Source organism: Salibaculum sp. (assembly GCF_035270045.1).
GTDB lineage: Bacteria > Pseudomonadota > Alphaproteobacteria > Rhodobacterales > Rhodobacteraceae > Salibaculum.
Genome location: NZ_DATFIP010000014.1, coordinates 1 through 54,744, shown reverse-complemented (window position 1 = coordinate 54,744; position 54,744 = coordinate 1). Strand labels below are relative to the sequence as shown.

The 54,744-nt window shown below is 66.2% G+C and carries 56 protein-coding genes (1 of these 56 only partly in view); 26 read left to right on the top strand and 30 right to left on the bottom strand.

Features of this window, described 5'->3' with window-relative positions:
• From VJ897_RS02360 to VJ897_RS02345, 4 genes are all read right to left on the bottom strand, one after another.
• Positions 1 to 1,006, bottom strand: partial view of a CaiB/BaiF CoA transferase family protein gene (locus VJ897_RS02360; RefSeq protein ID WP_324052892.1) — the 5' portion only. 203 nt of this gene lie to the left of the window's left edge; only the first 1,006 of its 1,209 coding nucleotides appear in the window; it begins with the start codon at positions 1,004 to 1,006; the stop codon falls past the left edge of the window.
• A complete protein-coding gene (locus tag VJ897_RS02355) occupies positions 996 to 2,516 on the bottom strand; it encodes a tripartite tricarboxylate transporter permease (RefSeq protein WP_324052890.1) in 1,521 nt (506 codons plus the stop codon). The genes VJ897_RS02360 and VJ897_RS02355 overlap by 11 nt, the downstream gene beginning before the upstream one ends.
• A gap of 3 nt (positions 2,517 to 2,519) precedes the next feature.
• Positions 2,520 to 3,014 (bottom strand): tripartite tricarboxylate transporter TctB family protein, encoded by a 495-nt coding sequence (locus VJ897_RS02350; RefSeq protein ID WP_324052889.1) that lies wholly within the window; start codon positions 3,012 to 3,014, stop codon positions 2,520 to 2,522.
• Between the two features lie 108 nt (positions 3,015 to 3,122).
• Entirely contained in the window at positions 3,123 to 4,106 is a 984-nt protein-coding gene (locus tag VJ897_RS02345; protein ID WP_324052888.1) for a tripartite tricarboxylate transporter substrate binding protein, read from the bottom strand.
• Between the two features lie 104 nt (positions 4,107 to 4,210).
• On the opposite strand from VJ897_RS02345, the gene VJ897_RS02340 reads away from it, so the two are divergent.
• From VJ897_RS02340 to VJ897_RS02330, 3 genes are read left to right on the top strand one after another with little or no spacing between them, the layout of a single operon-like run.
• On the top strand, positions 4,211 to 4,879 hold the full coding sequence (locus VJ897_RS02340; RefSeq protein WP_324052886.1) for a response regulator transcription factor: 669 nt from the start codon (positions 4,211 to 4,213) through the stop codon (positions 4,877 to 4,879).
• Positions 4,876 to 6,243: a sensor histidine kinase N-terminal domain-containing protein gene (locus tag VJ897_RS02335; protein WP_324052884.1), complete on the top strand. Its 1,368-nt coding sequence runs from the start codon at positions 4,876 to 4,878 to the stop codon at positions 6,241 to 6,243. The genes VJ897_RS02340 and VJ897_RS02335 overlap by 4 nt, the downstream gene beginning before the upstream one ends.
• Positions 6,216 to 7,241 carry an ABC transporter substrate-binding protein gene (locus tag VJ897_RS02330; protein WP_324052882.1) on the top strand — a complete coding sequence of 342 codons (1,026 nt, stop codon included), beginning with the start codon at positions 6,216 to 6,218 and terminating at the stop codon, positions 7,239 to 7,241. Before VJ897_RS02335 ends, VJ897_RS02330 begins: the two co-directional genes overlap by 28 nt.
• A 196-nt stretch (positions 7,242 to 7,437) precedes the next feature.
• Here VJ897_RS02330 and VJ897_RS02325 read toward each other — a convergent pair whose 3' ends face one another.
• The 7 genes from VJ897_RS02325 to VJ897_RS02295 form a co-directional block, all read right to left on the bottom strand.
• A complete protein-coding gene (locus tag VJ897_RS02325; RefSeq protein WP_324052880.1) occupies positions 7,438 to 8,481 on the bottom strand; it encodes a glycosyltransferase family 4 protein in 1,044 nt (347 codons plus the stop codon).
• Positions 8,478 to 10,064 (bottom strand): ABC transporter permease, encoded by a 1,587-nt coding sequence (locus tag VJ897_RS02320; RefSeq protein ID WP_324052878.1) that lies wholly within the window; start codon positions 10,062 to 10,064, stop codon positions 8,478 to 8,480. The genes VJ897_RS02325 and VJ897_RS02320 overlap by 4 nt, the downstream gene beginning before the upstream one ends.
• A gap of 5 nt (positions 10,065 to 10,069) precedes the next feature.
• Positions 10,070 to 10,870, bottom strand: coding sequence for an ABC transporter ATP-binding protein (locus tag VJ897_RS02315; RefSeq protein ID WP_324052876.1), 801 nt, complete (start codon positions 10,868 to 10,870; stop codon positions 10,070 to 10,072).
• Positions 10,860 to 11,858 carry an ABC transporter substrate-binding protein gene (locus tag VJ897_RS02310; protein WP_324052874.1) on the bottom strand — a complete coding sequence of 333 codons (999 nt, stop codon included), beginning with the start codon at positions 11,856 to 11,858 and terminating at the stop codon, positions 10,860 to 10,862. Before VJ897_RS02310 ends, VJ897_RS02315 begins: the two co-directional genes overlap by 11 nt.
• A gap of 88 nt (positions 11,859 to 11,946) precedes the next feature.
• Positions 11,947 to 12,915, bottom strand: a complete 969-nt coding sequence (locus tag VJ897_RS02305; protein WP_324052872.1) for a lysylphosphatidylglycerol synthase transmembrane domain-containing protein — start codon at positions 12,913 to 12,915, stop codon at positions 11,947 to 11,949.
• Positions 12,912 to 14,549: a sulfatase-like hydrolase/transferase gene (locus tag VJ897_RS02300; protein ID WP_324052870.1), complete on the bottom strand. Its 1,638-nt coding sequence runs from the start codon at positions 14,547 to 14,549 to the stop codon at positions 12,912 to 12,914. Before VJ897_RS02300 ends, VJ897_RS02305 begins: the two co-directional genes overlap by 4 nt.
• Positions 14,546 to 15,295, bottom strand: a complete 750-nt coding sequence (locus VJ897_RS02295; RefSeq protein ID WP_324052869.1) for a CDP-alcohol phosphatidyltransferase family protein — start codon at positions 15,293 to 15,295, stop codon at positions 14,546 to 14,548. Before VJ897_RS02295 ends, VJ897_RS02300 begins: the two co-directional genes overlap by 4 nt.
• Positions 15,296 to 15,394: 99 nt before the next feature.
• Here VJ897_RS02295 and VJ897_RS02290 point away from each other — a divergent pair, with 99 nt between their 5' ends.
• The 3 genes from VJ897_RS02290 (at position 15,395) to VJ897_RS02280 (ending at position 19,105) form a co-directional block, all read left to right on the top strand.
• Positions 15,395 to 15,952: a cytochrome b gene (locus VJ897_RS02290; RefSeq protein WP_324052867.1), complete on the top strand. Its 558-nt coding sequence runs from the start codon at positions 15,395 to 15,397 to the stop codon at positions 15,950 to 15,952.
• 88 nt (positions 15,953 to 16,040) lie between these two features.
• On the top strand, positions 16,041 to 17,609 hold the full coding sequence (mdoH, locus tag VJ897_RS02285) for a glucans biosynthesis glucosyltransferase MdoH (protein WP_324052865.1): 1,569 nt from the start codon (positions 16,041 to 16,043) through the stop codon (positions 17,607 to 17,609).
• Positions 17,606 to 19,105, top strand: coding sequence for an OpgD/OpgG family glucan biosynthesis protein (locus tag VJ897_RS02280; RefSeq protein WP_324052864.1), 1,500 nt, complete (start codon positions 17,606 to 17,608; stop codon positions 19,103 to 19,105). The genes mdoH and VJ897_RS02280 overlap by 4 nt, the downstream gene beginning before the upstream one ends.
• A gap of 1 nt (position 19,106) precedes the next feature.
• Here the strand turns inward: VJ897_RS02280 and VJ897_RS02275 are convergent, their stop codons facing one another.
• Together VJ897_RS02275 and VJ897_RS02270 are read right to left on the bottom strand one after the other, a co-directional pair.
• A complete protein-coding gene (locus VJ897_RS02275; protein WP_324052862.1) occupies positions 19,107 to 19,844 on the bottom strand; it encodes an endonuclease/exonuclease/phosphatase family protein in 738 nt (245 codons plus the stop codon).
• A 31-nt stretch (positions 19,845 to 19,875) separates the two neighbouring features.
• A complete protein-coding gene (locus VJ897_RS02270; protein ID WP_324052860.1) occupies positions 19,876 to 21,321 on the bottom strand; it encodes an MORN repeat-containing protein in 1,446 nt (481 codons plus the stop codon).
• 152 nt (positions 21,322 to 21,473) lie between these two features.
• Between VJ897_RS02270 and VJ897_RS02265 the strand changes: the two genes are divergently transcribed.
• The gene (locus VJ897_RS02265) at positions 21,474 to 23,132 is read left to right on the top strand and encodes an NAD+ synthase (RefSeq protein WP_324052858.1); all 1,659 of its coding nucleotides are present in this window, start codon (positions 21,474 to 21,476) and stop codon (positions 23,130 to 23,132) included.
• Positions 23,133 to 23,274: 142 nt separating this feature from the next.
• Positions 23,275 to 23,868: an NAD(P)H:quinone oxidoreductase gene (gene wrbA, locus VJ897_RS02260; protein WP_324052857.1), complete on the top strand. Its 594-nt coding sequence runs from the start codon at positions 23,275 to 23,277 to the stop codon at positions 23,866 to 23,868.
• Positions 23,869 to 23,945: 77 nt separating this feature from the next.
• Here wrbA and VJ897_RS02255 read toward each other — a convergent pair whose 3' ends face one another.
• From VJ897_RS02255 to VJ897_RS02245, 3 genes are all read right to left on the bottom strand, one after another.
• Complete coding sequence (locus VJ897_RS02255) at positions 23,946 to 24,893, bottom strand: 1-phosphofructokinase family hexose kinase (protein ID WP_324052856.1); 948 nt, start codon at positions 24,891 to 24,893, stop codon at positions 23,946 to 23,948.
• An 81-nt stretch (positions 24,894 to 24,974) separates the two neighbouring features.
• Positions 24,975 to 25,889: an MBL fold metallo-hydrolase gene (locus VJ897_RS02250; protein ID WP_324052854.1), complete on the bottom strand. Its 915-nt coding sequence runs from the start codon at positions 25,887 to 25,889 to the stop codon at positions 24,975 to 24,977.
• A gap of 195 nt (positions 25,890 to 26,084) precedes the next feature.
• The gene (locus VJ897_RS02245) at positions 26,085 to 26,477 is read right to left on the bottom strand and encodes a metallopeptidase family protein (protein ID WP_324052927.1); all 393 of its coding nucleotides are present in this window, start codon (positions 26,475 to 26,477) and stop codon (positions 26,085 to 26,087) included.
• A 64-nt stretch (positions 26,478 to 26,541) separates the two neighbouring features.
• Between VJ897_RS02245 and gltX the strand changes: the two genes are divergently transcribed.
• Positions 26,542 to 27,864, top strand: coding sequence for a glutamate--tRNA ligase (gltX, locus tag VJ897_RS02240; RefSeq protein WP_324052852.1), 1,323 nt, complete (start codon positions 26,542 to 26,544; stop codon positions 27,862 to 27,864).
• On the opposite strand, the gene VJ897_RS02235 is transcribed toward gltX, so the two are convergent.
• Genes VJ897_RS02235 through VJ897_RS02225 form a run of 3 tightly spaced genes read right to left on the bottom strand, consistent with a single transcriptional unit; the run spans position 27,794 to position 31,649 of the window.
• Positions 27,794 to 28,444: a gamma-glutamylcyclotransferase family protein gene (locus tag VJ897_RS02235; RefSeq protein WP_324052850.1), complete on the bottom strand. Its 651-nt coding sequence runs from the start codon at positions 28,442 to 28,444 to the stop codon at positions 27,794 to 27,796. The two genes, gltX and VJ897_RS02235, sit on opposite strands and share 71 nt — an antisense overlap.
• On the bottom strand, positions 28,441 to 30,963 hold the full coding sequence (locus tag VJ897_RS02230; protein ID WP_324052848.1) for an ABC transporter permease: 2,523 nt from the start codon (positions 30,961 to 30,963) through the stop codon (positions 28,441 to 28,443). The genes VJ897_RS02235 and VJ897_RS02230 overlap by 4 nt, the downstream gene beginning before the upstream one ends.
• Positions 30,960 to 31,649, bottom strand: coding sequence for an ABC transporter ATP-binding protein (locus tag VJ897_RS02225; RefSeq protein WP_324052846.1), 690 nt, complete (start codon positions 31,647 to 31,649; stop codon positions 30,960 to 30,962). Before VJ897_RS02225 ends, VJ897_RS02230 begins: the two co-directional genes overlap by 4 nt.
• 16 nt (positions 31,650 to 31,665) lie before the next feature.
• On the opposite strand from VJ897_RS02225, the gene VJ897_RS02220 reads away from it, so the two are divergent.
• Positions 31,666 to 32,331, top strand: a complete 666-nt coding sequence (locus VJ897_RS02220; protein WP_324052844.1) for an arylesterase — start codon at positions 31,666 to 31,668, stop codon at positions 32,329 to 32,331.
• A gap of 75 nt (positions 32,332 to 32,406) precedes the next feature.
• On the opposite strand, the gene VJ897_RS02215 is transcribed toward VJ897_RS02220, so the two are convergent.
• Positions 32,407 to 32,613: a cold-shock protein gene (locus VJ897_RS02215; protein WP_109387215.1), complete on the bottom strand. Its 207-nt coding sequence runs from the start codon at positions 32,611 to 32,613 to the stop codon at positions 32,407 to 32,409.
• A 299-nt stretch (positions 32,614 to 32,912) separates the two neighbouring features.
• Here VJ897_RS02215 and VJ897_RS02210 point away from each other — a divergent pair, with 299 nt between their 5' ends.
• On the top strand, positions 32,913 to 33,197 hold the full coding sequence (locus VJ897_RS02210) for a hypothetical protein (protein WP_324052841.1): 285 nt from the start codon (positions 32,913 to 32,915) through the stop codon (positions 33,195 to 33,197).
• Between the two features lie 70 nt (positions 33,198 to 33,267).
• Positions 33,268 to 33,693: a thioredoxin TrxC gene (gene trxC / locus VJ897_RS02205; protein ID WP_324052839.1), complete on the top strand. Its 426-nt coding sequence runs from the start codon at positions 33,268 to 33,270 to the stop codon at positions 33,691 to 33,693.
• 52 nt (positions 33,694 to 33,745) lie between these two features.
• Here trxC and VJ897_RS02200 read toward each other — a convergent pair whose 3' ends face one another.
• The gene (locus VJ897_RS02200; protein WP_109387217.1) at positions 33,746 to 33,952 is read right to left on the bottom strand and encodes a cold-shock protein; all 207 of its coding nucleotides are present in this window, start codon (positions 33,950 to 33,952) and stop codon (positions 33,746 to 33,748) included.
• 129 nt (positions 33,953 to 34,081) lie between these two features.
• Between VJ897_RS02200 and VJ897_RS02195 the strand changes: the two genes are divergently transcribed.
• On the top strand, positions 34,082 to 34,225 hold the full coding sequence (locus VJ897_RS02195) for a hypothetical protein (RefSeq protein ID WP_324052835.1): 144 nt from the start codon (positions 34,082 to 34,084) through the stop codon (positions 34,223 to 34,225).
• A 39-nt stretch (positions 34,226 to 34,264) separates the two neighbouring features.
• On the opposite strand, the gene ettA is transcribed toward VJ897_RS02195, so the two are convergent.
• Together ettA and VJ897_RS02185 are read right to left on the bottom strand one after the other, a co-directional pair.
• Complete coding sequence (gene ettA, locus VJ897_RS02190) at positions 34,265 to 35,920, bottom strand: energy-dependent translational throttle protein EttA (RefSeq protein ID WP_324052833.1); 1,656 nt, start codon at positions 35,918 to 35,920, stop codon at positions 34,265 to 34,267.
• An 85-nt stretch (positions 35,921 to 36,005) separates the two neighbouring features.
• The gene (locus tag VJ897_RS02185; protein ID WP_324052831.1) at positions 36,006 to 37,883 is read right to left on the bottom strand and encodes a putative bifunctional diguanylate cyclase/phosphodiesterase; all 1,878 of its coding nucleotides are present in this window, start codon (positions 37,881 to 37,883) and stop codon (positions 36,006 to 36,008) included.
• Positions 37,884 to 38,002: 119 nt separating this feature from the next.
• Here VJ897_RS02185 and VJ897_RS02180 point away from each other — a divergent pair, with 119 nt between their 5' ends.
• Together VJ897_RS02180 and dacB are read left to right on the top strand one after the other, a co-directional pair.
• A complete protein-coding gene (locus VJ897_RS02180) occupies positions 38,003 to 38,605 on the top strand; it encodes a nicotinate-nucleotide adenylyltransferase (protein ID WP_324052925.1) in 603 nt (200 codons plus the stop codon).
• Between the two features lie 40 nt (positions 38,606 to 38,645).
• Positions 38,646 to 40,136, top strand: coding sequence for a D-alanyl-D-alanine carboxypeptidase/D-alanyl-D-alanine endopeptidase (dacB, locus tag VJ897_RS02175; RefSeq protein WP_324052829.1), 1,491 nt, complete (start codon positions 38,646 to 38,648; stop codon positions 40,134 to 40,136).
• A 453-nt stretch (positions 40,137 to 40,589) separates the two neighbouring features.
• On the opposite strand, the gene VJ897_RS02170 is transcribed toward dacB, so the two are convergent.
• Complete coding sequence (locus tag VJ897_RS02170) at positions 40,590 to 41,039, bottom strand: hypothetical protein (protein WP_324052827.1); 450 nt, start codon at positions 41,037 to 41,039, stop codon at positions 40,590 to 40,592.
• Between the two features lie 88 nt (positions 41,040 to 41,127).
• Positions 41,128 to 41,991 carry a methylenetetrahydrofolate reductase [NAD(P)H] gene (metF, locus tag VJ897_RS02165; RefSeq protein ID WP_324052825.1) on the bottom strand — a complete coding sequence of 288 codons (864 nt, stop codon included), beginning with the start codon at positions 41,989 to 41,991 and terminating at the stop codon, positions 41,128 to 41,130.
• Positions 41,992 to 42,075: 84 nt separating this feature from the next.
• On the opposite strand from metF, the gene VJ897_RS02160 reads away from it, so the two are divergent.
• Positions 42,076 to 42,984: a LysR family transcriptional regulator gene (locus VJ897_RS02160; RefSeq protein ID WP_324052823.1), complete on the top strand. Its 909-nt coding sequence runs from the start codon at positions 42,076 to 42,078 to the stop codon at positions 42,982 to 42,984.
• 88 nt (positions 42,985 to 43,072) lie between these two features.
• Entirely contained in the window at positions 43,073 to 43,858 is a 786-nt protein-coding gene (locus tag VJ897_RS02155) for an inositol monophosphatase family protein (RefSeq protein ID WP_324052822.1), read from the top strand.
• A 1-nt stretch (position 43,859) separates the two neighbouring features.
• Here the strand turns inward: VJ897_RS02155 and VJ897_RS02150 are convergent, their stop codons facing one another.
• Together VJ897_RS02150 and VJ897_RS02145 are read right to left on the bottom strand one after the other, a co-directional pair.
• Positions 43,860 to 44,621, bottom strand: coding sequence for a rhomboid family intramembrane serine protease (locus tag VJ897_RS02150; protein WP_324052820.1), 762 nt, complete (start codon positions 44,619 to 44,621; stop codon positions 43,860 to 43,862).
• A gap of 36 nt (positions 44,622 to 44,657) precedes the next feature.
• Positions 44,658 to 45,515, bottom strand: a complete 858-nt coding sequence (locus VJ897_RS02145) for a helix-turn-helix domain-containing protein (RefSeq protein ID WP_324052818.1) — start codon at positions 45,513 to 45,515, stop codon at positions 44,658 to 44,660.
• 119 nt (positions 45,516 to 45,634) lie between these two features.
• On the opposite strand from VJ897_RS02145, the gene VJ897_RS02140 reads away from it, so the two are divergent.
• From VJ897_RS02140 to VJ897_RS02130, 3 genes are read left to right on the top strand one after another with little or no spacing between them, the layout of a single operon-like run.
• Positions 45,635 to 45,841 carry a DUF2061 domain-containing protein gene (locus tag VJ897_RS02140; RefSeq protein ID WP_324052816.1) on the top strand — a complete coding sequence of 69 codons (207 nt, stop codon included), beginning with the start codon at positions 45,635 to 45,637 and terminating at the stop codon, positions 45,839 to 45,841.
• A gap of 10 nt (positions 45,842 to 45,851) precedes the next feature.
• Positions 45,852 to 46,757, top strand: coding sequence for a fatty acid desaturase (locus VJ897_RS02135; protein ID WP_324052814.1), 906 nt, complete (start codon positions 45,852 to 45,854; stop codon positions 46,755 to 46,757).
• 20 nt (positions 46,758 to 46,777) lie between these two features.
• On the top strand, positions 46,778 to 47,680 hold the full coding sequence (locus tag VJ897_RS02130; RefSeq protein ID WP_324052812.1) for an EamA family transporter: 903 nt from the start codon (positions 46,778 to 46,780) through the stop codon (positions 47,678 to 47,680).
• Here the strand turns inward: VJ897_RS02130 and VJ897_RS02125 are convergent.
• Together VJ897_RS02125 and VJ897_RS02120 are read right to left on the bottom strand one after the other, a co-directional pair.
• Complete coding sequence (locus VJ897_RS02125; protein ID WP_324052810.1) at positions 47,677 to 48,366, bottom strand: NUDIX hydrolase; 690 nt, start codon at positions 48,364 to 48,366, stop codon at positions 47,677 to 47,679. The genes VJ897_RS02130 and VJ897_RS02125 overlap by 4 nt on opposite strands.
• 32 nt (positions 48,367 to 48,398) lie before the next feature.
• Positions 48,399 to 48,797 carry a DUF983 domain-containing protein gene (locus VJ897_RS02120; RefSeq protein WP_324052808.1) on the bottom strand — a complete coding sequence of 133 codons (399 nt, stop codon included), beginning with the start codon at positions 48,795 to 48,797 and terminating at the stop codon, positions 48,399 to 48,401.
• Between the two features lie 211 nt (positions 48,798 to 49,008).
• On the opposite strand from VJ897_RS02120, the gene VJ897_RS02115 reads away from it, so the two are divergent.
• The 4 genes from VJ897_RS02115 (at position 49,009) to VJ897_RS02100 (ending at position 51,077) form a co-directional block, all read left to right on the top strand.
• Entirely contained in the window at positions 49,009 to 49,521 is a 513-nt protein-coding gene (locus VJ897_RS02115) for an EF-hand domain-containing protein (RefSeq protein ID WP_324052806.1), read from the top strand.
• A 104-nt stretch (positions 49,522 to 49,625) separates the two neighbouring features.
• Entirely contained in the window at positions 49,626 to 50,213 is a 588-nt protein-coding gene (locus VJ897_RS02110) for a sigma-70 family RNA polymerase sigma factor (protein WP_324052804.1), read from the top strand.
• Positions 50,203 to 50,568: a hypothetical protein gene (locus tag VJ897_RS02105; protein WP_324052803.1), complete on the top strand. Its 366-nt coding sequence runs from the start codon at positions 50,203 to 50,205 to the stop codon at positions 50,566 to 50,568. The genes VJ897_RS02110 and VJ897_RS02105 overlap by 11 nt, the downstream gene beginning before the upstream one ends.
• Positions 50,565 to 51,077 carry a periplasmic heavy metal sensor gene (locus VJ897_RS02100; protein WP_324052802.1) on the top strand — a complete coding sequence of 171 codons (513 nt, stop codon included), beginning with the start codon at positions 50,565 to 50,567 and terminating at the stop codon, positions 51,075 to 51,077. Before VJ897_RS02105 ends, VJ897_RS02100 begins: the two co-directional genes overlap by 4 nt.
• 83 nt (positions 51,078 to 51,160) lie before the next feature.
• Here VJ897_RS02100 and VJ897_RS02095 read toward each other — a convergent pair whose 3' ends face one another.
• Positions 51,161 to 52,558 carry a diguanylate cyclase gene (locus tag VJ897_RS02095; RefSeq protein ID WP_324052800.1) on the bottom strand — a complete coding sequence of 466 codons (1,398 nt, stop codon included), beginning with the start codon at positions 52,556 to 52,558 and terminating at the stop codon, positions 51,161 to 51,163.
• Between the two features lie 93 nt (positions 52,559 to 52,651).
• Between VJ897_RS02095 and VJ897_RS02090 the strand changes: the two genes are divergently transcribed.
• A complete protein-coding gene (locus tag VJ897_RS02090; protein WP_324052798.1) occupies positions 52,652 to 52,930 on the top strand; it encodes a DUF3572 domain-containing protein in 279 nt (92 codons plus the stop codon).
• Positions 52,931 to 53,038: 108 nt separating this feature from the next.
• A complete protein-coding gene (locus VJ897_RS02085) occupies positions 53,039 to 54,598 on the top strand; it encodes a trimethylamine methyltransferase family protein (RefSeq protein WP_324052796.1) in 1,560 nt (519 codons plus the stop codon).
• Positions 54,599 to 54,744: the final 146 nt, after the last annotated feature.

The following is a 54,744-nucleotide window of genomic DNA, read 5'->3' as shown; positions in this document are numbered from 1 at the left end:
GGCCTGTGATCTGGGGATGGGCCAGTATCTCGGGCACCGACAGGACCGGTCCGGAGGGCACGCCGATCTCATTGAGTTCGCGCGCCCAGTCGCGTGCCGACCGCGTGGTCAGGACGGTCTCGAGTTCCGCCTTCAGGCGTAGCCGGTTGGCCTTGCGGTCCTCGCGGGTGGCGAAAGCGGCGGCATCCAGCAGGTCATCGCGGCCCAGATGCCGCGCCAGAAGCACCCATTGCGCGTCCTTGTTGGCGGCGATGTTGACCAGCCCATCGGCGCATTGGAATGCGCCGGACGGTGCGGAGGTGGGGTTCTCGTTGCCGTGCGGGTGCGGGTCCACATCCCCCACAAGGTAGTTCGACAGCACCCATCCCATCGTCGCGAGCACCGACTCCAGCATTGAGACATCAATGAAGGTGCCGCGCGGATCGGCGTTGAGGGCCGCGTTGATCGTCATCGCGGCAGTCAGGCCACCGACCGTGTCCGCAAGAGGATAGCCGACGCGCAGCGGGGCACTTTGATCATCACCGGTGATCGACATCACCCCGGCCACGCCCTGCACGATCTGGTCATAGGCTGGCCTGTCCGCCCATGGCCCGGTCTGGCCGAAACCCGAGATCGCACAGTAAATGAGTTCCGGACGGATGGCCTGGAGCGTTTCGTATCCCAGACCCAACCGGTCCATGACGCCTGGCCGGAAGTTCTCGACAAGCACGTCCGCGGTCTTGACCAGCCGCTCGAGCGCCTCCTTGCCCCGCCGTGTCTTCAGGTTGAGCGTAAGAGAGGCCTTGCCGGCATTCTGTGCCAGGAAGCTGATGCCCATGCCCTTTGCGGAAAGCGCGGGGTCCGCGCCGAGATTACGGGCCAGATCGCCTTGTCCGACGGACTCGACCTTTATGACCTCGGCCCCGAGATACGCCAGCTGATGGCAGGCGAAGGGCCCGGCCAGGACATTGGTCAGGTCAAGCACCCGAACCCCCGAGAGGGGGGCGGAGCGGTGTTCAGTCGCCATCGGCGACACCTTCGGCCCGCTTGCGTGCGCGCCGGGCGCGGTAGCTTGGCAGAAGGATCAGTAGCAGCGCCAGCACCAGAAGACCCAGCGTCATCGGACGTTCAAGTATGAAGTCGGCGCCACGGTAGAGCTGCATCGACCGGGCGAAGTTGTCTTCAAGCATCCTGCCCAGAATGAAGCCGATCAAGAGCGGCGCCAGCGGGTAATCCGCAAAGCGGAAGATCGACGCCATCACACCCAGACCGACCAGCATCAGCAGTTCTGTCGCGTTGTTCTGGCCGATGTAGGCCCCCATGAGGGTGAAGAACAGGATGAACGGGATCAGGTAGTTGCGCGGGATGGAGAGGATCTTGGCGATGTAGGGGATCAGGGGCAGGTTGAGGATCAGCAGCACGACGTTCCCGATGAACATGGAGATGATGACCGCCCAGAAGATCTCCGGCGTGTCGGTCATGAGCCGCGGGCCGGGTGTCACGTTTAGCGCGATCAGCGCGCCCAGCAGGATTGCAGTGGTCCCAGACCCCGGGATTCCCAGCGTCAGCAGCGGCACGAAGGACCCCGTGCAGGCCGCGTTGTTGGCTGTCTCGGGCGCGGCCAGCCCCTTGACCGACCCGTGACCGAATTCTGCCTGATCCTCGCCCTTGGCGATGTTGCGCTCGACCGCGTAGCCCAGAAATGAGGCCAGCGTCGCCCCTGCACCCGGCAGTACGCCGATGAAGAACCCCTGGATGGACTGACGTCCGATCACGGGAACCATGGCCCGGCCCTCACTCCGCGAAAAGCGCAACCCCGTGATCTTCTGGGAACCCCCGTCGTCGGTAGAGCCACGCGCCGGGTTCAGGACCAGGAACAGCGCCTCGGGCAGGGCGAACATGGCCATGGCCAGCGTGATGAAGGAAATGCCCGACTGCAGGTCCATCAGCCCCAGCGTGAAGCGCGGCATGTTGAACAGGGCGCCTTCGCCCACCGTGGCCAGAATCAGTCCAAGTATCGTCATCATCAACGCCTTGCTGACCTGTCCCGTACCGGCGAAGGCGGCGATCGCCGAAAGCCCCACGACCATCAGCGCGAAATATTCTGCCGAGTGAAACAGCAGGGCGACCGAACTCAGCGCCGGGGCGAATATCATCATGAGGATCACGCCGATCATGCCACCCGCGAAACTTGACACTGCGGCGATGGTCAAAGCCTTGCCGGCCTGACCCTTCCGCGCCATCGGGTAACCGTCGAAACTGGTGGCGACCGTGCCGGCGATGCCCGGCGCGTTCAGCAGTATGGAAGAGGTCGAGCCACCGAAAACGGCCCCGTAATAGACCCCCGCCAGCAGGATCAGGGCTGCCGCCGGGTCGCCCAGCGTGATCGCAACCGGGATCATGATCGCGATGATCGACATCGGCCCCAGCCCCGGCAACATGCCGATGAAAGTGCCGATGAGGCAGCCAGCGACCACAAGCAGCAGGTTCTGGATCGAGAACGCGGCCTCCAGGCCGATCATGATACCTTCAAGCATGGCTCAATTCCCCAGAAAGAATGGAAAGGGCCGCAGGAAGATGCCCAGCACCTGCTGGACTAGGTACCACACGAAGCCCGCGGCGATCAGCGCGACCGGGATCATCACGTGGAACTTGCGCTCACCCAGGACCGTGCTGCCCGCGACAAGAAAAAGCGTGGTCGCCATGAGAAAACCGGCGGGCCGAAGGAGCAGCGCATAGGCCACCATCAAGCCCAGCAAGGCCAGCGCCTGACCCAGCTTGTATTCGTGAAGGCGGCGATAGTTGATTTCCGTGGCAGAGGGCTCCTTGTCGTCACCGGGTTTTTCCAACCCCAGCAGGACGACGAGCCCCACCAGAATCCCGAGCACCGCCAGCATCTTCGGAAAGGTCGAGGGCCAGACCGGGTTGCTCTGCATGAATGGCGGCACGTCCTGATCCATGGTGAAAAAGGCCAGGTAGCCGTAGCTGCAGCAGAATACGATGAAGATGAGCGCAATCCAGCGATCCAGCGCCATGGTCATGTCCTCCCGGGAATGATCTGTGCCGTGCGACACCGCCCACTGTCGGGCGGTGTCGCTTGTCTTGCCCGCCGCCGCGCGCGGCGCCGGGAAAGATGGGTGGCTTCAGAGGAAGCCCAGTTCCGTCATCAGGTCCCCGATCACCTTTTCCTGATCCACAAGGAAACTGCGGAAATCATCACCGGGATTGAAGATGTTGACCCAACCGTTGCGGGCGCGCACTTCTTCCCAGGCGTCGGTTTCATACATCGCCTCAAGAGCCGAGATGTACTGGGCAACCTTTTCGTCCGAAGCGCCGGGGGCCGCGAAGAACCCGCGCCAATTGACGAAGGAGGTGTCGATCCCCTGCTCCATGAAGGTCGGTGCCGTGTCGTAGGCCGGCACCCGCTCTTCGGCCGTCACGCCCAGGATGCGCACTTCCCCTTGTTCTGCAAGGGCAATCGCCTCGGAGAAGCCGGTCGAGAGGGCATCGATCTCGCCCGAAAGCATGCCGGCCATGGCCTTGCCGCCCGCGTCATAGGGGATGTAGTTCAGCGCGGTCGGGTCTTCGCCAGCCGCCTGCATCACCATCGCAGCGACCAGGTGGTCCATGCCGCCGGGCACGGACCCGCCGCCAACCGCAAAATCCGGACCTTGTTCACTGTAGGCGGCCAGCAGACCGTCCATGCCCTCGATGTCGCTGTCCGCCGGAACGACGAGCGCAGCGTAGTCGCCGATCGTGCCCGCCACCAATGTCAGGTCGCGGAAGCTCTGCGGGAACACGCCGGTCAGCGACCGGATCACGATCGGGGTCGAGTTCACCATCAGCGTGTTGTCGAGGCTGTCGGCGTTCTCGATCATGTAACCGATCGCCTTTCCGCCGCCGCCACCGGACATGTTCTCGTAGCTGGCCGAGCCTACAAGCCCGGACTTGGTAAGTGCCTCGCCGGTGCCGCGCGCGGTGCCGTCCCAGCCGCCACCTGCGCCGCCGGGAATGATGAAGTGCAGGTCGTCAAGGACCTGGTGTCCCTCGGCTTGCGCCGACCCCGAAAAGGCCAGCGTGGCCGCGGCCGCAGCCATCACGACTCGGCGAGTCATTGTCATTCTCATGCTGTTTCCTCCCATTTGACAGGCAGTCCTCCACCGCCCATGGTCAAGTCTGATCATAGAAAGCTGACAGAAGCCTGACACGGCGCCGATCGGGAGGACAGCAGGTGAGATATCTTCTGGTCGAGGACAATCTCGACCTGGCCGAGGCAATCTCAAACAGGTTGGCGCTTGATGGTCACGCCGTGGACCACGCGGGCAGCCTGGCCGACGCGGACGATTGCCTCGCTGTGGCACGCTATGACCTGATACTGCTCGACGTCATGCTGCCCGACGGGGATGGCCGGGAATTTCTCGTCAAACGCCGTGCAGAGTTGCAAACCCCCGTCATTGTCCTGACCGCGCGATCCCGTGTGTCCGACCGCGTCGGTGCCCTTGACGGGGGCGCGGATGATTACGTCACGAAACCCTTCGACTTCTCGGAGCTGGAAGCGCGCTGTCGGGCGGTCTTGCGGCGGCGCGGGGGCGTGGCACGCAACGAGATTGCGCTTGGGGCCGCAATTTTTGACCCATTGGCAGGCACTCTGCACCATGCGGGCCGGACGCTTGACTTGCGAAACCGTGAAATCCGACTGCTCGAGGTATTCGCCCGCTTTCCCGGGCAGATCCTTTCGAAAGGCCAGTTGATGGACCGGCTGTTTTCGCACGATGTGGATGTCACCGAGAATGCGATCGAGGTTTACGTTGGTCGTTTGCGCCGCCGGATTCAGGACATGGGCCTGCGGATCGAAACCGTCCGCGGATTGGGCTACCGGATGGAGCCAGCGGAAACGTGATCGTTACCGGATCCATCGGACGCCGGTTGACCTATCTCCTGGCCGGGGTCGCGGCACTCTTGTCCGTGCTCAGTTGGTGGATGGTGTCTGAACTGGCCGGCGAAGCCGCGGAGCGCACACAGGACAACGTGCTTGCAGCCTCTGCGACGGCAATCGCCGAAACCCTGCGTTCGGAACAGGGCGAAGTCCGGCTCGAACTGCCGTATTCCGCCTTTTCCATGCTCGGCTCCATCGGAGAGGACAAGGTCTTCTACAGGGTGACAGCCGATGCGGGTCTCTTGACGGGTTATGCTGACTTGCCCGCCATATCTGCGCCGCCGGCGATGGGGCAGGTCGTTTTCGATACCGGGTCCTTCGGCGAAGAGACGATCCGGATGGCAACCGTCTCAAGGGTCGTTCTGGCCGGCGCCGAACCGGTTCCGGTAACCGTCACGGTTGCCCAGACCCGCAACGGAGTCGCGCAGATCTCAGCCGGGCTGTCGCGATTGGCCGCGATCTTCTCTGTCGCTTTTTTCATGCTCGCGGCGGTTCTGTCGGCCATTGCCGCCCGGAAATCACTCAAACCGCTCAATGAGATCGCGGCGGCAGTGTCGCGGCGCGGGCCATCTGACCTGCGCCCTGTCGAGCGCGATACGCCGGAGGAACTGGTCCCGCTCATGGCGTCGTTGAACAGTTTGATGGAGCGCCTGGGCCAATCAATCCGCAGGTCCGAGGATTTCATTGCAGAGGCAGCGCATCGCGTAAGAACGCCGCTTGCCACTGTCCGGACCCAGGCCGACATCGCCCTGCGCTCGGTCGGGGATGAAACCCAGCAACAGAGGCTGCGGGCCATGATCCGCGCCGTTGATGAAAGTTCGCGTTCGGCTGGTCAGCTCCTCGATCACGCTGCCGTCGCCTACCGCACGGATGATCTTGCCCGGTTGCCGATCAACCTGGCCGACCTCGCGAAGCAAACCGCGGCCGCCCTGGACGCCTCGGCGGCGATGAAGGACATATCGCTGAGTCTCGAGACGGAACCAGTCCAGGTCACGGGCGATCCGGTTCTCCTGGAGAATGCGCTTCGCAATGTTCTGGACAACGCGATCAAGTATTCGCCCGAAGACACCGAGGTGAAAATTCGCCTCACCAAGACGGCCGAAGATGCGCGCATCAGCATCACCGATCAGGGCCCCGGCCTTGGAGATGGCCCCGCGCGGGCCCTGACCGAACGGTTCCGCAGGGGCAACAATACTCAGGGGATTGTCGGTTCAGGCCTTGGCCTGACCATCGTTGAAGACGTGGTGTCGGCGCATGGTGGGCAGGTGGACCTGAAAACCAGAGATGGAGGAAACGGCGCATGCGTTACGCTTGTCTTGCCTTTGTGATGATGGTCTGGGCATCGCTGTCCAATGCCATGGTCATTGAAAACCAGAGGTCCTACGAGGGGTCCGGCGATCAGGTGCTGCGCATTCTGTCCACTGCCGACCTCGAGGTTTTCGAACCCTATATTCTCGCGTTTCAAGAGAGGCGACCGGAGTTGTCGGTCGACTACACTGTCGTGTCCTCCGCAGAACTGTATCGCGCCATCAGGCAGGGTGCGGCATTCGACCTTGCGCTGTCGTCGGCGATGGACCTTCAATTCCGTCTCGCGAATGACGGTTTTGCCCAAAGCTATCGTTCGGATGCAACGGCGGCCCTTCCGGCATGGGCACGTTGGCGAGACCTGATATTCGGCTTTACCGCCGAACCGGCCGTGGTCGTCTTGTCGACCGACCGGCTTGACGGACTCGAGATTCCCTCGACTCGGCAGGAATTGATCAATCTGCTTCGGGAGAATCCCGATGTGTTCGGTGGCGCAGTCGGGACCTACGACGTTCGCGAGAGCGGGCTTGGCTATCTCTATGCCACGCAGGAGTCCCGTGCCACTGATGCCTACTGGCGGCTCACCGAGGTCATGGGGCGCCTCGATCCACAACTCTACTGCTGCTCGGGGGAGATGATCGACGATGTTCGCGCGGGCCGACTGGCGCTGGCCTATAACGTCCTCGGCTCCTATGCGGCGGAACGCATAGCGCGATATAGCGGCGGTCGTGTCAAGATTCTGCGCATGCAGGATTTTTCCAACGTCATCCTGCGGACTGCAATCGTTCCGAAAGCCGCGCAACAGCCGGAAGCAGCTGGTGCGATGATCGATATGCTGGCCGATCTCGGCCTGCGAGAAAAGCCGGGAAATTGGCATTTGCCACCGCTGATTGCAGCGGAAATGGGGCGAGCATCCAGCTTTGGCCCGATCCGCCTTGGGCCGGCGCTCATGGTCTACCTCGACCCTCTCAATCGGCGAGCCTTTCTCGCGGAATGGGAAGATTCCATGGAGCAACCCTAGGATCAGGATGCCTCGTTCATCCCTGCTCGGCGTGGTGGCAGTGTCCCGAGGCGTGGTGTACCAGCGCCGACCCTCGCAAAGGCCCCAGGGTTGGCACGCATGAAGGGCATTCTCGACGTGGGCGTTTGGCGCCTGGCACCATCCCGGCCATCACTTCCAGACGGACCTGTTGCACGCCCTGAGCGCCTCTGCCGTGCTACAAGCCGTCCAACACAAGTCCGGCCGTGTCGGCCGTGTCGCGCCAAGTTGGCAGGCTTTCTCCGGCAGCCAAGGCCGCGGCCGCGCACCTGCCATATGCCCCTTCGTCCGTCAGCAGGTCGGCCAAGGCATCGGCGAAGGCCCCCGGATCATCCGTGGCGACGAGACGGCCGGCCGCAGCCGGAACCGTCTCCGGGACGGCGCCGGTGCGACAGCTGACGATCGGCAGGCCATAAGCGAGCGCCTCGTCGAAGACCAGGCCGTAGCCCTCGTAGCGCGTGGCGAGAGCGAAGAGCGACGCCGTCGCATAAAGGTCGGCCAAGTCGGTATCGGATACATAGCCGGCCAGCGTCACCCGGGCGCCCAGGCCCAACTCCTCACGCAGGTTCGCTAGTTTCCGGGCGAACTCCGCGTCGTAGGACTGGCCCACGATCACGGCGGTCCAGTCCAGGTCCGTCAGACGCGCCAGCGCCCGCAAAAGGATATCATGTCCCTTGCGCGGATGCTGGATGCCCACGCAGAGGATCAGCGGTGGCCTGACCGGTGCAGGCGCCCGGGTCGGCCGGTCAGTCCCGGGCCGCGCGATGGTGATCCGCTCCGCCGCGACGCCAAAGGACCCTGTCAGCATTGCTGCCGTGGCCGGGCTCGGCACCAGGACATGGTCGATATGGGCGAGGTTCGCGCGTTCGATCTGAAACAGGTGTTCGCGGCGATCCGGGTCAAGCCCGACTTCCAGCGCCAGCGGGTGATGAACCATGGCCACACTTGGCACATGCAGCCGTGCCAGCGCATCCGTGTCCAGTGTCGCCGAAACGAACCCGTCGAGGATCACGGCGCTGTCCGGGTCCAGACTTTCGAGCTGTGCGATGGCATCTGCCATGTCCGTCGCGTTCGGGTCGGGAAACGAAGCTCCCAGCCGCAGGTGACGCACGTCGCGGCCTTGGCCGCGCAGCCCTTCGAGCAGACGGCGTTCGTAGAAGTAGCCCCCGGTCGGCGTCGTGATGTCGCCCGGGATCGCAAATGCCGCGCGTCGCAGGTTCATGCCAGTTGCTCCGGCGCGTAGACGGCCAGCACCCGCCGTTCCGCCGCCCCCACCAACACGTAGCCGAGCGCGGAAAGTGCCGAGACCAGCACGACTGACGACCACAGAACGTCATAGTCTGAAAGCGAGGCCGACAGCGCCATCAGGCTGCCAATGCCCGATCCGGTGGCCAGCCACTCGACGACCGTCACGGCAAGGACCGAGGCCGGGACTGCCATGCGAGCGGCTGCGAAAAAGGCCGGCAGCATCGCGGGGATGCGCACGCGGACCAGTCGTGCCCATGGCCCTGCGGCATAACTGTCGAAGACGGACATCACCTGGCCCGGCGCCTGTCTCAGGCCGTGCAGGCAGGCCACGAAGGTGGGGAAAAAGACCATGACGGCGACAAGGACGATGGTCCCCACGGCCCCGCGCCCGATCAACAGCACCACCAGGGGCGCGGTGGTTACTATGGGAACGGACCGGAGCGCAATCGCCAGCGGCATGGCAGTACTGGCAACCACGGGAACGAGAACCAACAGCGCCGCAAGCGTCGCGCCCGCCAAGAGCCCCGCGAGGTAGCCCGGGATGAGATAAACAACACTCTCGGTCAGCGCTTCGCCGATCGTGCGCCGGGTCTCCGCCGCATCGGGGGCCAGCAGGAGCGCGTTGACCACATCGCCCGGACCCTTGGCGAAAAAGGGGTTCAGATCGAACACCCATATCGCCCCCGCCCAGCCGCCGACCGCCAGAACAAGCAGGACGCCCGTATCGACCCAGCCCTCCGGACGACGCGTGCCCGGCGGCGCAGACGCGGCAAGAATCAGTGGCGGTTGCTCCAGCAACACCCGGCGGGCAAGCGCACCGATCGCAAGGTAGGCCAGGATCGCCACCATTGTCGCCACGCTCGCAAGCCCCCAGGTCATTTCCACGTCGAGTGCCCGGATTGCCCGGATCGTCAGCACGCCCATTCCGCGCTCGGCGCCCGTGAACTCGCCCACCATCGCGCCGAGGAACGCTGCCGGCGCCGCGATCTGCAGCCCGGCGAACAGGTAGGGCAGTGCCGCCATGGCCCGCACATGGATCAGTGCGGACAGCCGACCGCGCCCATAACTGCGCACGAGGTCGAACCAGCTGGCAGGCGCGGCGCGCAGGCCCACAAGGAGCGGAACGAGAGTGGTGTAGTAGACCGCGAGCGCGGCCAGCGTGATCTGTGGGCCCGGCCCCGGTCCGAAGAAGACGCGCAGGATCGGCCCCGTCGCGACCAGGGGCAGACAGAAAACCAGCAGCGCGAGCCCGGTGATCACGCGCTCGCTTCGCGGCCAGATCAGCGCAAGCCCGGCAAGCATCACAGCGGCAAGGTTGCCTATCGCGAACCCGGCCGCCGCGTTGCCGAGCGTGACACCAAGCGCGCGCGTCATCAGTTGCCAGTCGCGCATGAGATAACGCGCCACTTCGCTGGGCGCGGCCAGCACGAAGGCATCGGTCAGACCGCGGCCTGCCGCCTCCCAGCCGACAAGCAGCAGGAGCGCGCCGAGCACCGGGCCGAATGCGACGCGCCCGCGCCGCCGCGAGGCCACCAGCGGTTCGGCACCGACACCCATGGGGTTCATTGGGCGGCCAGCGGCGGGTTGGCGGTCGCCATTCCCTGGGCGAGCGCCGCGAAGACGCGGTCGGTCAAGGCGATGGCCCGGTCGCCCCGGCCCGCATCCTTGGCGCGCGGGCGCGGCAGATCAATCTCGATATCGTCCACGATCGCGGCAGGGCGCGGCGACAAGACGATGACCCGGTCTGACAAAAGCACCGCCTCGCTGACGGAATGGGTAACAAGGATCGTCGTCGTGCCACGCGCTTCCCAGATCCGGGGCAGATCCTGCGCCAGCTGCCTCCGGGTCAGTTCGTCGACCGCTCCGAACGGCTCATCAAGAAGCAGAAGGCCCGGACGCGTTGCAAGTGCCCGCGCGATGGCAGCGCGCTGGCGCATGCCGCCCGACAGTTCGGCGGGGCGCGTGTCGCCAAACCCTTCCAGGCCGACCAGGGCGATCAACTGGTCGATTTCCGATGACTCCACGCGCCGCCGCGCGAGGGTCAGCGCAAGCTCCATGTTTCCGCGCACACTTCGCCACGGGAGGAGGGACGGGTCCTGAAACGCCACCGACAGGCCAGCGCGCCGGAGTGTCGCCGCGGGCGGTGCCCCGCCGATCTCGACCGTGCCGGCACTCGGGCTCTCAAGCCCCGCCACCATCCGCAGAAGGGTCGATTTCCCGCATCCAGATGGCCCCACCAAAGCGGTGGTCCGGCCTGCCGTGAAGGTCAGGTCGATCGGATGGACCGCCTCGGTGCGACCGGCGAAGGTCTTGGCAAGGGAAGCGCACACGACTTCCGGAGGGGGGGTCACGTCACGTGCCATGGACCTCTTCGAGAATGGAGCGATCCCACAGGTCCGGCGTAACGGTCCGCCCAAGAAGAGCGAGCGTCTCGATATTGGCGGCGACGGTGTCATCCGTCCACCAGCCGAAGCCATTGGCGTCCGTCAGATCGGAAAACATCAGCGGCACCTGCCGCGCGGCCTGTAGTTTCTGCGTTTCCGGATCGAGGCCCGCATCCGGGAACATTCCCACTGTCAATGCGGCGGCGGCATCCGTGTCTTCGCGATAGGCCTCCCATCCGCGCACCTCGCCCGACATCAGTGCGACCAGCTCCTCGCGGCGATTGGCAAGGCTGTCATCGGTCGCGATGTAGGTCTGGGAATGCACGGCATAGCCATGGTCGGCCATCAACATGGTCAGGCTGTCGACGCCCTGCATCGCCATCGCGACTGGCAGGTCCGTTTCCCAGCAGAGCAGGCAGTCAACCTCGCCTGCCAGCAGGGGCTGGGCGGAATACTGGGTCGGGACGATCTCGATCTCGTCGATATCGACGTCGTTCAGCGTGCAGAGGGCCTGCAGGACCGGCGTGTTGGCCAGCGCCATGCCAATCCGCTTGCCCACCAGATCTGCGGGCTCGTTTACCGGGTTGGCTGGCAGCGACGCGATCACGAACGGGTTCTTCTGCATCGCCACCCCGAGGATCTTGAACGGCGCGCCTTGTTCGACGGCCGCTGCGGTGTAATCGGCCGCGGAAATGCCGACAAGTGCCGTTCCGGACACCACGGGCGGCTCGACCGGCGCGTTTGGCCCACCGGGCAGCAACGATACGTCAAGCCCGGCATCCGACCACCAGCCACGGTCCAGCGCGATATAACTCCCCGCGAATTGAGCGGAATGCAGCCAGGAAAGTTGCAGGCTGGCGGTGGCTTGCGCCGACGCGCGAGGCACGGCGGCAAGGGTCAGCGCGCCCGCGCCAAGTGTCGCGGCGCCGGTTCCAAGAAAGGTGCGGCGGTTCGGGGTCATTCTCATTTTCTGTTCCTTGCAGTTCTCGGACAGAGGGTAGAGGTGAACCGGTAAGAAACAAGGCAACGGCTTGGGTTGGATCGTTCCGCACGGCTCACGGCATGGTCAAGGGCCCATTTCCTGAGGGCTTTGCCCGCGGTTTCAGCCACAACATGACGATTCCGGGCATAACCGCCGCGACGAAGACCAGCCCGAAGGCCACGCTTGCCGCCAGTCCGTCGCTGGCCGCCACGCCGGCGACGGGCAAAAGCGTCACCGCAGCACCCTCTCTCAGGCCCCAGCCCGAAATGGAGATCGGTATGACCATCGTGAGGAGGACCAGCGGGACAAGTGCTGTGACAGCGCCCGGGCTGAGCTCCGCGCCAACCGCCCGCGCGGCGCATGTGAATGCTGCCAGGTTGCAGACCGTGGTGCCGAGGCTGAAAACGACCTGTCTGGGCCAGACGTTGCGGGCTGCCAGTGCCCTGAGGAAGGCCCTCCCGAGGTGGCGGGCGGTGCGCCCTGCGGCGCCCGGAAGCGCGCGCGCTCCGAGCGCCAGAACGGGCAGGCTCAAGCCGATTGCCAGCAGTAGTGCGACAGGCCCGAGCAGCCACCGCGGCCACTCCAAACCGCCGGGAAACGCAAGGGTCGCCATGAAGGCCACGCCGAGCGTGGCGAAAAGGCCGATCTGCCCGGCCAGCCGCTCGAACAAGACCGCCTGTCCCGCCGCCAAAAGGCCCGCTTGCCCCCGTGAGCGCACGGCACGGCCCGCGTCACCCGCCATTCCGCCCGGCAGCGACTGGTTCACGACCTGCGAGAGATAGTATTCTCGCAGGGCTTGCCCGGTCGGCAGCGCGATGCCCAACTGCCGGGCTGTCAGTTGCCAGCGCAGCGCCGACAGCACGGTCTGGACACTCAGAAGCACGAGCGCCAGCGCGAGCCACCGCCAGTCAGACGCGGCAAGGCTGCGCGCCGCCTCCGGCCCATCCGCTGCGCGCCAGATCATCGCGAGCAGGCCCAGGGCGACGACGACTTGTGCGATCCTGATGATCCAGCCGGGGATTCTGGGGCCGGGCGGTCTCAACTGTCCGCGCCCGTACCGGGTGGGCGAGAATACGCGTCCAGGATCAGATCGCGCATGCGCGCCATCGACAAGACCTCTGACTGGTCTTCGGGAAGAAGGCCCTCGGTCCAACCCCATCCCTCGACCGGGCTCACCAGGGCTTTTGGGCCAATGACATGAACCGGCACGTCAGGACGTCCGTCCAGCGCGACGAAGTCCGCCGCCTGGTGGTCGCCCACCACGAAAATAAGTGGCGGATCGGGGGCGTGCAGCGCGGCATAGTCGAACACGACCCGCAACGCATAGTCGATGGCGCGGCGGTACTGGTCGCGCACGCGATCCCGGTCGCGCCAAACCGCCTCGGGCGTTTCGCCCGATGTGGCCATGGCGTTGAAGATGCGGCCATCGCCGATTTCATCCCATGCAACGAGGTCGGGCACCGGAACCCATGGGGCGTGCGACGACCCAAGCGCGAGTTGCGCGAACAGCGGCCTGTCGTCCCCGGCCTCCCGCAGCAACCGGTCCAGTGCGGCGAAAGTGAACTGATCGGGCATCGTGACCCAATTGAACGGTAGCCCGGCGTAGCCGAGGTCATCGGCGGCCAACACGGTTTCGAAGCCCATCAAGGAGGATTCCGGCCAGTCGAGCGTTATTTGTGGCATGACCGCGGCGGTATGGAATCCCGCGTCGGAGGCAAGGTGGAACAGTGTGCGACGCCCACTGGAAAGGACGGCGCCGTAGCTCATCTGGTCGGTGACCCAAAGTCCGTTGGAAAAGGTCGCATGGCTGAGCCAGCTTTGCCCGCCACGCGTGGGCGCACTCAGAAACCCCGAGCGGATGGACAAACCCAATTTCCCCAGCCTCTCTTCGGCCGCACTCAGCGTGGCGCGGTGGGTCTCGGCGTAGAGCGGTGTGTCCAGGCTTGCACGGCCATAACTTTCGACAAAGACAATCAGCACATCCCGATCGATCCCTTCCAAAAGGCCCGCATGCGCCGCGTAGGGGTCGTTGCCCGCCGCCTCCTTGAAGGTCCGCAAGTTGGCCAGTGTCATGCGCACCGTCTCGATGCGCTCGACGCCGACCCGGGCGGTGAATGCAGCACCGGGCGGGTCAAGCGGAAGAGTCCAGCGCCCCATGGCATGGCCGACCTGGACGGTCGCGACGCCGGCAAAAAGCATGGATGCAGCCGCCGATGTCCACGCAAGGGCAGGTGGTGCTGCGATCCGGGCCCAAACCCCACTGGCCCACCACACGGCCCAGCCCGTGCCAGCGCCGGCCACCAGGGCGATAAGCATGACGATCAGGGTCAGGGCGTGGCCGATGGCTCCGGTGGCAAGGCGCAGTCCTGCCTCGACAAGCGACATGTCAGCAACCGGGTTGAAGCCGCGTCCAAGCGCCGTGAACATCAAGAAGTCCGCCGTTTTGAGCAGCGCGAGCGTCATCAAAACCGCCACCAGGAACCCGCGCACCACGGTGCTCCAATTTGCCAAGGGCATCGCGATCAAGCCCAGCAGGATCACCGGAAGCTCCAGCGGCAAGACCCAGAGCGCTTCCCGGGTCATTGCCGCGGGATGGTTGGGCTGGATCAGAAGCAGGTGAAAAATCAGTGCCGCGACGGCCAATCGCAGCGCGCGTTTTCGCAGCTCTCGGGTCATGCACGGCGTCGCCACAGCCATGCCACGTCACGTGCGAATGACCACACCAGCAGAGCGGCCACGGCAGGCACGAGGGCCTGAGCGATGCCACCGGGCAGAATGGGTGCCTGCAGCGCGATCAGCGCGCCCAGTTGGGCCACGCAGACGACCTTGCGGCTGAACCGTTCTGGCACGTTCCGGCGCATCCACGGGGCCGCCCAAGCCGCTGCGACAAAGATGTATCTTGGCAGGCCCAGCACGATCGCGGCGGTGCCCGCACCACCTGCCAGGGCGGCGTTCAGGGCAAGGATGAATGCCAGGAGGGAGTCGACTTCCATGTCGAAGCGCGCGCCGAATTCCGAGGCGTAGCCCTGCCGACGGGCGAACCAGCCGTCGACCCCGTCTAACGTCAGCGCAACCGTCGCGACGACGAAAACAAACCAGGATGTGCCGCCACCCGACGCCAGCGGGGCCACCAACGCCATGGTAAGCGCCAGACGTGCCAGCGTGACCACGTTGCAAAGGCCGAGGTGGTCGTAGGGGTAATCCCGTTGTAGCGCGCGCGCCGCCAGCGCTGCCGTCCCTGTGAAAAACAGACAGGCCGCCGCCTTCGGGCCAAGTCCCAGGCCGGGCGTCAGGGCCAAAAGGACGAAGATGGCCAGCCCCAGACCCCCTGCGGCCGCTGCGAACTCACCCAGCGGCGCGATCGTGCGTGACCGCGTGCTGAGGGGCAGACGGTTTGCATCAGGGGATCTTGCGTAAGACACCAAGGAAATATGGCGCGGCCCCGCAGACAGTCAAGCCAGACGATCGCCCCTTGAAGCAAGCTGAACGAGGCGTAAGATGACGGTAAATGGGGTAATGCAGTGACACCTTCCACCCTCCGGTATCGCCTTCCGGCGCGCTTGTTTCATTGGATCATGGCAATCCTTGTTTTGGCCATGCTTCCCGCTGGCGTCGTGATGGTGCAACAGGGCCTCGACCGATCTCTGCAGAATACCTTGTTTGTATTCCACAAGAATGTCGGTGTGCTTCTCCTGATGCTTGTGATCGCGCGCGCGGTCTATCGATGGGGGCACCCGCCGGCAGCGCTTCCCGCGGAGTTGCCCGGCTGGCAGCGTCGGATCGCGGGCCTGTCCCATGCCTCACTATACGCGCTCCTTTTCATCATGCCGATTGCGGGCTACATCCGCGTCAAGGCCGGGGGCTTTCCCATCGAAACGCTTGACTTGCTGGGTGTTCCGTCCCTGGTTCCGCGGTCGGACGCGCTGGCCGAGGTTGCAAAGACGGTTCATTACTTCGCGGCGATCCTTTTCGCCGGGGTTATCGCATCCCATGTCGCTGCGGCCGCTTATCATGGCATCATCCGCCGCGACGGCGTCTTTTCACGCATGTGGCCCCCATTTTCGGGACGCGGGGGGTAACACCGCTTGCTCGACCCCATGCTTGGTCTAGCTTTCGCAGAGCGTGAGTCATTTCCGGCTCTGACGAACAGAAGGCTTTCCAGCTGCCATGTCGCTTGCAGAACCCCGCTCAGGCGCCGGTGCCGCAACGGCCGCGTGGCATGCACCGCGGACCATGGCGGTTCTGTTGACGCTTGGCCTGACAGTGGCGGTCGTGTCGGCATTCGCGACCAGCGTGACGACCTGGACATCTTCCGCCCGCATCGCCTTGCCGCTTGTCGCCGTCACCGCGGTCTGGATTTCCGGCGGTGCTGCAACGGCGCTTCTTGGCCTGCTTTTGCGCCCGGCGCAGCGGGCGGATGTGGCCGCGCACTGGCGCCCGTCCACCCGAACAGCAATCCTTGTGACCCTGTGCAAGGAAGATCCACGGCCCATCGCACGCCACCTCCAGGCCTTGCACCCTGCGCTCCATCGGGCGGGGCTTGGTGAGGGGTGTCAGATCTTCGTGCTGTCCGATACCACGGGCGCCGACCATATTGCGCGCGAAGAGGCGGCACTGCTTCCCCTGCGGGACGCCGGTCTTCTGAGCTACCGGCGCCGGGCCCGGAACACAGGGCGTAAACCGGGCAACATCGGCGCATGGGTGGACACCCACGGCGCGCACTTCGATCACATGCTGGTCCTAGATGCCGACAGTCGCATGGCGGCCCGGCGCATCGCGTGCATGATCCGGCAGATGCAACAGCGACCGATGCTGGGCCTTCTGCAAGCCGGTATCGCGCTTCGATCGGGACGGACGCACTTTGGCCGCCACCAGCGTGTCGCCGCTCGACTGTTGTCGGGCGGTTTCGGACGCGGTTTCGCGGCCTGGAGCGGTGACAGCGGCAATTTCTGGGGGCACAATGCGCTAATCCGCGTGGCCGCCTTCCGTGCCGCCCGCACCTTGCCTGACCTTCCCGGCGATGCACCGTGGGGTGGCGCGATCCTCAGCCACGATTTCGTGGAAGCTGCATGGATCCGACGCGCTGGCTGGGCCGTGGTCCTGGACCCGGCGACGGACGGCAGCGCTGAGCAGGCGCCCCAAACCATCGCTGCGTTCCACGCCCGTGACCGCCGTTGGTGCCAAGGTAACCTTCAACATCTGCGCCTCCTGGCCGCGCCGGGCCTGGACCCGGTCAGCCGCGTGCACCTGGCGATGGGTGTTCTCAGCTATCTGGTCGCGCCGATCTGGTTGATCCTCGTTCTCCTCGTCGCATTCGGCAGCGTGCCACTGTCAGGGGTTCTGCCGCTGGCCGTCGTGGCCATGATACTGCTTCTGCCCAAGCTCTGCGCGCTGCTGGATCGGTGGCATGGCGCGCGCACGCCGCGACGGCGCGCAGTCTTGCTGCGCGCATCCATCGGCGAACTGGCCGTCTCTAGCGTCATCGCGCCGTTGATGATGCTGCGGCAGGCGGGCAGCGTTGTCGCCGTTTGCCTGGGGCGCGATTGCGGCTGGAAATCCGGCAACCGCAAGGGCGGGGCCCGGCTGCGACCCGGCCACGGCGAAGCTGCGGCGGGCTGGGGCCTTGTGCTGTCGGCCGCCGTTATGGCCGGACCGGCGGCAATATGGCTTGCCCCCGTCGCCCTGCCGCTCTGCTTCGCGCCACTGGTCATGCGCCTGATGGATGCACCCGCATGATGCGACGGAGAAGCTTCCTGTCTGGGGTCACCGCGGCGGCCCTCTTGCGGCCGCGAAACGCCAGTGCGCAACCACTCCATGGTTTGCTGGACAAGGCGCGGCACCTTGCCGGTCGCCCCTATTCGCAACCGTCGCGACCGTTGCCCGCGCCCTTCTCGGGGCTGACCTATGACGCCTACCGCGGCATCCGGCCGATTCCGGGGCGCGCGGCCATGCTGCCCCACGGCCCCGGGTTCGCGGTCGACCTGCTTCCGCCGGGCCTGTTCTTCCCCGATCCCGTCCGCGTTGACATCGATCGAGGGGACGGCCCCGAGGAAATTGCCTTTGCACCGGGGCTATTCGATTTCGACCCACGCTATTTCGACACCGTGCCCGACACGGCGCCCGGCGCGGGATTCTCGGGGCTGCGCCTGCGCCATCCGCTGAACGCGCCTGGGCTGATGGACGAGGTGCTGGTCCTGCAGGGCGCAAGCTATTTCCGCGCCCTCGGGCAGGCGATGGTCTACGGCCTGTCGGCACGCGCCGTGGCGCTGGGCACGGGCGGCCCCGCCCCCGAGGAGTTCCCCCGCTTCACCCACCTGCGCCTGCACCGGCCCGACGGGGCTGAGGTTCGCATCGAAGCGGTGATCGACAGCCCCTCGCTGGCAGGCCACCTGGACATGACATTGCGCCCCGGTCGGACCACGATATGCGAACTTGCCGTCACGCTGCTGCCGCGTCGCGAGATCGCCGATATCGGCGTGGCGCCGCTGACGTCGATGTTTCTCAAGGGTCCGCTTCGCGCCTCGGTCAGCGATGATTTCCGTCCAAGGGTCCACGACAGCGACCTTTTGCTGATCGAGAACGGGGCGGGTGAACACCTCTGGCGGCCGCTCTCGAATCCGGCGCGGCTTGAAACCTCGGCCTTTCTCGATGATGGCCCGGTCAGCTTCGGCCTGTTCCAGACCCGCCGCGCCTTCGCCGATTTCGAGGACACCGAGGCGCGCTACCACGATCGCCCCTCCGCCATCGTGCGCCCCGGGGGCGATTGGGGGCGCGGCGCCGTGATGCTGGTCGAGATCCCCACGGACGACGAGTTCATGGACAACGTCGTCGCCTTCTGGCGCCCAGAGGCGCCGCTGGCCTCCGGCGGCGAATACCGTTTCGCCTATTCCGTCAGCTGGACCCGGGAGGACGCGGCACCCGATGCCGGGCGCGCCGTCATCCAGAGCCGTAGCGGGCGAGAGCACGCGCGCCCCGGCACCCGCCGCTATGTGATCGACTTGACCGGATCGCCGGAGGGGCTTGATCCCGAGATCACCGGCCCCGATTCGGTAGAGATCGACGGGGTAAGCGCCTTCGCGCTGCCGGGTGGCGGCACCCGCCTGACCTTTCTTGTGCGGCCCCGAGACGTGGAGACCGCCGACATCCGCGTGGTTCTGCACGACAGTGCCGGCGCGCCTTCGGCGCCGGTCTGGCTTCATCGCTGGACCCGTGCGCGCGACGGCGGCGTCTAGCCTAGCCCTGACACCGCAGCTCTATCTCGGCTCGCAGTGGCCGGTGATCCGAGGCCCCTCTGATTCCCTGACCGTCGAGCGCCTGCGCCTGTAACACCCGTGCGCCCCCGGCCCCGAGAAACCGGTCCAGCGGCAGCACAGGGCGGCGCACCGGAAAGGTGGCGGGGGCGGGGCCGGTGAACTTTTCGCCCAGCACGGCGCGCGAGAATGCCGCGCCCCCCCAAGGCCGCCATTCGTTCAGGTCGCCGCACAGGATCGTGGGCCGTGCGGGCCTGCGGAACAGATGCTGCCCCAGCGTCCGCATCTGCGCGATCCGCAAAACCTGTGTCAGCGACAGGTGCGTGCCCACAACCCGCATCGGGCTTCCGTCCTTGCGCAAATCCGCAATCACCGCTCCGCGATGGCAATGACCCGGCAAATCCAGAAGCGTGATCCGTTCCATCTCTATCCCATGGCCTGCGAGGAAAACGACCCCGAGAAAGCCATGGCTGTCCTCGCCCCACCGGCTATCATGGCCGAGGTGGACATTTCGCAGGCCGGTGCGTGCCTCCACATCGGCCAGGTCGAGGATTCCACGGTGCGGTGGCCGCTGTTCATCGGCCTCCTGAAGGATGACCAGGTCCGCCGGTTGCGCAACGACCTCCCGCGACAGCACGTCTGCCGTGCGACCCGGGTCGACGACACCGTCTTCACCGCGTCCACGGTGAATATTCCAGCTGATGGTCGACAGGCGTGTCACAGGAGCGGGCCCGGTCCAAGAATGCTGGAACCTATTGCGCTTCTTGCGCCTCGCCCACCGGGTCGGCGGCCGGGCTGCCGCTGTCCTGGCTGACCAGCGCGCCGTCCTGCCAGTCGCCCTCTGCGACCTGGCCGGTGGCGTAGGTCATCGTGCCCTCGCCCTGACGACGGCCCGAGCGGAACGTGCCCTCGTAGACATCGCCATTGGCGTAGGTGGCCACGCCCTGGCCGCTGATCTCGCCGTTCTCCCACTCCCCCTCGTAGACGAAGCCGTCCGCCATGGTGATCGTACCGGTGCCGTGGCGCTGGCCATCGACGAACTGGCCCTCGTAGACGGTGCCGTCGGCATAGGTGGCCTTGCCCATGCCGTGGCGCTGTCCGTTGGCCCATTCCCCGGTGTAGGAATAGCCGTCGGCATAGGTCATGGTGCCTTGCCCATGGTTCTTGCCGTCCTTGAACGCCCCCTCGTAGACCAGACCGTTCGCATAGGTCGCCACCCCCTCGCCGTCGATCACGCCGTTTTTCCAGCTGCCTTCGTAGGTGGAGCCGTCGGGATAGGTGATCTTGCCGGTGCCATGGGCGATGTCATCCTGGAATTCGCCGGCATAGGTGGACCCGTCCGGATAGGTCACCTCGCCTTGGCCCTCGATCTGGCCCTCGGACCACTGGCCGACATACCGATAGCCATCGGTGCCCGTGAAAACACCCTGGCCGTGGCGCATGTCGTCCTTGAAATCACCCTGGTAGACGTCGCCGTTGGCGAAGGTCACGGTGCCTTCGCCCTCGCGCTTGCCGGCCACCAGATCGCCCTCGTAGATGTCGCCGTTGGGCTGGATCAGGCGACCCTCGCCCTGGATCTGGCCGTCTTGCCAGGTGCCTTCATAGACCAGCCCGTCGGGCATGGTCAGCTTGCCTTGGCCGTTGCGCGTGCCATCCACCAGGTTGCCCTCGTAGATTGCCCCGTCGGGATAGGTGATGCGGCCGATACCCTGCTTGACGCCGTTGACCCAAGGGCCCTCGTAGACATAGCCCTCGGGGCTGCGCATGACCCCCTGGCCATGGTGCATCGCGTTGCGGAACTCGCCCTCGTAGGTCACGCCGTTGGCGTAGCGCGCGATGCCGCGGCCGGTGATGTTGCCCTCGGTCCAGTCGCCTTCGTAGGTGCCGCCGTCGGCGAAGGTTATCTTGCCGAAACCATGCGGCTTGCCTGCGGCAAATTCGCCCTCGTAGACCGAGCCGTTGGGGAATTGCGCCGTGCCCTGGCCGCGAATCTCTCCCTCGAACCATTCACCGGTGTATTCGTAACCGTTTGGCAGACGGTAGGTTCCCCTGCCGTGCTGAAGGCCGTTGAGGAACTGGCCCTCGTAGACGCCGCCATCGTCGTATTGCTTGGTCTGCACAGACTGCGCCCAGGCGGGCAGGGCGACCAGCACGGCCAGGGTGGCGGCAAGGATGTGATGCGTCTTGGTGCGCGGCATGATCGGCAGCTCTCCCCACGGTTCTCGGCTCGCAGGGTAATCAGCCCGACGCAACAAGACAACGGAGAAACCTGTCCGCCCCAGGGCATTCGGCTTCACCTTGCCCGCCGATCTGCTACATGGGCGATAGGACTGACCAAGGGTGTTCCGCAATGGCCGACCGTTTCCGCCTGACCATGGCGCAACTCAACCCCACCGTGGGCGATATCGCGGGCAATGCCGCCAAGGCGCGCGCGGCCTGGGACAGGGGGCGGGCCGCGGGGGCCGACATGGTGATGCTGCCAGAGATGTTCATCACCGGCTACCAGCCTCAGGACCTGGTGATGAAACCGGCCTTCGTGCGCCGTGCGGTCGAGGCTGTCGAAGCCCTTGCGGCAGAGTGTGCCGATGGCCCGATCCTCGGGATCGGCGGGCCGATGCCCGAGACGACCAAGCTGCACAATACCTATTTCATTCTCAAGGACGGCCGCGTCCACGCGACGACGCGCAAGTACTTCCTGCCCAATTTCAACGTCTTCGACGAGGTGCGGGTGTTTTCGCGCGGCGACATGCAGGGCCCGTGGGATGCCGGGCCGCTGCGCATCGGCACGCCGGTCTGCGAGGATGCCTGGTACCCGGATGTCTGCGAGGCCATGGCCGAGAGCGGTGCCGAACTCCTGCTCGTGCCCAACGGCAGCCCTTATTTTCGCGACAAGCGCGAGGTCCGGATGAACCAGATGGTCGCGCGGGTGACCGAATGCGACCTGCCGCTGGTCTATCTCAATACCGTGGGGGGGCAGGACGACCAGGTCTTCGACGGGGGGTCGTTCGTTCTGAACCGGCACGGCGCGCTGGTGGTGCAGCTGCCACATTTCGAAGAGGTCATGGCCGAGGTCGATTTCACCCGCACCGAGGATGGCTGGCAGGCCGAACCCGGCCCTATGGCGCATGTGCCGGACAGCCTGGAAGAGGATTACAACGCCGTGGTGCTTGGCTTGCGCGACTACACGGCCAAGACCGGCTTCGAAAAGGTCCTGCTGGGCCTGTCCGGCGGGGTGGATTCGGCCGTCGTGGCGGCGATCGCAGTGGATGCGCTGGGCCCGGGGAACGTGCGCTGTGTCATGCTGCCGTCGGAATACACCTCTGATGCGTCGCTGGTCGATGCCGAGGCGGCCGCGAAGGCGCTGGGCGTGCGCTATGACACCGTGCCCATCGGGGCCGTGCGCGACGCGGTGACCGACACGCTTGCGCCCTTGTTCGAAGGATTGCCCCAAGACCTGACCGAGGAAAATATCCAGTCGCGGACAAGGGGGCTGCTGTTGATGGCGCAGTCCAACAAATTCGGCGAGATGCTGCTGACCACGGGCAACAAATCCGAGGTGGCCGTGGGGTATGCCACGATCTATGGCGACATGGCCGGCGGCTATAATCCGATCAAGGACCTCTACAAGACACGGGTTTTCGATCTGTGCCGCTGGCGCAACGCCAATCATCGTCCCTGGATGATGGGGCCGGCCGGCGCGGTCGTGCCCGAAGCGATCATCGACAAGCCGCCTTCGGCCGAGCTGCGCGCGGACCAGAAGGACAGTGACAGCCTGCCCGATTACCCGGTTCTGGACGGTATCCTGCAAATGCTCGTGGATGACGAGGCCAGCGTCGGCGATTGCGTGGCGGCCGGGTATGACCGCGATGACGTCAAGAAGGTCGAGCACCTGATATACATCAGTGAATACAAGCGCTTCCAGTCGGCCCCCGGGCCGCGCCTTTCGCGGCGCGCCTTCTGGCTGGATCGCCGCTACCCCATCGTGAACCGCTGGCGCGACGAGGGCTGACCTCGCGATTTCGCGGCCCAAAGACCCTGTCTTCTCTTTTGGTGCGTCAGCGCACAGGTGCTGCGGGGCTGTTGACGGCGACAGCGCCCGAGAGGGGCCTTATCTAACCCTCGTCTGAAATTTCCAATGCAGGGAGCACGTTATGAACACGCCCAGGATCGCGATCATCTACTATTCGACCTATGGCACCAACTACGGGGTCGCCAAGGCCGCCGCCAAGGCCGCAGAAGACGCTGGTGCCGAAGTGCGCCTGCGCCGCGTTCATGAAACTGCGCCGGCGGATGTCGTCGCCGGTCAGGACGCCTGGAAAGCCGCTGCAGACGCGCAGTCCGATATCCCCGTGGCCACGCTCGATGACGTCGACTGGGCCGACGGGCTGTTCTTTTCGTCGCCCACACGCTTTGGCACCGTGACCAGCCAGATGCGCGCTTTCATCGACACGCTCGGCCCACTCTGGATGGAGGGCAAGCTGGTCGACAAGGCCGTGACGGCCACAACTTCCAGCCAGAATCCGAACGGCGGTGCCGAATCCACGCTGCTGGGCTTCTACACCACCTTCATGCACTGGGGCGCGATCATCATCCCGCCGGGTTATACCGACGGCGTGAAGTTCGAAGACGGCGGAAACCCCTACGGCTTCTCGACACAACCGGGTGAGCTGGACGATATCGGCGAGCGATCGGTTGCGCATCAAGCCAAGCGCCTTGTCCAGATGTCGGCCAAACTCGCCGACTGACAAACAGCCACATCTGTTTGGCCAAGACAACTGCAACAGGCGCGTCGGCGGAACGGCGCGCCTGTGGTGCTTTGGGCCTAGAGCGTCTCGACTTCTGTCTGCTCCAGAAGCGCTTCGAAATCCTTGGGGAGGCACAACTGCGTGCCTTCGGTCATGCAGGCGGCCGACGCGGCGGCCGAACCGCGCCGGAACGCTTCCTCGACCGGGTGATCCTGCGCCAGGGCCATGACGAAGCCGCCGACGAAGCTGTCGCCGGCGCCCACGCGGCTGCGCACGGTGATATTGGCGGCATTGACCCGCAGCCGGCGTGTTCCGTCGGCCAGGACAGACCCATCCGCGCCGCGGGCAACGATCACCAGTTGCGCCGCCCCCTGCTTGACCAGGCGTTCCGCAAACGCGGCACTGTCGGCGCGGTTGCGCAAGGGGCGGCGCGCCAGTGTCTCGGCCTCGTGGCTGTCCATGCGCAACAGGAACGGCGGCGTGTCCTGTCCGGCGGCCAGGTGAGCGAGCGCCGGACCCGAGGTGTCGAGAACGACCCGCGCCCCTGTGTCACTGACATCGCGGCAGATGCGGGCGTAGAGATCGGGCGAGGCGCCGTGCGGTCCGCTGCCCGACAGCACGATATAGCCGTCGCGCTGGGCGTTGTCGCGGATGGCGTCTCGGACACGCTGGATGTCCTCGCCGGTCCAGTCCGGGCCGGGCAACATGAAGCGGAACTGTTCGTTGGTGCTCAGGTCTGTCACGGCAAGGCTCTGGCGGGTTTCGCCGGGCGCCTCGTGGCTGACGACATCGAGCCCGGCCTTGCGTAGCAGGTGTTCGAGCGCGGTGCCGGTATCCCCGCCCAGCGCGACGAAGGCCTTCGAGGCCCCGCCCAGCTGGTGAATGGCGCGCGAGACATTCAATCCACCTCCGCCCGGGTCCGTTTCGGGCGGGGCACAGCGCATCTTGGCGTCGGGGACCATCTGCGCGACTGAAGTCGACAGGTCGAAAGCCGGGTTGAGGGTAACGGTGAGGATATCGTGCATCGGTGGCCTCCTGTTGGCGCTAACATAGCCTGAACCGGCACCCGATGCCAAGGCGGCGCCAAAGGGCGCCGCCCGCTCCGCTTACATCAACTGGTAGCTGTGCGGCACGTAGTGGAAGCCGTCGCCGCGCGTCTCGACATAGCCCAGGCCGGGGAAGGGCATGTGGTAGCCGATCAGCGGGATGCGATCGGCGGCGGCCATGCCCAGCACCCGGCGGCGGGTCTCGGCGGCGGCGGCCTTGTCGGCATCGAAGCGGACCTCCCAGTCGGGATAGGCCAGCGACCAGACGTAGTGATTGGCGGTGTCGGCCATCAGCAAGAGTTGCTGTCCGCCCGATTCCAACATGTAGCCCATGTGTCCCGGCGTATGGCCGAAGGCCGCCATGGCGGTGATCCCCGAGCGGACGCTGTCACCGTCGCCCAGGAAGGACATCTTCTCGGCCAGCGGGCGGACCTTGGCCTCGAAGCCGTCATTGCCCATCGCCGCCCAGGCATCGAATTCCACCTGCCCGGTGATGTAAGCGGCGTTGGCAAAGGTCTCGGCGCCGCTGTCATCGCTCAGCCCGCCGATATGGTCGCCATGCATGTGGGTCAGCACGACATGGGTGATGTCGTCGGCGGCATAGCCGGCGGCGGCCAGTGCCTGGGTCATGCCGCCCGCGCTCAGGCCCGTGTCGAAGAGGATCAATTCCGACCCGGTATTCACGACGGTGGGGGTGAAGAAGAACTGCGCCATATCGGTCGGGATGAAATTGGCGGCGCTGGCGTCTGCGAACTCCTGTTCCGAGACATTCATGCCGAAAATACCTTGCGGGTTCTCGACCGGGCGGGACCCGGCGAGCAGGGTCGTGACCCTGAAGTCGCCAAGGGTGAAATCCCGGAACCGGGGCAGGCTGGTGGCGGGGGCCTGGGTCTGCGCCTGCGCGGTGTTTGCGAGCGTGGCGGCAAAGGGCAGCGTGGCTGTCCCTGCAATGGCTTGGCGTCGTGTCAGTTTCATCTGCGATCGCTCCCTTTGTTTGCACCGTAGAACGTAGCACGTGTTGGACGCGCTGCAGCCGTTGATGCCGCAGACGTGATCTGCGCCTCTGCACAGAGCCATCCGCCTGTATGGCCCGGGCTGGCTGGGCTCCGCGCTGTCGCACCTCTTAAGGCCCATCGCACCGTTCGACGGGGCTGTGTCCCGGACAGGGGCTCACTCCCACCAGCGGTCTATGGTTGCGATATCGGCATCGGACCAGCCGAAGTGATGGGCGAATTCGTGGATCGTCACGTGGGCGACGAGGGTTGCCAGTGTCACGTCTCGGTCCTCCAGCTCCATCAGGATGGGCTGGCGGAACAGCCAGACGACGTCGGGCCCATGGGGCAGATCGTAGCTGGATTTCTCGGTCAGGGGGATGCCGTCGTACATCCCCGTAATCTCCTCGCGCTGGGCTTGCGGGTCGTCGCCCGGGTCCAGCAGGTGATCGGGCAGCCAATCCGCGACCTGGATCGCGACGTCCCGCGCCAATCCTGCAAAGGGTTCGGGCAGACCGGCGGCGGTTTCGCGGGCGATCTCTTCGATGCGGGTCAGGCTGGGCGTTTCCATGGCCCCCGATATGGACAATTCCGCACGCCTGTGAAAGAGCCTGCGCCCTGAATAGGAGAGCGCCATGACCACCACCCGTTTTGCCCCGTCGCCAACCGGCTACCTGCATATCGGCAACCTGCGTGCCGCGCTGTTCAACTACTGCATCGCGCGCCAGGCCGGGGGCGATTTCATCCTGCGAATTGATGACACCGACCCGGAACGCTCGAAAGAGGACTATGTCGAGGCGATCAAGCAGGACCTGACCTGGCTGGGCCTGACCTGGGACCGGGTGGAGCGCCAGTCCGACCGGCTGGACCGCTACGCCGCGGCCCGTGACCGGCTGATCGAAATGGGGCGTCTCTACGAGTGTTTCGACACGCCGACCGAACTGGACCTCAAGCGCAAGAAGCAGATGAACATGGGCCGGCCGCCGGTCTATGACCGCTCGGGGCTGAACCTGACCGAAGATCAGAAACAGGCCTATCGCGCCGAGGGGCGCGCGGGCCATTGGCGCTTCAAGCTGGACCACGAGCGGATCGAGTGGGCCGACGGCATTCTAGGCGATATTTCCATCGACGCTGCCAGCGTCAGCGACCCCGTGCTGATCCGCGGCGACGGGCAGGTGCTCTATACCCTGGCCTCGGTGGTGGATGACACCGAAATGGGGATCACGGACGTGGTGCGCGGGTCGGACCACGTGACCAATACCGCGACCCAGATACAGATGATCCAGGCAATGGGCGGCACGGTGCCGAATTTCGCGCATCATTCGCTGCTGACGGGGCCGCAGGGCGAGGCGCTGTCCAAGCGGCTGGGCACCCTGGCGCTGCGAGACCTGCGCGCGCGGGGCATCGCGGCCATGGCGGTGAATTCGCTGATGGCGCGGCTGGGGTCCTCCGACCCGGTGGAGCTGCGAGAGAGCATCGACGAGGTCGTCGCCGGTTTCGACCTGACCAGGTTCGGCAGCGCCCCCACCAAGTTCGACAGTGACGATCTGGAGCCGCTGACCCATCGCTGGCTGGCCGCGCGCCCCTTTGCAGAGGTTGAAACCCGGGTGCGTGAGCTAGGCGTGCCCGGCGAATTGGCCGAGATCTTCTGGGACGTGGTGCGCGAGAACATCAACACGTTGGATGACATGGCCGAGTGGTGGCAGCTCTTCTATGAGGGCGGCAATCCCCAGGTCGCCGACGAGGATGCCGAGTTCGTCGAAACCGCGCTGAGCCTGCTGGGCGAGCCGCCCTATACCGCCGAAACATGGGGCGAATGGACCAATGCGGTCAAAGAGGCCACCGGCCGAAAGGGCAAGGGGCTCTTCATGCCGCTGCGTCGTGCGGTCACGGGCATGGATCGCGGCCCGGAAATGGCCGACGTGATGCGCCTGATGCAGGTGAAGCCGAAGGTCTAGCCGTCTCTGCCTGGATGATCCGCGCGCCGATATCCTCCAGCGCGGTATCGACCGTGCGACGTTCCTTGCCCGAAAGGGTCTGGTGGCGGGGGTAGATTGGCGCCTTGCGGTCATCGAGTATCGGTCCCTCGAAACCCCCGGTGGTGGCAAAGAAGTGTGCCACGCCGTCTTCGCCGTGCAGGTTCAGGTAGCCCTGAACGACCACGTCGAGATAGCTTAGCAGGATAGGGTGTTCCGTCGAAGGCGGGGCGATATGACCCCGCGCGGCCTCGTAAACTGCAGTCTGGCGGCGCGGGCGGTCGTGGGTGACGTGATCGGTCACGTCTCGGCGCAGATAGGCCTGTTCGCGCTGGTCCAGTGCCGCCCAGTCGCCGCCGGGCACATGGGCCAGCATGCCCTGGATTTCCGCCCCCTCGGCCGGTTCGACGGACAGGAAGGCCACCGGCCGGCGCGAGGAATGTTTCCAGACCCGGCGCCAGCCCGTCAGCCGGGCCGGAAAGGGGTCTTCGTAGCCATGGGTCGCAAGGTTCACGAGGGAACCGTAGCCGAAAAAGGCCGGATGGGGCGCGTCCGTTGTCATTCCCGGGCCCTTAGCACGCGGGCCGGTTTCGCCGAAAGGGGCCGCAGGGCAAAGGCCAGCCCGGCCAGAAGCGTCGTCACCACCCCGCCAAGCACGATGGCCAGGGCGTTGGTCCAGATCGGCGTGAACCCGGTTTCCATCACGTAAGTGGAGACGGCCCAGCCCCCGGCCATGCCTGCTGCCAGCGCCACCAGCGCCGCGGCCAGCCCCAGCAACGCGGCGCGCAGGGCGAAGCTGCGCAGGATGCGCGCCCGGGGGGCGCCCAGCGTCTTGAGTACCGCGGCCTCGTAGGTGCGGGCGCGTTCGCCCGCCGCCGCCGCGCCGATCAGCACAAGGAACCCGGTGATGAGCGTGGCCAGCGCGGCATAGCGCGTGGCCGATGCGATGCCGCCCAACACGACCAGCACCCGGTCGATGGCGTCGCGGATGCGGATCGCGGTGATGTTCGGATAGGCTTGCGCCAGGTCGCGCAGGATCGCGGCCTCGGCCTGAGGCTCGGCATAGACGGTACTGATCCAACTGTGTGGCGCGCCCTGCAGGGCGGCGGGGTTCATGGACATCACGAATCCCATCCCGGCGTCGTCGAAATCCACCTGCCGGAAGCTGCTGATCTCGGCGGTGATGTCGCGGCCAAGCACGTTGACCGTGAGCGTATCGCCCAGAGACAGGCCCATCTCCCTGGCCTCTTCACGGCTGAAGCTGACCTGCGGTGGCCCGTCGTGATCGGCCGCCCACCATTCCCCGTCGGTCACCACCGTCCCCGGGCGTGGATCGGTCGAATAGGTCAGGCCCCGGTCGCCCTCGATCACCCAGTGGTCCGTGACCTCGTCGGCGGGTTGGCCGTTGATGCGCGTGATGATGCCTCGCAGCATCGGAGCCGCCTCGTAGTCGCGCACGGCCGGGTCTTGGTCCAGCCGGGCGCGAAACCCTTCGATCTGATCAGGCTGGATATCGACGAAGAAGTAGGAGGGCGCGATCTCGGGCAATTCGTCCGAAATGGACTGGCGCAGGTTGCCGTCGATCTGGCCCACGGCTGCCAGAACCGTCAACCCCAGGCCCAGCGACAGCACCATGGATGTCGTCTCGCCCCCTTGTGCGCCGATGGCGCCCAGGGCCAGCCGCAGTGTCGGGCGGCCGCGGGTGGTTCCCTGGAACCGGCGCGCCAACCATCCGACGCCCTGCGCGGCCAGTACCAGAAGTGCCAGTGCTACCACGATACCGCCGGTCGTCCAGAGTGTCAGAAAGGCGGTGCCCGAGAACCAGATCGCGGCCCCCACCAGAAGGGCCAACATAATGGCGGTTGCCAAGAGGTAGCGCAGCGCCGGCAGGCGCCCGCCAGTGCCGCCGATGTCGCGAAACAGCGTGGCGGCGCGAATCTGCTCGGTCCGGGCCAACGGCCACAGGGTGAAGATTCCGGCGGTCAGAATGCCGTAGAGGGCCGCCTCTGCCAGGGGCGCGGGGTAGAGCGTGAAGTCGGCGGGGATCGGCAGCCGTTCGGCGATCATCGGCGACAGGGCCAGTGGCACCAGCGCACCCAGAACGACTCCGATGCCGACGCCGATCACGGTCAGAATGCCGATCTGCAGGAAATAGGTCAGAAAGATCGTTCCCCGCGTGGCGCCGACGGTCTTGAGCGTGGCGATGACCTCGGTCTTGCCCGCGAGATAGGCCCGCACTGCGGCCGAAACGCCGACGCCGCCCACGGCCAGCCCCGACAGGCCCACCAGGATCAGGAATGCGCCGATACGATCCACGAACTGGCTGACCCCGGGCGCCCCGTCGCGCGCATCGCGCCAGCGCAGTCCGCTGTCGCGGAAGCGCGCCTCGGCCTCGGCCTGTAGCGCGGCAAGATCGGCGTCTTCAGGCAGGACCATCCGGTAGTTGCTGTCCATCAGCGTGCCCTCACCCAGCAGGCCGCTGCCCGAGAGATCCTCAAGCTGCACCAGGGTGCGCGGGCCCAGTCCGAATCCGCCGCCGGAATTGTCCGGATAGGAGTCCAGCACGGCCGACAGCACGAAATCCTGCGTGCCCAGCCGGAAAGTGTCGCCGGGTGACAGCGCCAGTCGGTCGGCCAGCACCTGCTCGATCACGGCGCCGGGCAAGCGATCGGTCCCCGCGAAGGCGTCGGCAAGTGGCATCGGCGGGTCCAGTTCTACCGCCCCTATAAGGGGATAAAGCGCGTCGACCGCCTGCACCTGGGTCAGGCCCCGCTCCGGCGGGTCGCCCGGCACCACCGCCATGGATCGGAAATCCACCGTCTCCGAGACGGCGAGCGCTTTTTCCTGCATCCACTCGGCCTCTTGCGGGGTGGCGAACCGGTAGGTGAAGGTGACAACGGCATCGCCGCCCAGAAGTGCCGCGCCCTCTTGGGCAAGCCCTGCCTGTATCGAGGCACGGATGGTGCCCACCGCAGCAATGGCCATGACCCCCAGCGCCAGGCAGGCCAGGAAAATGCGAAACCCGCGCAACCCGCCGCGCAACTCGCGCCGGGCAAGTTTATAGGCCAGCGGCGCGTTCATTCCGCGGCTCGCTTGCCGTTGTCCATACGCCCGTCGCGCAGGGGCAGAATACGGTCGCAGCGCCTGGCCAACTCGGGCGCATGGGTGACGAGGACCAGCGTCGCGCCGTGGCGTTCCCGCAACCCGAACAGCATGTCGATGATGGCGGCACCATTGGTCTCGTCCAGATTGCCGGTTGGTTCATCGGCCAACAGAATCTTGGGGCGCGGCGCGGCGGCGCGGGCGAGGGCCACGCGCTGCTGCTCGCCCCCCGAAAGCTGGCTGGGGTAGTGCCCGGCGCGGCTGGACAGTCCCACGGTCTCCAATTCGGCCCGTGCGCGGTCGAAAGCGTCCCTGTGACCGGCCAGTTCCAACGGTGTCGCCACGTTTTCCAGCGCCGTCATGGTCGGAATGAGGTGGAAGGACTGGAAAACCACCCCCATATTGTCCCGGCGGAATCGTGCCAGCGCGTCCTCGCCCAGCCGGGTGATGTCGGTGCCAAGTGCGGTGATGCGCCCCGATGTCGCGGTTTCCAGCCCGCCCATCAGCATGAGGAGTGACGATTTGCCCGACCCGCTCGGCCCGACCAGCCCCACGGTTTCCCCCCGCGCCACCTGCAACGAGATGTCGTGCAGGATATCGACGCGCCCCGCGTTGCCCATCAGGGACAGCGAGACATCGGTCAGCGAAAGGGCGGGGTCACTCATGGCGCGGGCCTTCGGGATGTTGCGATCCCTCACATATGGGGCGATCGGCCTCGCCCGCAATGCGATTGCGGCAATCGTGCTTGTCAACGGGGCCGCGCAGGCGGAAACGGTGACGATCGCCGCGTTGGGTGACAGCCTGACACAGGGCTACGGGTTGATCGAGCAGGAGGGGTTCGTCCCGCGGATGGAGGCCTGGCTGCGCGATCAGGGCGCGGAGGTCGATATCATCAATGCCGGCGTGTCGGGGGATACCACCGCCGGAGGACTGTCCCGTGTTGAGTGGACGCTGACGCCTCGGGTGGACGCGTTGATCGTGGCGCTGGGGGGCAACGACATGATGCGCGGGATCGCGCCCGAGGTCGCGCGTGCCAACCTCGACGGCATCATGCAGGCGGCAGAGGCGGCCGACAAACCAGTGCTTCTGATCGGAATGGAGGCGCCGGGCAACTACGGCCCCGACTACAAGAGCGCCTTCGATTCGATCTATCCTGACCTGGCAAACAGCTACGACAGCCTGCTGTTTGACAATTTCTTCGAAGGGATCATGTCGGACGACCTGTCCAGCGCCCGGGCCCGCTACATGCAGCCCGACGGTATCCATCCCAATGCCGAGGGCGTGGACCGGATCGTCGCGGCCATGGGGCCGGCGGTCCTGGACCTGGTCGCGCGGGTAGATGACTGAGGCCGGGATGCGAAACGCCCGGGCGGGGCCCCGGGCGTTCCATTTGCGAGACCGGGGCGCACCCCGGTGGCGGGCTCAGGCCAGCGCCAGGTCCACCGCGGATTGGCGGCCATCACGGCCTTCCTGCAACTCGTAGGTCACCTTCTGATCGTCGGCGAGTCCGGTGAGACCGGACCGCTCGACCGCCGAGATGTGAACGAAGACATCCTTGCCGCCGTCCTCGGGGGCGATGAACCCATACCCCTTGGTGGTGTTGAACCATTTGACTGTGCCAGTGGCCATATCACTGTTTCCTTCAATTTGCTCCGCTCGCGGGATGCAGCGGATCGGCTCGTCAGTGCAGAGGATCGAGAAACTGCGCCGATAGAGGAGACAGTGGTAGATCGTGGTAACGTCGCGGAGACAGGATGCGCATCTTGCCGAAACGGATCAAGTGAAATTCCTGTGGCACTGGAATCGGGCAGGGCGCCGCCGCAATTGGCAGATGATCGCGCGGGACCGGCCTGCGGCGCCATTCCCGTTGGTGGCTCGGCGCCGTGTCTGCTAAGCCTGAAGCGAAATCGCAACCTTCGGGGAAACAGATGTTCAAGTTCCTATTCGGACGCAAGGGCGGCGCAGAGCCGGTCAAGGAAACCCAGCGCGAGACGCTGGAACGCGCCATCGGCGAGATCAACGAGATCATGACGGAGCTGACGGACAAGCCCAAGCTGACCGTCGACATGGAGACCGGCGGGTTGACGCTGGACCTGCCCGACCAGATGCCCGACGAGGCCCTGGCCCTGCCGGCCCCCTCGGAAGAGGACAGCGACGAGACCGCCGAGACCGCCGAGGCGCAGACCGAGGCGGCCGAGAAACCCGCCGCCTGAACGGCTGGGGCCTTGAACAACGGCGACCTGAAACATATTAATAAATTGTAATATTTTTCGGGAGGCCGCAATGGCGCATGAAACCCTAACCTGCCTGGATTGCGGGCAGTTGAACAAGATCCCGTCGGAGCGTCTGAAAGCAGGGCCCAAATGCGGCACCTGCGGGGCGAAGCTGATGCCCGCCAAGGCGGTCCAGATCGACCTCAAGACCCTGGAAAAGGCCGCCAAAAGGGATACTGTCCCGCTGGTGGTGGATTTCTGGGCGCCCTGGTGCGGGCCGTGCCGGATGATGGCGCCGGAGTTCACGAAGGCGGCCGGTGATTTGTCCGGCCGGGCACGGCTGGTCAAACTGAACACCCAGGACCATCAGGCCGCAGGCGCGAAATACGGCATCCGCGGCATCCCGACGATGATCCAGTTCCGCAAGGGCCGCGAGGTCAGGCGCCAGTCGGGCGCGATGCAGGCCTCAGCCATCGTGGGCTGGGCGCAGGCCTGAACGCAAAAAGGGGCAGCCGAAGCCGCCCCTTCCAATTCACGTCGCGTGTGGCTCAGGCCAGGGCGATGTTCGTCGCGCTCTCGCGGCCGTCACGGCCGGCTTCGACGTCGAAGGTAACCTTCTGGTCGTCGGCCAGGCCGGTCAGGCCGGCACGCTCGACGGCGGAGATATGAACGAAAACGTCCTTGCCGCCGGTCTCAGGTGCGATGAAGCCGAAGCCTTTGGTGGTGTTGAACCATTTCACGGTGCCATTGGCCATGTGAAGTCTTCCTTATGATATATGCTGCCCGCGTTGGTGCGGCAGCCCGGCGTCGTCAGTCTGGGTCGAAGAACTGAGTGCCGGTTAAGGAAGTCAGGGTCGAGGTCGAGTAACGTATGCAGGCGCTGTATGACGGTTCTGCGGGCGGATGGCAAGAGGAAATCGGTCGAAGGGTATTCGCCGATCGCGCGCGAACAGACCGATGGGGTGGGCGAAATCGTCCACCCCAACCTGGCATCCGTGGTTTTCGGCAAAGGGGCGGGACGTGAGTGATGCGACCAAGCATACCGCACGTTCCCAACATCCACCATTCTACCGCGAGAATTTCTTGTGCTTCAGCCGCTTCGGTTCCAGCGCATCCGCCCCCAGCCGGCGTTTCTTGTCTTCCTCGTAGTCCTCGAAGTTGCCCTGGAACCATTCGACGTGGGCGTCGCCCTCGAAGGCCAGGATGTGGGTGCAGATCCGGTCAAGGAAGAAACGGTCGTGCGAGATGACGACGGCGCAGCCCGCGAACTCGGTCAGGGCATCCTCCAGCGCGCGCAGCGTCTCAACGTCGAGGTCGTTGGTCGGCTCATCGAGCAGCAGCACGTTGCCCCCTGATTTCAGCAGCTTGGCCATGTGCACCCGGTTGCGCTCGCCCCCTGACAGCAGGCCGACCTTCTTTTGCTGGTCGCCGCCCTTGAAGTTGAACGCGCTGCAATAGGCGCGGGAGTTCATCTGGGCATCGCCCAGCTGGATGATTTCACCGCCGTCCGAGATTTCCTCCCAGACGGTTGCATCCGGGTCGAGCGCGTCGCGCGACTGGTCGACGTAGGACAGCGAGACCGTGTCGCCATATTCCACCGTCCCCTCGTCGGGCTGTTCATGCCCGGTCAGCATCTTGAAGAGCGTGGATTTGCCGGCGCCGTTAGGGCCGATCACGCCGACGATGCCGCCTGGCGGCAGCGAGAAATCGAGGTTCTCGATCAGCAGCTTGTCGCCCATGGCCTTTTTCAGCCCCTCGACCTCGATCACCTTGCCGCCAAGGCGCGGGCCGTTGGGGATGATGATCTGGGCGCGGGCCAGTTTCTCGCGTTCGGACTGGTTGGCAAGTTCCTCGTAGGCCTGGATACGGGCCTTGGACTTGGCCTGTCGCGCCTTCTGGCCCTGTTGCATCCATTCCAGCTCGCGTTCCAGCGTCTTCTGCTTGGACTTGTCCTCGCGCGCTTCCTGCGCCAGGCGCTTGGCCTTCTGTTCCAGCCAGCTGGAATAGTTGCCCTCGTAGGGAATGCCCGACCCGCGGTCTAGTTCCAGGATCCAGCCGGTGATATCATCGAGGAAATACCGGTCGTGAGTGACGATCAGGATGGTGCCCTTGTAGTCGATCAGGTGCTGTTGCAGCCAGGCGATGGTCTCGGCATCGAGGTGGTTGGTCGGTTCGTCCAACAGAAGCATGTCAGGCGCTTCCAGCAGCAGCTTGCACAGCGCGACGCGGCGCACCTCGCCGCCCGAAAGCGTGTCCGGCATCGCCTCGTCGGGTGGGCAGCGCAGGGCCTCCATCGCGACGTCGATCTGGGCGTCGAGGTCCCAGAGGTCCTGGGTGTCGATCTCGTCCTGCAGCCGGGCCATCTCGTCGGCGGTCTCGTCGCTGTAGTTCATGGCGAGTTCGTTGAAGCGCTCCAGCTTGGCCCTCTTCTCGGCCACGCCTTCCATGACGTTCTCGCGAACGGTCTTGGCGGTATCCAACTGTGGTTCCTGTGGCAGGTAGCCGACGCGTGCGCCCTCGGCGGCCCAGGCCTCGCCGGTGAACTCGGTGTCCAGCCCGGCCATGATGCGCAGCAGGGTGGATTTGCCGGCGCCGTTGACGCCGACGACACCGATCTTGACGCCGGGGAGAAAGGACAGGCGGACGTTCTCGAAGCATTTCTTGCCGCCGGGATAGGTCTTGGAGACACCATCCATGTGATAGACATATTGGTAAGACGCCATGACGCACCCCCTGTAACGTGTTTCGGATATCCCGAGGGTCGATAACGGCTTGGGCCGGGCGCTTCAACTGCGGATCGGCGCGGGTCTAACCCGAGATCATGCGCAGCGGCGGCGTGGTGCTGCGCGCCCGGAGCCAGGCCGGAAGATCCTCGGGGCGCAGCGGCCGGGATACCCAGAAACCCTGCACCGTCGTGCAGCCCATGTCGAGCAGGGTGTTGGCGGTGTGGCGGTCTTCCACCCCCTCGGCCACGACGTTGAGGCCGAGGTCGTTGCAAAGCTCGATGATCTTCCTGACGATCTTTGCCGCCGTGTTGTCCTGCCGGACGTTCTGAACGAGGCTGCGGTCGATCTTGACACCCGAGACGGCCAGTTCGGCGAGGTGTGCCAGCCCCGCATAGCCAACCCCGAAATCGTCCAGGTAGACCTTGAAGCCCGCATCGTGCAGGTCCCGGATCGTTGCCGCGTGGGAAGAATTCTCGGTAATCTTGCCAAAAGCGGTGGTTTCGAGGACCTCGATCGCGACCTGGTCGCGGGACAGGCCGCCGGCCTCGACGCCCCAGACAAGGCGGTTCACGAATTCGGGATGTGCCAGCAGGCTGCTCGACGCGTTGAAAGAGACGGTCAGGCCGCCGTGCCCGCCCCTTTCGAGCAGGTGCTTCTGTTCCAGCGCCTTGCTCATGGAGCCCAGGTCGAGTGCGCCCATCAGGCCCAGTTCTTCGGCGATGGGCAGGAAATCGTCCGGGCCTATGGTGCCGGCTTCGGGATGGGTCCAGCGGGCCAGTGTTTCAAGGCCGATGACGGACTGGCTTTGAAGGTCGAGCACCGGCTGGAAGACGTGATCGAGCGTCGCGGTGTCGATGGCATCGGCCAGGTCGCTGGCGCGCTGGGATCTGAGGCTGTGACGGCGATGCAGCGCATCATCGTAGATCTCGGCCCGGGCACGGCCCAGCTGCTTGGCCTCGTAAAGCGCGAAATCGGCCTGGAGCAGCAGGGTGTCGGGATCGATCTCCCCCGGGGGCGAAAGCGTCGCACCGATGCTGCAACTCACCGAGATCAGCCTATCGTTCCAGTCCAGCGGCTCGGCCACGCCGTAGCCGATGCGCGCCGCGATCTCGCGCAGGTCGTCCAGGGTGCGAATGTCGGGCAGCACGGCGACGAATTCGTCACCGCCGATGCGGGCGACCATGGCGCCGGTGCCGACCTCGCTCCTGAGCGCCTGGGCAACGTGGACGAGGGCGGCGTCCCCGGCGGAATGACCATGGGTGTCGTTGATCGACTTGAAGTGGTCCAGATCGGCGTGCAGCAGGGCCACGGGCGCCCCCGTTTCCAGGGCGGTTTCGAGCGCGCGGGCGGTGAACCGCAGGAAGGCGGACCGGTTCGACAGCCCGGTCAGCCCGTCATGTGTGGCCTCGTGGGCGAGCTTGTTGCGCGCCTCGCGCAGCCGTTCCTCTTGCTGGATCTGGCGGGTGACGTCGCGGCAGATCAGGATGGCGTGGTGATCCCCGGCGGCGGACTTGCGAAACGAGGTCGAGATCTGGGTCCAGAACAGGTCGCCGTTCTTGCGGCGGTTCTGTTGCAATTGAAGGTTGTCGTAGGTCGGGTCGTCGGGATCGTATCTAAAGGCCTTGATCGCCTCTCGTGACGGGGTCTGATCCTCCGGCAGGGCAAAGCTCAGGGGGTTGCGGCCGATGATCTCCTCGGGGTCGCGGCCCATGATCCGGCAATAGGCGGGGTTGGGCCAGATGATGACCCCGTCCAGTGTCTGGATCACGATGCCGTCGCTGGCATGTTCGCAGGCCATGCGGAAATGCTCGGCCTCGCGAAGCTGGCGGACGAGATCGCGCCGTGTGCCTCGCAGTGTTTCCGCCAACGTAGCGGTTTCCGCCCGGCTGCGCAGCAGAAGGGCGCCCAGCAGCAAGAGACCGCCCAGAAGGGCCAGGACTGCCGTGATGAGAAAGGACAAGGCCGCGTCACCTGCTCTTGATACGATTCGGACAAGCCTATGCCGCGCGCGGTTCTTGTCCGGTTAAGGGCGTGCCAGCGCTTGCCAAGCCACCGACCGCGGCGTAAGGCCCGCGCGTGATGCGCGCCGAAATCCCATATGCACGCGCCGGACAGGTTATCGGGCTGCTGGGCGGGTCCTTCGACCCGGCCCATGGCGGCCACGTCGACCTGACGCGGGCCGCGCTAAGCCGCTTCGGGCTGGACCGCGTTTGGTGGCTGGTCTCGCCCGGCAATCCGCTCAAGCCAGACGGCCCGGCGCCGTTGGATCAGCGCATGCGCCGGGCGCGGGCGGTGATGCGACATGCCAGCGTCGAGGTGACGGATATCGAAGCCTGGCTGGGCACGCGGCGCACCGCCCAAACGCTGGCGCACCTGCAAGGGCTCTATCCCGGGGTGCGCTTCGTCTGGCTGATGGGGGCGGACAACCTGACCCGGTTCCACCTCTGGGGCCAATGGCGCGAGATCATGCACCGGGTGCCCGTCGGGGTCATCGCCCGGCCTGGCGACCGGATCTCGGCGCGACTGTCCCGCGCGGCGCGCATCTTCCGCGCGCATCAGCTGTCCGGGCGGGCCTCGGTCCTGCTGGGGCGGGCCGAGCCACCGGCCTGGTGCTTCGTCAACATGCCCATGAACTCCCAGTCCTCGAGCCGCCTGCGCGCCCGCGGGGCATGGAGGCCCTAGGCGGTTGCCGCGGCGGGTTCCACTGTCCTACTCTTCCGGCATGAGGGCGCAGCTAACACGGCGTGGCCTGCTCGGCGGGCTGATCTGCAGCATGGGCGGGGTGGCGCTGGCCAGCCCGGTCACCACCTCGCTGCGCCCCCGGCTGCGGCCCGCCCCGCTTGGGGCCGGTCCGCCCCTGCGCCCGGCGCTGGAGGAGGTTGTCGCGCGCGCGGGGCTGGGGGCGGGCGGTGTCGCGGGTGTCGAGATCCGGGACATGGACACAGGCACGCCCATCGCCTCGGTGGCCTCGGATGCGCCGCTGCCGCCTGCCAGTGTCACAAAGGCCCTGACCTCGCTGTATGCGCTTGAACTACTCGGTGGCGATCACCGGTTCACCACGCGGGTCCTTGCCTCTGGCCCGGTCCGCGACGGCCTGGTGCAGGGCGACCTGGTGCTGGCCGGCGGGGGTGATCCGACGCTGACGACCGATCACCTGGCCGATCTCGTCGGGGAACTGGCCGCGCAGGGGATCACCGGCATCACTGGGCGGTTCCTGTGCTGGGGCGGGGCCTTGCCGCACATAGAGGAGATCGAGCCGAGCCAGCTTGACCACCTCGGCTACAACCCGTCCGTCAGCGGACTGAACCTGAATTTCAACCGGGTGCATTTCGAATGGGCCCGCGACGGGCGCGACTACGAGATCACGCTGGATGCACGCACCGCGCGCTACCGCCCGGACGTGGGCATGTCACGGGTGCGGGTTTCTGCCCGGTCGCATCCGGTCTATACCTACGAGGGGCCCGACGACTGGACCGTGGCGCGCGCGGCGCTGGGCGAGGGCGGTGCGCGCTGGTTGCCGGTGCGGCGGCCCGCGCTTTATGCCGGGGATGTCTTTCGCACCCTTGCGCGCGCGCAGGGAGTGCGCCTTCCCGAGCCGGCCGAGGTCGGCATCCTGCCAAAGGCGGTGGTACTCGCCCGCCACGACAGCGACGCGCTGCGGGTGATCCTGGGGGACATGATGGAGTATTCCACCAACCTGACCGCCGAGGTCTGCGGGCTGGCCGCGACCCGGACACGACTGGGTCGGCCGGTCGGGCTGCATACCTCGGCCGCGGCCATGTCGACCTGGTTACGGCGGACATATGGCATCGGTGCCCGGCTCGCGGACCATTCCGGGCTGTCGGACGCCAGCCGCATCACCGCCGCCGACATGGTGAAGGTGCTCAGGGCCGATGGCCCCGAGGGCGCATTGCGTCCCTTGCTCAAGCCCATCCCGATGTTGGACGATCGGCGCCAACGCATCGCGAACCACCCGGTAACGGTCGTTGCAAAGACTGGCACGTTGAACTTCGTGAGCACCCTGGCGGGCATTGTCACGACACCTGACGGGCGCGATCTTGCCTTCGCCATCTTCACGGCGAACCTGGATCGCAGGGCGGCCGGCAAAGAGGTGAATGACGAGGTGCCGGAAGGCGCCCGGCCCTGGAACCGCCGCTCAAGGGCCCTGCAACAGGAGATATTGCAACGCTGGGGACTGGTGCGCCAGGGCTAGGCGGCGTTTGCATTCGACCGGTCCATGCCATCGCGCATCTGCGCTCGACGACGGTTTTGAAGGAGGCGGCGGTTTTGCCGGAGTGGCGCGCAATCGGCCGGAAGCGTTTGATTGTGTTGAAGATGCATTCCACGCGGTGATGCGCCTGATGGCGCATCCCGGCATTTGGATGGCAAGTGCAGCAAGTCGGGTATTGTTTCATCTGCGCCGTTGCGCGCTGGTCCCGCGCGCGGAAGGTGCGCAGGCGATCCGCCTTGTATGCAGCCGCCATGATCATGTGCCGGGCTTTTGTTGGCTCTCGAACAGGTCGCGCGACTTACTGGGACACCCCGTAACGGCAGACGCCGCCCGGGCCGCCTTCCGAAAAAGCGGGCACAGGGTCTTGCGTGTCTCCAACGCGGATTTACCGGAGGTCAGATCGGGTCACGTGACTTCGAAAGAAAGCGACACGCCCTAGTGCAGGACAGGGCGGGCCGGGCAGGTCGGGTCCTGTCGTCCCGGGTTGGCGTTCGCGCCGCCCGCGCGGCGCAGATGCAAGGCGACCATCTGGGCGATATCGGCAACCATCGGCGCCATGTCCGCCCGGACAAGCAGGCAGGCGATCATCATGGCGTCTTCGCGGTCAGCCTCGCCTGCGCTGCCGATCAATTGCGCGACACAGGCCTCATCAGCGCCAAGGCAGCTGCACCCCACATGATGGCGCATCAGAGGGCGCCGGCCAAAGCGGTCCAGCGCCTCGAACAATTGCGACAGGTGATGCGACGCCCCGTCATCCCCGGCGTGATCATCGGGGTTGCCGGGCCATTCGCGCAAGGCATTGATCGTCGCGGCCTCGGGCCTGGGCAGGTCGGACAGGCGGCCAACCGGGGCAGCGCCCCGGCAAGGGGTGGTCGTATCGGTCATGTCAGGCCTCGGGACAGCGTATCATTAATACCTGACAAAAATGATATGCCTTGTCAACTCCCCGCGGGTACCATCCCGGACCGCCCGCTCAGGCGACGTTCTGAAGGCTGACCTGGGGCGTGATGCCCAGAGCGTGACAGACGTCGCGCGTCAGGTCCGGCTTGTTGAGCGTGTAGAAATGCAGGTGTTCGACACCCCCCGACAGCAGATCGTCGCAAAGCTCGGTGGCCAGTGCCGTGGCCAGCAGGTCGGCCCCGCCGTCGCGCTCGGCGGTCTCGAAGGCATCGGATACCACCTGCGGGATCGCGGTGCCGCAGGCCTCGGCAAAGCGGCGTGTCCCGGACCAGTTCTCAACCGGCAGAATGCCGGGAATGATCGGCGCGTCGATCCCGGCTTTCTCGCAGGCGTCGCGGAAGCGGAAGAAGGTCTCGGCCTCGAAAAAGAACTGCGTGATCGCGGTGTCCGCGCCTGCGTCCAGCTTGCGTTTGAGGTGCTCGATGTCGGCGGAATGGTCCGTCGCGTCGGGGTGTTTCTCGGGGTAGGCGCCCACGGATACATCAAAGCCCTGGCCGGCCAGCGCCTCCACCAGGTCCACCGACCCGGAAAACCCGTCGGGCCGGGCCACGAAACGCCCTGCGCCCTTGGGCGGGTCGCCGCGCAGGGCGACGATGCGGTTCACGCCTGCATTGCGATACTGCTCCGCGATGGCAAGTGTCTCGTCCTTCGTGGCCTCGACGCAGGTCAGATGCGCGGCAACATCCAGCCCGGTCTGTGCGCCGATGGCCTGAACCGCTTCGTGGGTCAGTTTGCGGGTGGTGCCGCCGGCACCATAGGTCACCGATACGAAGTCAGGCGCCAAGGGGGCCAGCGCCGTCACGCAGTCCCACAGGCGAAAGGACTGCGGCAGCGACTTGGGCGGGAAGAACTCGAAGGACAGGGCAGGGCGGGTCATGGGGCACTCCGTTGGTTTGAAAGTCTTGTCCCACAGCCTTGATCGTGAGACAAATTCATAACTTCGAACATTATCATGAGCGCCATGCATATTGAGTTCCGCCACCTGCGCAGCATCAAGGCCATTCATGACACCGGCGGGCTGGCCCGGGCGGCCGAGGTGCTGGGACTGACCCAGTCGGCCTTGTCGCACCAGATCAAGGGTATCGAGGACCAGGCGGGGGTGGAGCTTTTCGTGCGCCGGTCCAAGCCGCTCAAGCTCTCGCCGGCGGGCAAGCGGCTGCTGGCCGCCGCCGAGCGTATCCTGCCCGAGGTCGAGGCGGTGCAGGCCGAGTTCGAAGGGCTGGTGCAGGGCCGTGCGGGCCGCCTGCACATCGCCATCGAGTGCCACGCCTGTTTCGAATGGCTGTTCCCGGTGCTGGAGCAGTTCCGCCGTGCCTGGCCGGACGTGGACGTTGACATCCGCGCCGGACTCGCCTTCGAGGCCATGCCTGCCCTGGCCCGCGAGGAGGTGGACCTCGTCATCACGTCGGACCCCGAAGAGATGGGCGGACTGACCTACCTGCCACTTTTCGATTACGAGCCTGTTCTGGTGGCCAAGGAGGATCATCCGCTGGCCGCGAAACCCTTCGTGACGCCCGGGGACCTTCGGGGCGAGACGCTGATCACCTACCCGGTGGATCGCGCCAAGCTGGATGTCTTCTCGCAGTTCCTTGTGCCGGCCGGGGAGGAACCGGCGGCGGTGCGCCAGGTCGAATTGACGGCAGTGATCCTGCTGCTGGTGGCCTCGGGGCGCGGGGTGACGGTGCTGCCCGACTGGGTGCTGCGCCAGAGCCGCTATGGCGCGGGCTATATCACCCGGCCCCTGACCGAGGGCGGGATCACCCGGCGGCTGTTCGCGGCGGTGCGCACGGTGGATTCCGGCCTGCCCTTCATGGCCCACCTGGCCCGGCTGGCCCGGCAGGAGGCCGTGCGCCTGCGCCGCGATGCCTAGCCCCTTGTTCCCCCCGGCTCGACAGCCTATACGCGCGGCCTGATCCCACACCCGACGCCCCGCCCCCAGTTCTTGCAAGGAGCCCCCGATGACCGGCAGCGCGAACCTCAACGTCATGACCAGTACCGCGCGCCGCGTGGGCCGCGCCCTGCTCAAGGACTTTGGCGAGGTGGAAAACCTGCAAGTCTCGACCAAGGGGCCGGGCGATTTCGTCAGTCGTGCCGACCGCAACGCCGAAGAGATGATCCGCAAGGCCCTCATGGAGGCGCGCCCGACCTACGGTTTCCTGGGCGAAGAGGGCGAGGAGATTGCCGGCGAGGACCCCACGCGGCGCTGGATCGTCGATCCGCTGGACGGGACGACGAACTTCCTGCACGGGCTGCCGCACTGGGCCATCTCGATCGCGCTCGAACACAAGGGCCGGATCGTGGCGGGCGTGGTTCATGACCCGTTCAAGGACGAATGCTTCTTCGCGGAAAAGGGCGAGGGTGCCTGGATGAACAATCGCCGTCTGCGCGTGTCGGGCCGCACCAAGATGATCGAATGCTGTTTTTCCACCGGCCTGCCCTTTGGCGGTCGGTCGGACCTGCCCGCCACCCTGCGCGACCTGGGGCGCCTGTTGCCGGCCTGTGCCGGGGTGCGGCGCTGGGGTGCGGCCGCGCTGGACCTAGCCTATGTTGCCGCCGGCCGCTACGACGGGTTCTGGGAACGCCGCCTGAACGCCTGGGACATCGCCGCCGGGATCATCCTGGTGCAGGAGGCCGGCGGCATCATCGAGCCGCTGGACCCCCAGGGGGACATCATTGCCGATGGCGAGCTGATCTGCGCCGCCGAGCCGATCTTCGACAAGTTTGCCAAGGTGATCCGGGGCTAGATCAGCCCCAGGGGCCCGGCCGCCGCCGCGATACGCGGGGCACGGAACTCTGCCGGACCTGGTAGCGTGTTTCGGGGTGCGGCGGATGGCCATCCGTGCGCGCCCAGTAGCCTACGGCCCCGCGCCGCAGCCATAGCGGAACGGTCAGCACGAACCCGGCCACGAAACCGCCGACATGGGCCCAGTAGGCCACGCCCCCCTGCGAAAGGTCGGCGCTCACGCCATAGAAGAACTGCAATCCGAACCACAGGCCCAGCACGACCCAGGCCGGGATCGGGATGATGCGGATAATGAAGACCAGGAAGATGAAAACATCCACCCGCGCCCGCGGAAACAGCAGCAGGTAGCCGCCCATCACACCGGCGATGGCCCCCGAGGCGCCCACCATGGGCACGCTGCTGGTCGGGTCGGGCAGGTATTGCAGCCAGGCCGCCGCCAATCCCGACATCAGGTAGAACACCACGAAACCGAACGGACCGAATTCTTCTTCCATGTTGTCGCCGAAAACCCAAAGGAACAGCATGTTGCCGCCCAGGTGCATCCACCCGCCGTGCAGGAACATGTGGGTAATCAGCCCGCTATACCCCTGCCCCTCGCTGACCAGCAGCGGGAAGAAGGCATAGTTGACGTAGAAATCCCATTGCTGGGCCGGGGTCTGGATCAGGCCCTGTTCCATCAGGAAAATCGCGACGTTGGCCGCGATCAGCAGATAGGTGACATAGGGCACCTTCTCGGAGGGATTGTGGTCGCGGATGGGAAGCATGCGGCGCGGGGTCCATCGTCTGGGAATACCGGGATCCTAGGTCGCCTTGCGCAGGTCGTCCAGAAATCCGGGCAGTTCGCGCGCGTCGACCAGGGCCTCGCGCACCAGCACGTCGAAATGGCGGGTCATGAACTGCACCCGGTCGGTGTCGCGGAAGGCCAGGTAATTCTGCCCGATGTAGAGCACGGCCATGAGCGGCCCGAAAACCGTGAGCGGTGCCGCGAACAGCTGCCGCGCGTCGAAGAGATGCAGCCGCAGGGTCGGGTAGAACTGGTCGTGCAACTCGGCGAGGCGGTCGATCTGGGCGCGGCGCAGCGGCGCGGACAGCCCCTCGTAGTATCCGGTTCCCTTGGCAAAGCTGGTCAGCTCGTAGACCGGCACGGCGATCTCGTAGTCGGACTTGGCCTGCCGCATCCAGCTCAGTCGGTCCTGCGAGGCCCCGAGCGCCTGCTCGGTGCTGCGCCCCAGTGACGGCTCGTATTCCCACTTCAGAACCTCGGCCGTCTTGAACATGTCCGGCAGCCCGGCGGGAACGTGGCGCACCTTGTAGCCCGCAGCCTCCTGGTGCCAGGCGAAGATCTGTTCGTCGACCAGCGCACGGGGGGCCTTGGTGATCTCCATCGCGGCGGCGACAAGATCGGCGGCGTTCTCGGGCCGGTCGGTCAGGCCCAGCAACCAGTCGGCCGAAACCCCGAGCGCCCCGGCGCATTCGGCCACCACCTGGGCGTTGGGCAGGCGCGCGCTTTCGCCCGACAACAGTTGCGAGACGGTCGAGCGGTCGACGCCCACCCGTCGGGCCAGCCCGGCCTGGGTCTCGCCGCGATCCGCCATCGCCTCGGCGAGGCGATCCCGGAAGAGGGCGGCCCGGTCGCGCTTGTCCACTTTTTCAGACATACGTTTATTAATATCACCGTATGTCGCGTTTGTTAACACAAAACCGAATGGTCCGACCGGGGCGGGACGCGCCACATGGCGGCGTCACACCAAGAGCCACATCAACCGGAGAGGAGCCAATGGAAACCCCCCGTCGCAGCCTGTTGAAAGCGGTGATCTGGAACATTATCGGTCTGATCTGCATGAGCCTTGTCGGCCTCGTGGCGACCGGGTCCGTGGCCCTGGGCGGGGCCATGGCCCTTGTCAATGCCGCGATGGGGTTCGCCCTCTATCTGGTCTACGAGCGAATCTGGGCGCGCATTTCCTGGGGACGGCACCATGTCTGAGGGCGGGGGCATGACGGCGCCCCTTGCCGCCCCGTCGCGCATCGAGTGGCTGACCCTCTGGCTGATCCTGGGTTGCTACGCCGGCTGGGCCCTGGCGCTTTTTGGCCTGTCGACCGTTTCGGGGCCGCTTGCGGTGGTGGCCTTGGCGGTTGTCATCGCCTTTCACTCCTCGCTCAGCCACGAGGCGATCCATGGCCACCCTTTCCCCTCGGAGCGGCTGAACGCGGTGCTGATGGCCCCGGCGCTGGCGCTGATCGTGCCCTATGCGCGGTTCCGTGACACGCACCTGGCACATCACCGGGACGAGCACCTGACCGACCCCTACGACGACCCGGAGTCGAACTACCTCGATCCGACCCGCTGGGCGGGGCTGTCGCAGCCCGTCCAGGTGCTCCTGCGTGCCAACAACACGCTGGTCGGGCGCCTGTTGCTGGGGCCGGTCATCGGCACGCTGTTCTGGCTGCGCGGCGACGTGGCGGCGATCCGCGCGGGCGACGGCGTCGTCATCGCGGGCTGGCTGGCCCATTTCCCGGCGCTGGCTCTGGTGCTGGGGGTGGTCTGGCTGTCTCCCCTGTCGCTTGGCGCCTATGCGCTGGCGGCCTACCTGGGCCTGTCGCTGCTCAAGATCCGCACTTTCCTGGAACACCGCGCGCATGAAAAGGCCCGTGCCCGGACCGTTATAATCGAGGACCGCGGCCCACTGGCGCTACTGTTTCTCAACAACAACCTGCACGTGGTCCATCACATGCACCCCAAGGTGCCGTGGCACAGTCTGCCCGCGCTTTATCACGCCAATCGCGACCATTACCTGCGCCGCAACGAGGGCTATCGCTATCGCTCCTACGCGGAGGTCTTCCGGCTGCATTTCCTGCGGTCCAAGGACCCGGTGCCGCATCCGCTCTGGCCGCGGGACTGAAAAACGGCCTATAGGGGCCTATGGAACCCTGGGTCTGGATCACCTTCGGCGCCGCCCTGGCGCAGACCTTCCGGTTCATGCTGCAAAAGCACCTGTCCACGGGGCGGCTCTCGGCGGCAGGGACGACTTTTGCCCGGTTCGCATTTTCCGCCCCGCTGGCCGCGCTGATCGCGGTGGGCTACGGGCAGGTCTCGGCGCAGCCGATCCCCGCCATTCCGCCCGCCTTCTGGGGGTATGCCCTTATAGGCGGGATCAGCCAGATCATCGGCACCGTTTTCGTCGTGCTGCTTTTCGGACACCGCAACTTCGCGGTCGGTATCACTTTCAAGAAGACCGAGGTGATCCTGTCGGTGCTGATGGGCCTGTTGATCCTTGGTGAAGGGATCAGCTGGACCGGCTTCGGCGTGATCCTGCTGGGGCTTGTCGGCGTGCTGTTGCTGTCGGACCCGCCCGGCGGACAAGGTCGCTGGCTGCGCCGGATCAGCAATCGAGTCGCCGGGCTCGGGCTGGCCTCGGGGGTGTTTTTCGGGATCTCGGGGGTGGGGTATCGTGGCGCGTCGCTGTCACTCGATGGCGGAGATGCCTTCCTGAGGGCAGTGGTGACGCTGGTCTGCGTCACGACACTGCAAACCTTGCTGCTGGGCGCCTGGCTGGTCTGGCGCGAACGCGGCCAGGTGCGCGCGGTCTTTGCCGCCTGGCGCGTGGCGGCGCTGGTCGGGCTGACCTCGCTGGCCGGGTCGATCTGCTGGTTCACCGCCTTCACGCTGCAGACCGTGGCCTATGTCAACGCGGTGGGCCAGGTCGAGCTGATCTTCTCGCTTGCCGCCAGCGCGCTTGTCTTCCGGGAGCGGATCACGACGCGGGAAGTGGTCGGCGTGGTGCTCTTGACCGTATCCATCATGGCGCTGGTGCTGGTCGCCTAGATATTGTCCAGGGGGGACCGACCGCCCAGCCGCGTGACCAGGTGGCGTTCGTCGTCGTTGCGAAAGAACGGCACCCGGTCAGGTGGACCGTGGCAGTGCAGGCCGGTGGCGATCTCGGCGAGGACCACCTCGGTGATGAACGGCAGGTCCAGCGCCCGGGCCTCGGTCAGCGGAACCCAGCGCAGGTCGCTCAGTTCGTCCGCGGCGCGCGAGAAATCATCCGGGTCCGTGGTCAGCGCCTCGGCCTCGACCAGGAAGAAACGTGCGTCGAAACGGCGCGGGCCGCCCGGTGGCGTGACCGCGCGAAAAACGAAGTGCAGCGGTGCAGCATCGGGCAGGTGACCCGTGGCGGCAAAGCCGCTCCAGCCCGGCGGCGCGTCGGGCCAGGCACCCGGCTGCCCGATCTGCTGACCGGTTTCTTCCCACAACTCGCGAATTGCGGCGGCGGCCAGGCCGGCGGGGTTGCAGCGGCTGTCCTCGGCCAGCTTGTCGGCACAGGGGCCGGCAAGGGGGCGGCTGAAGGGCACGAACTGGTCCTCCGTGTCCACTGCGCCGCCAGGAAAGACGAATTTCGAGGGCATGAAGGCCGCCCGTGCCCCGCGCCGGCCCATCAGGACCCTCGGCCCGCCTGCCCTGTCGCGCAGCACGATCATCGTGGCGGCGTCGCGTATCGCGCTCTTGTTCATGGCCGCGTTTCCCGTCTCGACGGGGCCTTGGGTCAGGCCGCGTCCCCGAAGCCGTGCATTCGGCGGGACCACTGGATGTTGACCACCAGCCCCTTCATCCGGGGGAGAAGATAAAGCGACAGCGCCACGCAGCCAATGGTAAAGGCGGTGGCCAGCACCAGCGGGTCGGGCCGGAACCGCGTGAAGGCCACGTGGATCAGCGGCGCCATCAGGTGGCCGACCACGAGGATGGTCAGGTAGGCTGGACCATCATCGGCGCGGTGATGGCTCAGGGTTTCCCGGCAGGCCGGGCACTCGTCGGCAACCTTGAGATACCCGTTGAACATCAGGCCTTCGCCACAATTCGGGCAACGGCGGCGCAGTCCGCGCCACATCGCCCGCTTCATGGGGCGGTCGTCTTCGGTCATCGCTGGTCTGGATCGGTCACTCATGGAGCCCTCGTCGAAAGGACATAGGGTGGCCTGTCGCGGGCCCGAAGGAAAGGGGCGATCATTGCACCGCGTCGGGATGTCGCGTGGATCGCCTTTTTTCTGTCGCGGCGACGGAAACCCGGGTCTGTCCCGTTGAAGGTACAGACGCCGCCGAGAACGGTGTCCCGAGACGGCCCCAACGACAGGGCCCTAACCGAAAGGAACAAGACCAATGACCACAAGGACCCCTCTTTTGATCGCCGCTATCGCCGCCGGCCTTGCCCTGACCGCCAGTGCCGAGGCGCGCGGTTTCGGCCATGGCCCGGGCGTCGACCTGCCGGAGTTCGAGACGCTCGACCTCGACGCTGACGGCAGCTTGACCCCGAACGAGATGCAGCAGGCCATGCAGGCCCGCGCCCAAGCGCGTTTCGATACCGCCGACAGCAATGGTGACGGCGCCTTGAGTTCAGACGAAATGACCGCCGCGGCCGAGGCCCGCATGGCCGGGCGCATGGCAGATCGTATCGCGCGCCGCATCGACCGGCTGGACGCCAACGCTGACGGGCTGTTGCAGATCCAGGAAATGCTGACCGGCGGCGGCCGGGGGCCGGGCGACGGGCGGCTGTTCCAACGACTCGATGGCGATGGGGATGGCATGCTCGATGCGCAGGAATTCGCGGCCCTTCAGGATCGCATGGGTCAGCGGATGGGTGGGCCGCGCGGCGGTCACGGGCGCGGCCACTAGGCCGGCGCCCCCGGGGCGCCGGCCTGTTTGTCCGAATACCCTTACCTCTGTGGCCGTGCGCCCCGCCTTGCCGGACGCCGGGGTTCTGTCTACGCCCCTTATCCATGAGTGTGCCGCCCTTGCAGGACTGTCCAAGCGACGAGGCCCTTCTCGCGGCCTATGCCCGGGGCGACCGTGCCGCGGCGCTGGCGCTCAGCCGTCGGGTCCTGCCGCGGGTGTTGGCCCAGGCGCAGCGGATGCTGGGCGATGCCGCCGAGGCCGAAGATGTGGCCCAAGAGGCGATGCTGCGGCTTTGGCGCATCGCCCCCGACTGGGAGGCGGACAGGGCCCGCGTGACGACATGGCTCTACCGGGTGGTGGCGAACCTGTGCACGGATCGGCTGCGTCGGTCCCGGCGTGGCCTGGCGCTCGATGCAGTGCCGGAACCCGAGGACGGCAGCCCCGGCGCGGCCGCGGTGATGCAGGACGATGCCCGCCGTGCGGCCCTGCGCGCGGCCTTGGCCGATCTGCCCGAGCGGCAGGCCCGGGCGGTAGCGCTGCGCCACCTGGAGGGTCTTCCGAACCCGGAGGTGGCGCGGATCATGGACGAAAGCCTGCGGACGGTGGAAAGCCTCGTCGCGCGCGGCAAGAAAGGACTGATTGCGCGCCTGCGGGGGCGCAGGGCAGAGTTGGGATATGACGATGACGCATGAACGTGACGAGGCCCTTTTCCGCGATGCGATCAGGGCGGCGCGGGCGCAGCCGCCCGCCGAGGCTGGCGAGGACCTGCTGGCCCGGGTCATGGCCGATGCGGACCGGGAAACCGTGCTGCGGGTCAGGGACATGCGAGGTGCGTCACGCCGGTCCGCATTGGCCGCGTTCTGGGCGGCGCTGGGCGGCTGGGTGGCGGTCGGCCCGATGACGGCGGCAGGGATGGCCGGCCTCTGGATCGGACTGGCCCCACCCGTCGGCCTTTCGGGGCTGTCGCAAGGCGTTCTGGGGGCGCAGACCGTCGAGGTGCCGCTTCTGGGCACCGAGATGCTCGCTGGTCTGGAGGAGGCGCCATGATCGTCGAGAAGACCCGAGAAAAGGGCCGTGAGGGGCGCTGGCGGCGCTGGCTGCTGGTGGTTTCGCTTGCGCTGAACATCCTCGTGCTGGGACTTGTGGCGGGGGCCGTGCTGCGGGGCGGTCCGCCCGGTGGCCCCGGCGTTCGTGTGGACCTGACGCTCGGCCCGTTGCTGCGCGCGCTCGAGGCCGAGGACCGCGCGGCGATTCGCGCCGGGCTGCAGGCGCGGCGGCCCGTCGAGCGGCGCGGCCGCGTCGAGATGCGTCGCGACATGCACGCCATGCTCGAGGTATTGCAGGCCGAGCCTTTCGAGGCGGCGCGGATGCGCGCGATCATGGATCGCCAGTTCGACCGGTTGCAGACCATCCAGGGCGCCGCCGCGGACCAGGTCATCGCACACCTTGCCGCCATGCCGCCCGCCGAGCGCCGTGCCCTGGCGATCCGGTTCGAGGCCGAACTGCATGGCGGGGCCGGGCCGCGCGATCACGGCGGCGACGCCCGCGGGGACTGAACCTGACGCCAAGCGACCATCCCGGCCGCCGATCCTGGCGGGGACGCACCGGTGCCAAGGGGGGCGCGGCCGCAACCGGCGCCTCAGGCCGCTGAGAGGCTGACCGTGTTGCGCCCCGACCCCTTGGCGGCATAGAGCGCCAGGTCGGCGGCACGGACCAGTTCGCCCGTGGCCCCCGTCGCCCGGGTGATCACCGGCGCCGGGCCCGGACCGGAAAGGCTGACGCCGATTGACATGGTGACGCGAATTGCATGGGCGTCGCCGCCCACGTAAAAGGGAGCCCCCGAGATCACCCGGCATAACCGCTCGGCGGCCTGGCGGGCATGGTCGGCGTCGCTTTGGGGGATGGCAACGAGGAATTCCTCGCCGCCGATGCGGGCGAGGAGGTCGACGGCCCGGACGTTGTCGCGCAGCCGCCCCGCAACCTGTTGCAATATCTCGTCACCCGCGGCGTGGCCATAGCTGTCATTGATGGCTTTGAAGTGATCTATGTCCAGCACCATGACCGCGATCTGGTGGTTCGCCTCGGCGGCGCGGTCGGCCATGTTCTCCAGGTGGGGCAGGGCATATCGGCGGTTGAACAGCCCCGTCAGCGGGTCGGTGACGGCCGCGCGCAGGCCGGACTGTACCGTGTCGCGCAGGGCATCGTTGCGCCGCTTGTCGGCGATCAGGCCGCTGGCGCGCAGCACCAGCTCCTGGGCGCTGGCCCCCTCCATGACAAGGTCGTTGGCGCCCAGGTCCAGCACCATGGCCTGGATCGTCGTCCGGTCCTCGGGCAGGACGACGAGGATCGCGGCGTTGCGGGTGTCGGTGCGGCTGCGCAGTTCCGACAACAGGCGATAGAGCTCGGCCTCGGGCATGGCCTTGTCGCGGCCATCGACAAGCAGAAGGTCGCCGGAGAGCCGGTCGGGCAGGCCCGTGCCCGTGCTGAAGCCGGCGCCACGTACCTTTATGTTGCGGCAACTGGAAAACTTGCGTTCCGCGCAGCGCAGGAAACGCGGCTCGGGCGACAGGGCCAAGACGGTTGCGCCGCGATCGAAGCCGGCCTGCGTTTCTGCAAAGCCCAAGGCGCGGCGCGTGTCCTCGCGCAGGCGCAGTTCCAGGTTGGCGTCCCGCGCGCGCAGCAGCGACCGGATACGTGCTTGCAGGATCTGGTCGTTGAGCGGCCTGGCCAGAACGTCCTCCGCCCCGGCCTCAAGCGCGCGGACGCGGTCGCCGGGGTCGGGAAAGCTGCCGGTGGCGATCACGGGGATCAGGGTGGTTTCGGGCCGCTGCTTCAGGGTGCGGCAGAAGGCCAGTGCGGCGGTGCTGTCGGTCGTTACGTCGAGGATGATGAGGTCTGGCAGTGCCTTTTCGATCTCCGCTCGGGCCATGGCGGTGTTTTCGCAGGGGTGCACGCGGTGCTGCGCGGCCATCAGTTTGACCTTGAGCACGATGCGGTTGGTGGCCACACTGTCGACAATCAGGATGTCGCCGGGCATTCTGGTTTCCTTCCACGAGGCCGTTCGCCTTCCCCGATCCTAGGGTCGGCCCTATTGGTTAAAAAACCGTTTCCGCGGGGGCAGTGATCGCCGATGACACCTGAACAAGCCGAGGAAATCGCAATCCGGGCGCTGGGCTGGCTGGCCGGCAACGAAGAGCTTTGCCCCGTGTTTCTTGGCTCGACCGGCGCGGCGGCCGAAGACCTGCGCGGGCTTGCTTGCGATCCCGCGTTCCTGGCCTCGGTGCTGGAATTCGTGACCATGGATGACACTTGGATCGTGGCCTTCTGCGACGCGCACGGCCTGAAGTATGAAGATCCGCTGATGGCACGGCACGCGCTGCCCGGTGCCGAACAGGTGCACTGGACCTGAGGCGGGGCTCGCGCGGGTGGATCGTCCTGTCCGCGACGCGAAATGTCGCAAAACGCGTCGCGAGCGGCGCTCCGGCTGTCAGGCTCGGGGAACAGGACAGGAGGACCCATGCCCGACGCCCCGACCCGCCGCCGCCGTTCCGGTGGCCGCGCTGCCAATACCGCCCGCCGCGGCGGTGTCCAGATTCAACAGATGTCCTGGCGCCTGCCGCGCAATACCGATGCCCCGACCGAACCGCTCGGCCCCGAGGGGGTGGAGGCGCTGCACCAAGGTGCCATGCGCATTCTCGAGGAGATCGGGATCGAGTTCCTCAACGAGGAGGCGCTGGCGCTGTTTCGCGACGCCGGATGCAAGGTTGCCGGTACCAACGTGAAAATGGGACGCGACTGGGTGATGGAAATGATCGCCCGGGCCCCTAGCAGCTTCGAGATCGCGGCACGCAACCCGGCCCGCAACATCACCCTGGGCGACGGGCACATCCTGTTCGGAAACGTGTCCTCGCCGCCGAATTATTACGATCTCGAACTCGGCCGGAAGGTCTCGGGCACCCGCGAACAATGTGCCAACCTGCTGCGGCTGACGCAGTATTTCAACTGCATCCATTTCGCCGGGGGCTACCCGGTCGAACCCGTCGACATCCATGCCGGGGTGCGGCACCTCGACGTGCTCTACGACAAGCTGACCCTGACCGACAAGGTCATGCATGCCTACTCGCTTGGACGTGAACGGGTCGAGGACGTGATGGAAATGGTCCGGATCGCGAACGGTCTCACAGAGGAGGAATTCCGCTGCAAGCCCTACATGTATACCAACATCAACTCGACATCGCCGCTCAAGCACGACATCCCGATGATCGACGGCTGCCTGCGGCTGGTGCGCCGGGGGCAGGCGGTGGTGGTTTCACCCTTCACGCTGGCGGGGGCCATGGCCCCCGTGACCATGGCCGGTGCGGTGGCGCTGTCGCTGGCCGAGGCGCTTTCTGCCATCGCGCTGTTCCAGTTCGTTCGGCCGGGCGCGCCCTGCATGATCGGGACATTCACGTCGAACGTGGACATGAAATCCGGTGCTCCGGCCTTTGGCACGCCAGAATACATGCGGGCCACCCAGATGACTGGCCAGATGGCGCGCTACTACGGTCTGCCCATGCGGGCCTCGGGTGTCTGCGCTGCCAACGTGCCCGACGGGCAAGCCATGTGGGAGACCTCCAATTCGCTATGGTCGGCGGTGCAATCGGGGGCGAACATGGTCTATCACGCTGCCGGGTGGCTAGAGGGCGGTCTGATCGCCAGCCCGGAAAAGTTCATCATGGATTGCGAGGTGCTGCAGATGATCCAGCGTTACTTCGAACCGGCGATCACCGCGACCGATCCCGACAGCATCGCGGTCGAGACCATCGCGGAGGTCGGCCCGAACGGCCACTTCTTCGGCGTTCAGCACACGCAGGACCGCTACGAGGAGGCCTTCTATAGCCCCTTCCTGTCGGACTGGCGCAATTTCGAGGCCTGGGACCTGGCCGGCGGAGTCTGGACGGCCGAACGCGCGCACCTGATGTTCAAGGAGATCATCGCCAATTTCGAGGCGCCGCCCATGGAGGCGGGCCGGCGCGAGGAACTGCGCGACTTCGTGGCCCGCCGCAAGGCCGAGGGTGGCGCGCCGACGGATTTCTGATCGCTTTTTTCGGGGGACGGAAATTTCTGGATTTCCGTTCCTGGGCGTTTTTTCAGAGGTTTGGGTAGAGCGGGAATGTCTTGCAGAGGGTTTCGACCTCCTGGCGGACGCGGGCTTCGACCTTGGAGTTCGCGTGCTCGCCGTTT

Bases quoted from the DNA above. Each gene is read 5' to 3' on its own strand.
- VJ897_RS02220 (WP_324052844.1), top strand. From the start codon at position 31,666: ATGTTGCGATCCCTCACATATGGGGCGATCGGCCTCGCCCGCAATGCG.
- VJ897_RS02130 (WP_324052812.1), top strand. From the start codon at position 46,778: ATGGAACCCTGGGTCTGGATCACCTTCGGCGCCGCCCTGGCGCAGACC.
- VJ897_RS02315 (WP_324052876.1), bottom strand. From the start codon at position 10,870: ATGGCACGTGACGTGACCCCCCCTCCGGAAGTCGTGTGCGCTTCCCTT.
- VJ897_RS02325 (WP_324052880.1), bottom strand. From the start codon at position 8,481: ATGAACCTGCGACGCGCGGCATTTGCGATCCCGGGCGACATCACGACG.
- VJ897_RS02100 (WP_324052802.1), top strand. From the start codon at position 50,565: ATGATCGTCGAGAAGACCCGAGAAAAGGGCCGTGAGGGGCGCTGGCGG.
- VJ897_RS02265 (WP_324052858.1), top strand. From the start codon at position 21,474: ATGGCCGACCGTTTCCGCCTGACCATGGCGCAACTCAACCCCACCGTG.
- mdoH (WP_324052865.1), top strand. From the start codon at position 16,041: ATGTCGCTTGCAGAACCCCGCTCAGGCGCCGGTGCCGCAACGGCCGCG.
- VJ897_RS02345 (WP_324052888.1), bottom strand. From the start codon at position 4,106: ATGAGAATGACAATGACTCGCCGAGTCGTGATGGCTGCGGCCGCGGCC.
- VJ897_RS02235 (WP_324052850.1), bottom strand. From the start codon at position 28,444: ATGACAACGGACGCGCCCCATCCGGCCTTTTTCGGCTACGGTTCCCTC.
- VJ897_RS02300 (WP_324052870.1), bottom strand. From the start codon at position 14,549: ATGACCCGAGAGCTGCGAAAACGCGCGCTGCGATTGGCCGTCGCGGCA.
- VJ897_RS02330 (WP_324052882.1), top strand. From the start codon at position 6,216: ATGCGTTACGCTTGTCTTGCCTTTGTGATGATGGTCTGGGCATCGCTG.
- VJ897_RS02355 (WP_324052890.1), bottom strand. From the start codon at position 2,516: ATGCTTGAAGGTATCATGATCGGCCTGGAGGCCGCGTTCTCGATCCAG.
- VJ897_RS02350 (WP_324052889.1), bottom strand. From the start codon at position 3,014: ATGGCGCTGGATCGCTGGATTGCGCTCATCTTCATCGTATTCTGCTGC.
- VJ897_RS02180 (WP_324052925.1), top strand. From the start codon at position 38,003: ATGCGCGCCGAAATCCCATATGCACGCGCCGGACAGGTTATCGGGCTG.
- VJ897_RS02170 (WP_324052827.1), bottom strand. From the start codon at position 41,039: ATGACCGATACGACCACCCCTTGCCGGGGCGCTGCCCCGGTTGGCCGC.
- VJ897_RS02195 (WP_324052835.1), top strand. From the start codon at position 34,082: ATGACGGTTCTGCGGGCGGATGGCAAGAGGAAATCGGTCGAAGGGTAT.
- VJ897_RS02110 (WP_324052804.1), top strand. From the start codon at position 49,626: ATGAGTGTGCCGCCCTTGCAGGACTGTCCAAGCGACGAGGCCCTTCTC.
- VJ897_RS02150 (WP_324052820.1), bottom strand. From the start codon at position 44,621: ATGCTTCCCATCCGCGACCACAATCCCTCCGAGAAGGTGCCCTATGTC.
- VJ897_RS02140 (WP_324052816.1), top strand. From the start codon at position 45,635: ATGGAAACCCCCCGTCGCAGCCTGTTGAAAGCGGTGATCTGGAACATT.
- VJ897_RS02155 (WP_324052822.1), top strand. From the start codon at position 43,073: ATGACCGGCAGCGCGAACCTCAACGTCATGACCAGTACCGCGCGCCGC.
- VJ897_RS02200 (WP_109387217.1), bottom strand. From the start codon at position 33,952: ATGGCCAATGGCACCGTGAAATGGTTCAACACCACCAAAGGCTTCGGC.
- VJ897_RS02280 (WP_324052864.1), top strand. From the start codon at position 17,606: ATGATGCGACGGAGAAGCTTCCTGTCTGGGGTCACCGCGGCGGCCCTC.
- VJ897_RS02085 (WP_324052796.1), top strand. From the start codon at position 53,039: ATGCCCGACGCCCCGACCCGCCGCCGCCGTTCCGGTGGCCGCGCTGCC.
- VJ897_RS02090 (WP_324052798.1), top strand. From the start codon at position 52,652: ATGACACCTGAACAAGCCGAGGAAATCGCAATCCGGGCGCTGGGCTGG.
- VJ897_RS02320 (WP_324052878.1), bottom strand. From the start codon at position 10,064: ATGGGTGTCGGTGCCGAACCGCTGGTGGCCTCGCGGCGGCGCGGGCGC.
- dacB (WP_324052829.1), top strand. From the start codon at position 38,646: ATGAGGGCGCAGCTAACACGGCGTGGCCTGCTCGGCGGGCTGATCTGC.
- VJ897_RS02105 (WP_324052803.1), top strand. From the start codon at position 50,203: ATGACGCATGAACGTGACGAGGCCCTTTTCCGCGATGCGATCAGGGCG.
- VJ897_RS02245 (WP_324052927.1), bottom strand. From the start codon at position 26,477: ATGGAAACGCCCAGCCTGACCCGCATCGAAGAGATCGCCCGCGAAACC.
- VJ897_RS02270 (WP_324052860.1), bottom strand. From the start codon at position 21,321: ATGCCGCGCACCAAGACGCATCACATCCTTGCCGCCACCCTGGCCGTG.
- VJ897_RS02225 (WP_324052846.1), bottom strand. From the start codon at position 31,649: ATGAGTGACCCCGCCCTTTCGCTGACCGATGTCTCGCTGTCCCTGATG.
- trxC (WP_324052839.1), top strand. From the start codon at position 33,268: ATGGCGCATGAAACCCTAACCTGCCTGGATTGCGGGCAGTTGAACAAG.
- ettA (WP_324052833.1), bottom strand. From the start codon at position 35,920: ATGGCGTCTTACCAATATGTCTATCACATGGATGGTGTCTCCAAGACC.
- VJ897_RS02120 (WP_324052808.1), bottom strand. From the start codon at position 48,797: ATGAGTGACCGATCCAGACCAGCGATGACCGAAGACGACCGCCCCATG.
- VJ897_RS02250 (WP_324052854.1), bottom strand. From the start codon at position 25,889: ATGAAACTGACACGACGCCAAGCCATTGCAGGGACAGCCACGCTGCCC.
- VJ897_RS02135 (WP_324052814.1), top strand. From the start codon at position 45,852: ATGACGGCGCCCCTTGCCGCCCCGTCGCGCATCGAGTGGCTGACCCTC.
- VJ897_RS02230 (WP_324052848.1), bottom strand. From the start codon at position 30,963: ATGAACGCGCCGCTGGCCTATAAACTTGCCCGGCGCGAGTTGCGCGGC.
- VJ897_RS02095 (WP_324052800.1), bottom strand. From the start codon at position 52,558: ATGCCCGGCGACATCCTGATTGTCGACAGTGTGGCCACCAACCGCATC.
- wrbA (WP_324052857.1), top strand. From the start codon at position 23,275: ATGAACACGCCCAGGATCGCGATCATCTACTATTCGACCTATGGCACC.
- VJ897_RS02160 (WP_324052823.1), top strand. From the start codon at position 42,076: ATGCATATTGAGTTCCGCCACCTGCGCAGCATCAAGGCCATTCATGAC.
- VJ897_RS02255 (WP_324052856.1), bottom strand. From the start codon at position 24,893: ATGCACGATATCCTCACCGTTACCCTCAACCCGGCTTTCGACCTGTCG.
- gltX (WP_324052852.1), top strand. From the start codon at position 26,542: ATGACCACCACCCGTTTTGCCCCGTCGCCAACCGGCTACCTGCATATC.
- VJ897_RS02210 (WP_324052841.1), top strand. From the start codon at position 32,913: ATGTTCAAGTTCCTATTCGGACGCAAGGGCGGCGCAGAGCCGGTCAAG.
- VJ897_RS02115 (WP_324052806.1), top strand. From the start codon at position 49,009: ATGACCACAAGGACCCCTCTTTTGATCGCCGCTATCGCCGCCGGCCTT.
- VJ897_RS02125 (WP_324052810.1), bottom strand. From the start codon at position 48,366: ATGAACAAGAGCGCGATACGCGACGCCGCCACGATGATCGTGCTGCGC.
- VJ897_RS02310 (WP_324052874.1), bottom strand. From the start codon at position 11,858: ATGAGAATGACCCCGAACCGCCGCACCTTTCTTGGAACCGGCGCCGCG.
- VJ897_RS02145 (WP_324052818.1), bottom strand. From the start codon at position 45,515: ATGTCTGAAAAAGTGGACAAGCGCGACCGGGCCGCCCTCTTCCGGGAT.
- VJ897_RS02215 (WP_109387215.1), bottom strand. From the start codon at position 32,613: ATGGCCACTGGCACAGTCAAATGGTTCAACACCACCAAGGGGTATGGG.
- metF (WP_324052825.1), bottom strand. From the start codon at position 41,991: ATGACCCGCCCTGCCCTGTCCTTCGAGTTCTTCCCGCCCAAGTCGCTG.